Below are 57,671 nucleotides of genomic sequence, written 5' to 3'. Positions count from 1 at the left end.
CCGGATGAATGCGGTCGACGCCGTGGAAACAAAGTCTCCCCTCACCGCCCAGAACGACCAGATCCCCGCTTGAAAGCTTGAAGGATAGCGTGCGATCATTGCGGTTGAGGCCGCCGATGCGGAAGAGGCAGCTGTTGCCGAGCGAGATCGAGACGACGGGTGCCTGCAGATCCTGTTCGTCCTTGTCCTGATGCAGGCCCATGCGCGCTTCGTCGGAGTAGAAATTCACAAGGCAGGCTTCCGGCGGCATGTCGTAACCGGTAACGTCATTCCAGATATCGAGCAATTCCCGCGGCATATCAGGCCAGGGCCTGCCGGTCGCCGGATGTGTCGACTGGTAGCGATAGCCCCGCTCCTTGTCCGTTACCCAGCCGAGCGGGCCGCAATTGGTCATGCGCACCGACATCGGCTTGCCGGTCCCTGGCATGGCGGGCACATAAAGCGGCGCCTCGGCGACAACCTTGCGGATCACCTCGACCAGCGCCTCCTGACGCGCCCGGTCGAGATAGCCGGGAAGATGGCGAATGCCGCTCAAAAGCTTCGGCATCTCATTCGCCGCCGCTGCTACCGGGGCGGCCGCGCATTTTCTTGACTTCGGAGCGGCCGGATTTTTCCTTCAGGCGGCGTTCGACCGAACCCTTGGTCGGTTTGGTCTTCTTGCGCGGCGGCGGCGGCGGCTTGGCGGCCTCCAGAATCAGCTCCTTCAGCCGCTCGCGCGCGTCCTCTCGGTTGCGGTCCTGGCTGCGAAAGCGGCTCGCCTCGATCATCAGCACGCCGTCCTTCGACAGGCGCCGGCCGGCGAGCTTGACCGCATTGGCCTTGACGCGATCGTTGAGGGAGGGCGAATTCGGGATGTTGAAGAACAACTGGACCGCGGTCGAAACCTTGTTGACATTCTGCCCGCCGGGACCGCCCGCCAGAACGAATTGTTCCGTCAGCTCCCATCCGGCGATGGTGATCCTGTTATCGATATAGAGTGCGTCGCTGGCCATGCGGCGTTCTATCTCATATCGGCGGTGAATTGAAAATATTGGCCATCATCAAGAAAAACCCGGCAATCCTGCGATGCCGGGTTTCACGTGAATCAGAAGTTTGTTCTTCTTACTCAGCTGCAACCTTCACGCCGGGAGCCGCGTCGCGAACGCCGCCATCGACATGGTTCTCGAACTTGGCGAAGTTGGCGATGAACATCGAGACCAGCTTTTCGGCCTGCGCGTCATAGGCCGCCTTGTCGGCCCAGGTCGAGCGCGGATCGAGAATACCGCCGTCGACGCCATCGACGGAGACCGGCACGGCGAATCCGAAGTTGGTATCCGTGCGGAACTCGACCTGGCCGAGCTTGCCGCTCAGAGCCGCGGCCAGAAGCGCGCGCGTCGCCTTGATCGGCATGCGCTTGCCGGTGCCATAGGCGCCGCCGGTCCAGCCGGTGTTGACGAGCCAGCATTCGACGCCGTGGCGTCCGATCAGCTCCTTGAGCAAATTGCCGTATTCAGCCGGATGCCGCGGCATGAAAGGGGCGCCGAAGCAGGTCGAGAAAGTTGCTTCCGGCTCGACGACACCCTTTTCGGTGCCGGCCACCTTGGCGGTGTAGCCGGAAAGGAAGTGATACATGGCCTGATCGGGCGTCAGGCGCGCGATCGGAGGCATGACGCCGAAGGCATCGGCGGTCAGCATGATGATCGTCTTCGGATGCCCGGCCCGGCCCGTTTCCGAGGCGTTCGGGATGAAATGCATCGGATAGGCGCAGCGGGTGTTTTCGGTCAGCGAACCGTCATCGAAATTCGGCTCGCGGCCTTCGTTCAGCACGACGTTTTCGAGCACGGTGCCGAAGCGCTGCGTCGTCGCATAGATTTCCGGCTCGGCCTCGGCCGAGAGCCGGATTGTTTTGGCGTAGCAGCCGCCTTCGAAATTGAAGATGCCGTTTTCGCTCCAGCCGTGTTCGTCGTCGCCGATCAAAGTGCGGGCCGGATCGGCTGAAAGCGTCGTCTTGCCCGTGCCGGAAAGGCCGAAGAACACAGCAGCATCACCATCCGGGCCGACATTGGCCGAGCAGTGCATCGGCATCACGCCCTTGGCCGGCAGCAGGTAGTTGAGCACGGTGAAGACCGATTTCTTCATTTCGCCGGCATAGGAGGTGCCGCCGATGAGGACGAGGCCGTTGGTGAGATCGCAGGCGATCACCGTTTCCGTCCGGCAGCCGTGGCGGGCCGGATCGGCCTTGAAGCTCGGCAGATCGATGATCGTCAGCTTCGGCACGAAAGTCGGCAGCGCCGCCGCTTCGGGGCGGATCAGCAGATTGCGGATGAACAGCGAATGCCAGGCGAATTCGGTGACAACGCGGGTCGGCAGCGCATGGCCTTCTTCGGCACCGCCGACGAGATCCTGTACGAACAGCTCCTTGCCCGCGGCATGCGCCAGCATATCCTCGCGCAGCAGGGCAAAGTGCTCCGGCGACATCGGCTTGTTGTTGTCCCACCAGATTTCGCCATCGGTATTGGCGTCGCGAACGACAAACTTGTCGCGCGGCGAACGGCCGGTGTGCTGGCCGGTGAGAGCCCGCAGCGCACCCTGAGCGGTCAGTTCGGCTTCACCCCGGCGGATCGCTTCCTCATAGAGTGCTGCGGCGGAAAAGTTGTAGCGGGCGCTGGCTGCGCCGCCCAATCCTACCGTTGCCAGCTCCGTTGCCGGGTTATGAACTCCGAACTTTTCCATGGCTAGTTCCCTTTGCTCAGGCGCATTGCCGTTAAAACTAATCGCGAAAATACGGGGAGAAATTTTAAAACACAAGACACAGAATTTGAGAAAATGCAGTAATATCAAATATTTAATCGATTTAAATTTCTTGCCTCATTTTTAAATCGTTTTAGAAAGGTGCGTTGAAACATTTCACCCCGCCACTTAAGATTGCCGGCAAATTTCACGACAATCTTTCCCTTTATCTTTGCCACAATTTGTTCCACCTTTATCCTCCATAAGCGCATCCGGTCACTGAGACCGCCTGGGGAGAGCAAAATCCGGGAGATTGCGCACTGATGACGGAGACCAACACCATGCCGACAATCGCGCTCGTTGACGACGACCGCAACATCCTCACCTCGGTGTCGATCGCACTGGAGGCCGAAGGATATAAGGTCGAGACCTATACGGACGGTGCTTCGGCGCTCGACGGCCTTCTGGCACGACCACCGCAGCTGGCGATCTTCGACATCAAGATGCCGCGCATGGACGGCATGGAACTGCTGCGCCGCCTGCGGCAGAAGTCAGATATTCCCGTCATCTTCCTCACCTCCAAGGATGAAGAGATCGACGAACTGTTCGGCCTGAAGATGGGCGCCGACGATTTCATCACCAAGCCGTTTTCGCAGCGTCTGCTGGTCGAGCGCGTCCGCGCCGTTCTGCGCCGCGCCTCGAGCCGCGAAGCCGCAGCCGCGGGCGGCACCAGCCCGGCCGGCGCGCCGAAGACCGGCGCCGTGCAGCAGGCCCGCTCGCTGGAGCGTGGGCAGCTGGTCATGGACCAGGAACGCCATACCTGCACCTGGAAGGGTGAAGCGGTGACGCTGACGGTGACCGAATTCCTGATCCTGCATTCCCTGGCGCAGCGCCCGGGTGTGGTGAAAAGCCGCGACGCCTTGATGGATGCCGCCTATGACGAACAGGTGTATGTTGATGACCGGACCATTGACAGCCACATCAAGCGGCTGCGCAAGAAGTTCAAGATGGTCGATACCGACTTTGATATGATTGAAACGCTTTACGGTGTGGGTTACCGCTTCCGCGAAGCAGCCTGACGCTTCACGAGCGCAGGAAGAGACGATTGAGGGTGGCGCCGGCAAGCTGGCCCCGCCCTCCGAAAGGGCCTGTCATTGGCACAGTTGGTGCAGGAAAGGGATCTGGACGACGCGGAGGGCGTGAGCACCCGTCGCGTCCGAGGCCGCCGTTGGTCGCATCCCTTCACGCTGATCCGCCGCATCTTCGGCAATGCGGTGTTTTCGAGCCTGACGCGGCGCATCCTGTTCTTCAACCTGGTCGCGCTGGTGGTGCTCGTCGGCGGCATCCTCTACCTCAACCAGTTTCGCGAGGGGCTGATCGACGCGCGCGCCGAAAGCCTGTTGACGCAGGGCGAGATCATCGCCGGCGCCATTTCGGCCTCCGCATCGGTCGATACCAACTCGATCACCATCGATCCACAGAAGCTGCTCGAGCTGCAGGCCGGCCAGAGCATCACGCCGGTGCCGAACGACGAGGATCTCGAATTCCCGATCGATCCCGAGAAGGTCGCCCCGGTCCTGCGCCGGCTGATCTCGCCGACGCGCACACGTGCCCGCATCTTCGATGCCGATGCCAATCTGCTGCTCGATTCGCGCCATCTCTATTCGCGCGGCCAGGTGCTGCGCTTCGACCTGCCGCCGGTCGAGGAGGAGAAACAGACCTGGAGCGAATGGTTCGCCACCCTGTTCAACAAGGCGCTGCAGCCCGGCAATCTGCCGCTCTATAAGGAAGCGCCGGGCGGCGACGGCTCGATCTATCCCGAAGTCATGAACGCGCTGACCGGGGTGCGCGGCGCCGTGGTGCGCACCACCGAAAAAGGCGAACTCATCGTTTCCGTCGCCGTGCCGATCCAGCGCTTCCGCGCCGTGCTCGGCGTGCTGCTGTTGTCGACGCAGGCCGGCGACATCGACAATATCGTTCATGCCGAACGGCTTGCCATCATGCGCGTCTTCGGCGTTGCGACGCTGGTCAACGTGCTGCTTTCGCTGGTGCTGTCGTCGACGATCGCCAATCCGCTGCGCCGCCTGTCGGCCGCCGCCATCCGGGTGCGGCGCGGCGCCAAGGCGCGTGAGGAGATTCCTGACTTTTCCGCCCGCCAGGATGAAATCGGCAATCTTTCCATAGCCTTGCGCGAGATGACGACGGCGCTCTACGACCGCATCGATGCGATCGAGAGTTTCGCCGCCGATGTCAGCCACGAACTCAAGAATCCGCTGACGTCGCTGCGCAGCGCCGTCGAAACGCTGCCGCTTGCCCGATCCGACGATTCCAAGAAGCGGCTGATGGACGTCATCCAGCACGATGTCCGCCGCCTCGACCGGCTGATCAGCGATATATCAGACGCCTCCCGCCTCGATGCCGAACTTGCTCGTGTCGATGCCGGCTCCGTCGACATGGAGGTGCTGTTGCGCGACCTCATCGAGGTTTCACGCCAGGTCAGGAGCAGCAAGAAGCAGGTGGAGATCGAATATGCGATCGATCGCAAGCCGAACGTCAAGACGCGCTTCGTCGTCAACGGCCACGATCTGCGCATCGGCCAGATCATCGCCAACCTGATCGAGAACGCCCGCTCCTTCGTGCCGGAGAAGGGTGGCAAGATCACCGTGCGGCTGGTGCGGACACGCTCGCGCTGCGTCACCACCATCGAAGACAACGGTCCCGGCATCCAGGCGGAAAATATCGACCGCATCTTCGAGCGTTTCTATACGGACCGACCGGAATCGGAAGGATTCGGACAGAATTCGGGCCTCGGCCTGTCGATCAGCCGGCAGATCGCCGAAGCCCATGGCGGTTCGCTGAGGGCAGAGAACATCACCGATGCCGAAGGCCATATGCTTGGCGCCCGCTTTATCCTCGCTTTGCCCCTTGATGCCGCCGCATGACCGCGGCTTTGAACATCCATGCGACGGCGATCGTCGTCGGCCGGACCGGGCTGCTCTTCAGCGGCCCCTCCGGCTGGGGAAAATCGATGCTGGCCTTCACCTGCATGACCGAGGCACGCCGGCTCGGGCTGTTCACGGCGCTGGTCGCCGACGACCAAGTGCTGTTGTCGCAAGAGACCGGGATGGTGATCGCCACCTGTCCGCCGTCGATCGCCGGGCTGATCGAACTTCGCGGCACCGGTATCGTCCAGCAGGATCATATGGCCCGGGCGCCCATGCATTATGCCGTGCTTCCCGGCAGCGCCAGCGGTGAAAACCGCCTCCCCTCTGAAGGCGAAGTCGTCGATCTTGCCCCCGGCCTGTCGCTTCCCGCATTGCGGTTGCTCACAGGCGTGTCCTCACCCCTTGCAATCCTGATGGCAAAAGCACCCGATATCGGGCAGTGACGCCTTCCGGATTGATCAATCTGCCTTATATATTCGCATTTTTATCTTGCACTTCGGCTTTTCATAGCCAAGATGTGCCGCCACCGGTGGACGTAATTGCTGCATTGCGATATTGGGGCCACCGTTCGCGTATATGGGAGCAGTAATATCATGATCGGACTTGTGCTTGTCACTCATGGCAAGCTGGCTGAAGAGTTTCGTCATGCTGTCGAGCACGTCGTCGGTCCTCAGAAATTCATCGAGACGGTCTGTATTGGCCCCGAAGACGACATGGATCAAAGACGGCAGGACATTCTGGAAGCTGTTTCCGGTGCCGATGACGGCCATGGCGTCGTCATTCTGACCGACATGTTCGGCGGCACGCCGTCCAATCTCGCCATATCCGTCATGAGCAGCGGCCATACCGAAGTCATTGCCGGCGTCAACCTGCCGATGCTGATCAAGCTCGCCGGCGTGCGCGGCGAGAACAACATGGAGAAAGCGCTGGTGGAGGCTTCCGAAGCCGGGCGGAAATATATCAATGTCGCGAGCCGCGTGCTCAGCGGAAAATAACGGCCCTTCATGACATCGCTCTCCCGGGAACTCCTCATCATCAACAAGCGCGGTCTTCACGCGCGCGCCTCCGCCAAATTCGTGCAGATGGTCGAGACCTTCGATGCCGCCATCACCGTTTCCAAGGACGGAATGACGGTCGGCGGCACCTCGATCATGGGCCTGATGATGCTTGCGGCAAGCCCCGGCTCGAGCGTCGTCGTCTCGGCGAGCGGCAGCCAGGCCGAAGAAGCGCTGGAGGCCCTGGATCAGCTGATCCAGAACCGCTTCGGCGAAGAAATGTGAGCGCCGGCCGCGCTCATATAAACATATAAAGACTTCTTTATATCCTTATTGCCTTCCCGCCGGAAGCCTGCTAAACGGCTGGCATGCCGTGCGCTTGCTCGTGCCTGCGCTTTTTTTGAGACGTTTTTCAGCCTGGAGACCTCTATGAGCACTGAAAAAGATTATGTCGTCGCCGATATCGGGCTTGCGGATTTCGGCCGCAAGGAAATCACCATCGCCGAAACCGAAATGCCGGGGCTGATGTCCTGCCGCGCCGAATTCGGCGACGCAAAGCCGCTCAAGGGCGCACGCATCACCGGCTCGCTGCATATGACCATCCAGACGGCCGTGCTCATCGAAACGCTGGTGGCGCTCGGCGCCGAAGTCCGTTGGGCTTCGTGCAACATCTTCTCGACGCAGGATCATGCCGCTGCCGCGATCGCCGCCGCCGGCGTGCCTGTCTTCGCCATCAAGGGCGAGTCGCTCGAAGATTACTGGGTCTATACGGACAAGATCTTCCAGTGGGCCGATGGCGGCCTTTCCAACATGATCCTCGATGACGGCGGCGACGCCACCATGTACATCCTGCTCGGCGCCCGCGCCGAAGCCGGCGAGGACGTGCTGTCCCATCCGCATTCCGAGGAAGAGGAAATCCTCTTCGCACAGATCAAGAAGCGCCTTGCCGCTTCGCCGGGCTGGTTCACCAAGCAGCGCGACGCGATCAAGGGCGTTACCGAAGAAACCACGACCGGCGTCAACCGCCTCTACCAACTCAGCCAGAAGGGCCTGCTGCCCTTCCCGGCGATCAACGTCAACGACTCCGTCACCAAGTCGAAGTTCGACAACAAATACGGCTGCAAGGAATCGCTGGTCGACGGCATCCGCCGCGGCACCGACGTGATGATGGCCGGCAAGGTTGCCGTCGTCTGCGGCTACGGCGACGTCGGCAAGGGTTCTGCCGCTTCGCTCTCCGGCGCCGGCGCCCGCGTCAAGGTTACCGAAGCCGATCCGATCTGCGCCCTGCAGGCCGCCATGGACGGTTATGAGGTCGTGCTGCTCGAGGACGTCGTTTCCTCGGCCGATATCTTCATCACCACGACGGGCAACAAGGACGTCATTCGCATCGACCACATGCGGGCGATGAAGGACATGGCGATCGTCGGCAATATCGGTCACTTCGACAATGAAATCGAAGTCGCTGCCTTGCGTAACCTCAAGTGGACCAACGTCAAGCCGCAGGTCGACCTGATCGAATTCCCCAAGGGCAACCGCATCATCCTTCTTTCCGAAGGCCGCCTGCTCAACCTCGGCAACGCCACCGGCCATCCGTCCTTCGTGATGTCGGCCTCCTTTACCAACCAGACGCTGGCGCAGATCGAGCTCTTCACCAAGCCCGGCCAGTATTCGAACCAGGTCTATATCCTGCCGAAGCATCTCGATGAAAAGGTCGCGCGCCTGCATCTCGACAAGCTCGGCGTGAAGCTGACGGAGCTTTCTGCGGAACAGGCTGCCTATATCGGCGTCTCGCCGAAGGGCCCGTTCAAGTCAGACCACTACAGATATTGATCCTATCGTTAATATCCACAAGATGTAGAAGCCGCGGCATTGACAAATGCCGCGGCTTATTTTTTGGGCGCTCCCTTCCCGCCGATTCCCTTCCGAAGTATTGTTTTAAGACTTGATTCGGGACGCCGGACCCCGTCCGACCGCTCGAAAATGGGATGTCTTGTCGTAATGCGGCACATTGAAGGACGGAGACATACCGCGGATGTCGGAAATGAAAAACAGCCTGTCCGGTCAGGCGGATGATGGCGCTCGCGCCGGTCGCCGCCTTGTCATGACAGGTCAAGAACATAAATCTGCAACGGCACACGAGGCCGCAAAGCAAGAGCATCGATCATTGGCGCGCTTTCTGAAAGCCTGCGCGGCCGGCACGGCGCTTGCCGCGCTGGCGCGGCCGGTTCTGGCACAGGGCGAGCAGCAGGCGGCAGCCTCGGCTCACCTCTTCACATCCTCGCAGGTCGTCGGCGTTTCCGTCGTCATCGGCGTCATATCGGCAGCCCTGCTTTCGACCCTGTGGCTCGTGCGCCAGCGCGGCAATCTGGAAAACGAGAGCCGGGAAATCCGCTCGGCGCTTTCCGATGCCCAGCAGCGCATTTCGCAATACCAGGCGCTGATCGCCGACAAGAACCGGCGGATCGTCATCTGGGACGGCAATACCCGTCCCGAACTGCTCGGCCAGCTTCCGCCGGAGACCGGCGCGCCGCAGGACGGCGAATTCCTGGCCTTCGGCCTCTGGCTGAAGTCACGCTCGGCCTCCGATCTGGAAAAGGCGATCGACCGGCTGCGCGACGGGGCGCAGAGCTTCGATATGGTGGTCGAAACCATTCGCGACGAAATCCTCGAGGCGCAGGGCCGGGTTTCCGGCGGGCGCGCCTTCGTCCGCTTCGTGGCGCTCAACAATCTGCGCGCCGAGCTCGCGGAACTCAGGATCGAGCGCGACCGGCTGATGACCTCGATCTCGTCCTTCCAGACCATGCTCGACGCGATCGACATGCCGGCCTGGCAGCGCGACCCGGCGGGCCGGCTGACCTGGGTCAACCAGGCTTATGGCGAGGCCGTCGAAGCGCGATCGCCGCAGCAGGCGATCAATGAAGGCCGCGAGATGCTGACGACCGTGGCGCGCGAACGCATTCGCGCGACGACGACGCCGGAATCGCCCTTCCACGACACGATCTCGACTGTCGTGCACGGCAACCGCACATTCTTCGATGTCGTCGACGTCAGGCTTCCCGGCGGCTCGGCCGGCATTGCAATCGATGTGTCCGATATAGAGGCGGTGCGCGCCGAGCTGGAGCGGACGCTGAAGAGCCACGCCGAAACGCTCGACCATCTCGCCACGCCCGTCGCCATCTTCGACGGCGACCGCCGGCTGCAATTCTACAACCAGGCCTTCGTCGCGCTCTGGGAGCTCGATATCGCCTTCCTCGAAGGCCGGCCCGACAATAGCGAACTGCTCGAGCGGCTGCGGGCGGCCAAGAAGCTGCCGGACCAGCTCAACTGGAAAAGCTGGAAGGAAGCCGCCCTTTCCGTCTATCGCGCGCTCGACACACAATCCGACCTCTGGCACCTGCCGAACGGGCAGACGCTGCGCGTCTTTGCGACCGCCCACCCGCAAGGGGGCGCCACCTGGGTGTTCGAAAACCTGACCGAGCAGGTCGATCTCGAAACGCGCTACAACACGCTGGTCAAGGTGCAGGGCGAAACGATCGACCATCTGTCCGAAGGTGTGGCGGTATTCGGCCCGGACGGACGCATCCGGCTGTCGAATCCTGCCTTCCGCGCGCTCTGGGGGATCACGGAAACCGAGGCCAAGCCCGGCACCCATATCCGCGCATTGGGCGAGGCCTGCGCGCCCTCCTACGACCGGCCGGACGGCTGGAAGACTTTCGCCGAACTGATCACCAGCTTCGACGACGAACGCCGCTCGGGCCAGGGAACGCTGGAACTCTTCTCCGGCCTGGTGCTCGATTATGCCGTCATCCCGCTGCCGAACGCACAGACCATGCTGACCTTCGTCAATATGACGGACAGCGTGCGGGCCGAGCGGGCGCTGACCGAGAAGAACGAGGCGCTACGCAAGGCCGACGAGCTGAAGAACGATTTCGTCCAGCATGTTTCCTATGAGCTGCGCTCGCCGCTGACCAATATCATCGGCTTCACCGACCTGCTGCGCACGCAGGGCGTCGGACCGCTGAACGAACGGCAGGCCGAATATATCGACCACATCTCGACCTCGTCCTCGGTTCTCCTGACGCTCGTCAACGATATCCTCGACCTCGCGACCGTCGATGCCGGCATCATGCGGCTCAACTATGCGGATATTGATCTCAACGACCTGCTCGACGACGTCTCGATGCAGATCGCCGATCGCCTGCATGAAAGCGGCGTGGCGCTTGAAATCACCGCCCCCGCCTATCTCGGCTCGATCGTCGCCGATCCGCAGCGGCTGAAGCAGATCCTGCTGAAGCTGCTTGCCAATGCGGCGAATTTTTCGCCCGAGGGCACCTCGATCTCGCTGGAATGCCACCGCGACGGCACGGATTTCGTCTTCGCCGTCCGCGATCGCGGCCCCGGCATCTCGCCTGACATGATCGCAACCGTCTTCGATCGTTTTGCGACCGGAGCGAAAAGCGGCAAACGCGGCGGTGCCGGCCTCGGCCTGTCGATCGTCGACAGCTTCGTCAGCCTGCATCACGGTGACGTGACGATCGACAGCGAGCCGGGCAAGGGCACGACCGTGGTCTGCCGCATTCCCTCGGTCGACATCCCGCATTCCGCCGCCGCCGAATGACGACCGTCGATACGATCTCGGTTTTTCTGAAGGACGAAGCGGCGACCATCCGCTTCGGCGACGATCTGGCGCTCGCCCTGAAAGCCGGCGATTGCCTGGCGCTTTCCGGCGATCTCGGCGCGGGCAAATCTTCGCTCGCCCGTGCGATCCTGCGCGCCATGGCCGATGACGAAGGGCTCGAAGTCCCGAGCCCGACCTTCACGCTGGTGCAATCCTACGATCTGCGCATTCCCATTTCTCATTTCGATCTCTACCGGCTCGGCGATCCGGCCGAATTGACGGAACTCGGCTTCGACGAGGCGCTGGAGAACGGCATCTGCCTGGTCGAATGGCCGGAGATGGCCGAGGGCGAACTGCCTACCGAACGTATCGCTCTGGGCTTGGAACATGAAGACAGCGGCCGCCGGGCAACGATCAAGGCCCCGGACCCGCAGGCCTCGCGTATCCGCAGGGTCCTGGCGATCCGAGCCTTCCTCGACGAAGCCGGCTATCCCGCTGTCAAACGCCGCTTCCTGACCGGCGATGCTTCGCTGCGGGCCTATGAGGCGATCTATCCGGACGCTGCCCCGCGAAAAATACTGATGGATTGGCGCCCGCATCCCGAGGGGCCGCCGGTCCATGACGGCAAGTCCTATCCCAAGGTCGCGCATCTCGCCCAGAACGCCTATCCCTTCGTTGCGATTGCCGATGCCTTGCGTCAACGCGGTTTTGCAGCGCCGGAGATTTATAAGGTCGATTATATCAAAGGCATCCTGCTGATCGAGGATCTCGGCACCGAAGGCGTGCTCGATGACGCCGGGCGGCCGATCGCCGATCGTTACCGGCAAAGCGTCGCCTGCCTTGCTCATCTTCATTCCATGCAGATTCCGCAGGATATCCCGGTTCCTCCAGCGCATACGCATCACATTCCGGACTTCGACCGCACGGCGATGAAGATGGAAGTGCAGCTCGTGCTCGACTGGCATATCGCCTGGAAGCGCGGCACGGCCCCCACGGATGCCGAACGCGCGGAATATCTTGCGATCTGGGACCATCTGATCGACGAGCTGCAATCGGCTGAAACCAACCTGCTGCTGCGCGACTTCCATTCGCCGAACATCATCTGGCGCGAACAGGAAAGCGGTATCGGCAAGATCGGCCTCATCGACTTCCAGGACGCCATGATCGGCCCGACCGCCTATGATCTCGCCTCGATCGTTCAGGATGCGCGCGTGACGATCGAACCGGACCTCTTCCGGCAACTGATGGACGATTATCTCAGCCTTCGCCGCGCACAAGGCGGATTCGACGAAGCCGGATTCATGAAGGCCTGGGCGATCATGTCGGCGCAGCGCAACTGCAAGCTTGCCGGTCTCTGGGTGCGGCTGCTGCAGCGCGACGGCAAGCCCGGCTATCTCAAACATATGCCGCGAACGCTCGCCTATCTCCAGGTCGCGCTCGAGCACGAAGCGCTTGCCCCCTTGCGCGATTGGTGCGCAAGGGCTGGAATAGGCCAAAGCGAATCATAAGTTCCGGATCAGCATGACGATCAGACAAGCCATGGTACTGGCCGCGGGTCTTGGAACCCGCATGCGCCCGATCACCGACACGATCCCGAAGCCGCTGGTGAAAATCGACGGCAAGCCGATGATCGACTACGCGCTGGATTCGCTGGTTGCCGCCGGCGTCGAACGAGCCGTCGTCAATGTTCACCACCATGCCGGCCAGATGCTCGACCATCTCAAGGCCTATCGCGGCCTCGACATCATCATATCGGATGAGCGGGAGGCGCTGATGAATTCCGGCGGCGGGCTGGCCAAGGGCCTGACGCTGCTCGATCGCGAGAACGTTTTCGTCATGAATGCCGATCTCTTCTGGATCGGCGAACAGCCAGGGCGGCCGACCAATCTGCAACGCTTAGCCGGATTCTTCGATGCCGAACGCATGGACATGGCGCTGCTTTGCGTTGGGATCGAAGATACCACCGGCCACAACGGCAAAAACGACTTCAGCCTTTCGGCCGATGGAAGGCTGACGCGGTATCGCGACGACCCTTCCAATCCCGTCGTCTATGCCGGTGCGATCGCCATGAACCCGTCGCTGTTCGACGATGCACCGCAGGATGCCTTCAACCTCAATATCTATTTCGACAGGGCGATCGCCCGCAAACGGCTGTTCGGCATGGTGCTCGACGGCCACTGGCTGACTGTGGGAACGCCGGAGGCGATCGGCGAGGCGGAGGAAACGATCCGACGGCTGCGGACGTTCGCGTGAGCCATGGTGGAGCGGCACCAGCCACGCATTCTGACGATCCCGGCGGGCAGCTCCTTCCTGAAAACGCTGGCGACGACGCTTTGCGACGGCCGATTGACGCCGCTCTTCCGGCATGAGGCCGATGATCCGCTGTCGCTTTCAAAGGTGACGATCTATCTGCCGACACGGCGCGCCGTGCGCGTGCTGCGTTCGGAATTCGTCGATCTGCTCGGCGGCCGCTCGGCGATCCTGCCGGTTATTCGTCCTCTCGGAGAAACCGATGACGACAGCGGCTATTTCGACGAGGCGCTGCCGGCAACGATCGATCTCGCCCAGCCGCTGTCGAATACCGCCCGGCTGCTGGAGCTTGCCCGCCTCATCCTTGCCTGGCGAAACAAGCTGCCGGACATCGTCCGCCACATTCATTCGGACTCGCCACTCGTCGCGCCGGCGAGCCCGGCCGATGCGATCTGGCTCGCCCGCAATCTTGCGGAACTGATCGATTCCATCGAAACCGAGGATCTCGACTGGTCGGAACTGTCGAAACTCGACACCGGCGATTATGCCGCCTGGTGGCAGCTGACGGCGGAATTCCTGCAGATCGCCAGCGCCTTCTGGCCGGAACGGCTTTCCGAACTCGGCAAATCCTCGCCGGCGCGGCACAGAAACGCCATTCTCCGGGCCGAAGCATCCAGGCTTTCGGCGACGAAGCCCGCCGGACCGATCATCATCGCCGGTTCGACAGGTTCGGTTTCCGCCACCGCCGATCTCATCGCCGCCGTCGCCAATATGCCTGAAGGGGTGATCGTGCTGCCCGGCCTCGATCTCTCCATGCCCGAGAAAGACTGGCAGATGGTCGCGCCGGAACCGGCACCCGGCCAGCATGCCAATCCGGCAAGCCGAAGCCATCCGCAATATGGCCTGTCGTCTCTGCTCAAGCGACTGAAACTGACGCGTGCCGACGTGACGCTGCTCGACCGGCCGGAGGCCGATCTTGAGCGGCGCGCCGAAGTCCTGTCTCGGGCGCTCACCCCATCGGAGGCGACCAGCGATTGGGGGGTATGGAAGAGCGAGCTGCCCGCGGGAGCTCTGTCTTCAGCCTTCGCCGACGTTTCGCTGATCGAAGCCGCCAACGAGCGCGAGGAAGCGACCGCGATTGCCATCGCGCTGCGGCTTGCACTGGAGAAGCCGGGACAGAACGGCGAGAGCCGGGCGGCGCTGATCACGCCGGACCGCAATCTCGCCCGGCGGGTGATGGCCGAGCTTTCCCGCTTCGGCATCCTGGCCGACGATTCGGCGGGCACGCCGCTTGCGGCCACGCCGCAGGGCACGCTGCTGCAATTGCTATTGGAAGCAGCGCTGCGGCCGGGCGATCCGGTGGCGATCGTCTCGCTGCTCAAACATCCGCTGGCCCGCTTCGGCTTGGACCGCGCCGCATTGATTTCCGCTACCGAGGCGCTCGAACTGCTGGCAATGCGCGGCGGTGTCGCCGAGGTGGATATCAGTACGCTCGAGCCGCTGCTCACCCATCAGCTTGCCGAACAGGCCCTCGACAGGCACGCGCCGCAATGGCGAAAGGCGCTTGCATTAGACGCCGCCGAAGCCGCATACGACCTGGCGCGCCGGGTCACCCGGGCGACCGAGCCTCTGGCTTCGGCCTTGTTGCGGCACCGGCCGGAAGACCGCGGAAGGACTGCCAGTTTAACCTTGTCCGAATGGGCAGAGCGCACCGGCCGTTCGCTCGAAGCGGTGGCTGCCGATCCGCGAGGCAATCTCGCCGATCTCTGGTCAGGCGAAGCCGGCGATGCGCTCGCCGCCCTGCTCGGCGAAGTGATCGATACGGACGGCCAGATGGAGGCCGACGGGCCGCAATGGATCGACATCATGGCAGCGCTTGCCGCCGGCCATGCGGTGAAGCCGCGGGCGCTCAGCCATCCCCGCCTGTTCATCTTCGGCACGCTGGAAGCCCGCCTGCAGAGCGTCGACACCCTCATCCTCGGCGGCCTCAACGAAGGCACCTGGCCAGGGCAGACCGCCAACAATCCCTTCATTCCGCGTATGATGAAGACGGAAATCGGCCTCGAGCCGCCTGAACGGCGCATCGGCCAGCTGGCGCATGACTTCGAGATGGCAAACGGCACGCGCCATCTGATCTATTCCAGATCGCTGCGCCAAGGCTCGACGCCGACCGTCGCCTCACGCTGGCTGCAGCGACTGCTGGCGCTGGCCGGAGAGGCGTTCGAAGCGGAACTGAAGGGACGCGGCAGCCGGTTCCTTCGATGGGCGGCCCTGATCGATCGCGACGAGGCCCAGGCTCCGGCGCAGCGACCCTCGCCGAAACCGCCGTTGGCGCTGCAGCCGACATCCTACTCCTTCAGCGAAGTCGGGCGGCTGCGTCGCGATCCCTACGCCATCTACGCCCGCCGCATCCTGCGCCTCGATCCTGTCGATGCGTTCAACCGCGATCCGGGAGCGGCTGAGCGCGGGACGCTCTATCACAAGATCATCGACCAGTTCATCCGCGAGGCGCATGTCGCCGGCACGCCGGATGCGGCGGCAGCGATGGAACGCATCCTTTCCGAGCTGTTCGACATGGAGCAGCTGCCGCCGCATATCGATGCCGTGTGGCGGCCGCGCTTTCGCGCGGTGGCCCGCGCCTTCCTCGAATGGGAGGCCGAACGGCGGCCCGGCATCCGCAAGACGCTGACGGAAGTGCGCGGCGGCGTTGAACTGGAAGCGATCAATATCCGGCTCACTGGCGTCGCCGATAGGATCGATATCACCGGACCGAACGCTGCCGATATCATCGATTACAAAACCGGCTACAATCCCTCGCCGGCGCAGGCACGCGTGCTTCTCGATCCGCAGCTTGCGCTCGAAGCGGCGGCCTTGAACCGCGGCGCCTTCCGCGATGCCGGCAGCCTGGTGCCGCAGGACCTGCTCTACGTCCGCCTGCGGCCGGGACGCCGCTTCCAGATTGATACCGTCAACAATGAGAGCGCGGCGCGCAGCGACAAGGCGAAGTCGGCGATGGATCTCGCCGAGGAATCGATCGACCAGCTGGTCAAATTCGTGGGCCTGCTGCAATCAGGCGAGAAAGGCTTCACCTCGCGGCTCATTCCGGCGCAGCAATTCGATTTCGGCGGCGACTACGATCATCTCGCCCGCGTCTCCGAATGGTCGACGGCCGAGACCGAGGAAGGCGGCGGCGATGAGTGATGTAACGCCTCTTCCGAGCGACGACGATCCGCGCGCCTGGATCGGCTGGACGACGATCCAGCAGGCGATTGCCTCCGATCCCGAGCGTTCGGCATGGGTCTCGGCCAATGCCGGTTCCGGCAAGACGCATGTCCTGACCCAGCGCGTCATCCGTCTCCTGCTTGCCGGGGCGCGGCCTTCCGCCATTTTGTGCCTCACCTATACCAAGGCTGCTGCCTCGGAAATGTCGAACCGCGTCTTCGAGCGCCTGGCGGATTGGGTGGTGCTCGACGATGAAGATCTGAGCCGGCGGATCACCCAGATCGAGGGGACGGCGCCTGATCGAATAAAGCTTGCCGAGGCCCGCCGGCTGTTTGCCAAGGCGCTGGAAACACCCGGCGGATTGAAGATCCAGACGATCCATGCCTTTTGCGAGGCGCTGCTGCATCAGTTCCCGCTGGAGGCCAATGTCGCCGGGCATTTCTCGGTTCTCGACGATCGCGCGGCAGCCGCACTGCTTTCCGATGCGCGCCGGGCGCTGCTGACGGCAACCGCGCCCGAGGCAGACAGCGTTCTGGCCGGGGCCTTTGCCTATGTGCTCGATCTCGGCGACGAATCCGGACTGGAGAACCTGCTCGGCGACATCGTCGCCAATCGCAACGCGATTCGCCGTTTTGCTGGTATGGCCGAACAGCAAGGTGGCGTCGATAAAGTGCTGCGCCAACGGCTCGGCCTTGCCGCCGACGACACGGAAAGCCGGATCGCGGCGCAATACTGGCCTTTGCCGCAGCTTTCGGGCGGCATGCTGGAGCTTTATCTCTCGCTGGCCGACCACAAGGGCGGCGCGAAGGCGCAGGAGGTTGCCTACGGCCTGAGACTTGCCGGGCGGGAACGCGACGAGGCAAGGCGCGCGCAGTTTCTCGAAAAAATCTTTCTGACGGCGAAGGGCGAACCGAAGGCCGACTCGCAATTCTTCGTCAAGGCCATGCTTGCCGAAGCGCCGCAGCTGGCGGAGGGGATCGCTGCTGCCCGCGCCCATGTCGCGGCAAGCCGCGACCGGCTGAAGCTGATGCGGATGTATGGCGCGACCCATGCCGCACTCGTGCTCGCCGATCGGCTCAACCACGATTACGAGGAACTGAAGAAGCAGCGCAGCCAGCTCGATTTCGAGGATCTGATCACCCGTACCGCCGACCTGCTGACGAAAAGCGGCGTCGGTCCCTGGGTCCACTACAAGCTCGATCGCGGCATCGATCATATCCTCGTCGACGAGGCGCAGGATACCAGCCCGATCCAGTGGAGCGTCATCCAGTCGCTCGCTCAGGATTTCTTCTCCGGCGAGAGCGCCCGGCCGATCGTGCGCACGCTCTTTGCCGTCGGTGACGAAAAACAGTCGATCTACTCCTTCCAGGGCGCAAGGCCCGAGCGTTTTTCCGAGGAAAGCGACCGGACGCGGCGGCGTGTCTCCGACAGCGGCCAGAATTTTTCCTCCGTCCGGCTGCCGCTTTCCTTTCGCTCGACCGCCGACGTGCTCCAGGCCGTCGACGAGATCTTCACGTCGCCCGACAATGCCCGCGGCCTCAGTGCGCTCGGCGAACCGGTGGTGCATCGTTCCAGCCGCATCGGACATCCCGGCGCCGTCGATCTCTGGGACATGGTCGCGCCGGAAGCGGTGGTGAAGGAGGAGGACTGGACGGCGCCCTTCGACGCGACGCCGGAAAGCGCGCCGGCGGCAATCCTGGCGCGACGGATCGCCCATTCGATCGGCGCGCTCGTCGGGCGCGAGACGATCGTCGACAAAGGCAAGGAGCGCCTGATCGAAGCCGGCGACATCCTGGTGCTGGTGCGCAAGCGCGACGCCTTCGTCAATGCGTTGACGCGCGCGTTGAAGCGGCGCGGCGACATTCCGGTCGCCGGCGCCGACAGGCTGGTGCTGACCAGCCATATCGCCGTGCAGGATCTGCTGGCGCTCGGCCGTTTCCTCCTTCTGCCGGAAGACGACCTTTCGCTCGCCGCCGTGCTGAAGAGCCCGCTTTTCGATCTCTCCGAGGACGACATCTTTGCGATCGCCGGCCTGCGCGGCGACAATGAGAGCGTCTGGAGCCATCTCCAACGCTTCGCCGCCGACGGCACCGAGCGTTTCCGCGCTGCCGTGGAGACGCTGGAGCTTTTCCTTCGGCAATCCCGGAGCCTGTCGGTTCATGACTTCTATGCGCGCGTGCTCGGCAGCCATGGCGGGCGGCGGCAATTCCTTGCCCGGCTCGGTACCGAGGTCAGCGATATTCTCGACGAATTCCTGACCTTCACCCTCGACCACGAAAGCTCCGGCCTGCCCGGGCTGCAATCCTTCATCTCGACGTTGGAACTCGAAGCACCGGTGGTGAAGCGCGAGCAGGACAAGGGGCGCAACGAGGTGCGGATCATGACGGTGCATGCTTCCAAGGGCCTGGAGGCACCGATCGTTTTCCTGGTCGACGGCGGTTCGAAGGCCTTCACCCATACCCATCTGCCGAAACTGCGCCTGATCGAGACCGACGCTGACGAGCCGCCGATGCCGGTCTGGGTTCCTGTCTCCGATCTCGCCAATTCGCTGACGCAGACCGATGCGGCGCGGATCCAGATGCTGGCGGAGGAAGAATACCGCCGGTTGCTCTATGTCGCCATGACGCGGGCCGCCGACCGGCTAGTCGTCTGCGGCTATCGCGGCGTGCGGGTGAACAACGACACCTGGCATATGATGATTTCGGCGGCACTGCACGACGACCATCCGCATGTCGAGACGACCACCTTCTCCGGTCCTGACGGCGAATGGCCTGGTATCAAATGGCGTGTGCCGCGGGTGGAACGAAGCTTCGAGCGTTCCGAGCGCGCCCGAGAGCGCGACAGCGAGGAGAGCCTGCCGGACGGTCTGTTGCGGCCATTGCCGCCGCAGGCTGAGCTGCCGCGCCCGCTCAGCCCTTCCGGCGCCGGGACGATCATCGACGAGGATGACGGCGGCCTGCTCATCGCATCGCCGCTGTTCGGCGAGAAGGAGCGCAGCGATCGTTCGCTGGAGAAGGGCAGGCTGATCCATCGCATGCTACAGGCGCTTCCCGACATTCCACCCGGCGAACGGCGCGACGCGGCGAGCCGCTATGCCGAGCGGGCGGCACGGTTCTGGCCGGACGCCGAGCGGCGCAAACTTGTCGATTCGGTTCTGAAACTATTGGACGAGGAGGGCCTGCAGGCCGTCCTCGGGGCGCAGGCCCAGCCTGAAGTCTCGATCATGGGAACGTTGACGCTCGAAGGCCGACGTTATGCCGTCTCCGGCCGTATCGACCGGCTTGCCGTCCTTGCCGACCGCGTCGTCATTCTCGACTACAAGACCAATCGGGTGCCGCCGGCGACGGAAGAGGCGATCCCCTTCGCGCACCGGGCGCAGCTGGCAATCTATCGCGAGATCCTGGCGCCGCTCTATCCCGGCAAGCCTATCGATTGCATGCTTGTCTATACCGAGAATGCCTCGCTCTACACGCTGAGCGAAACGGTGCTCGGTTTGGCGCTTGCAGCGGTCAAGACAAAGTGAAATACCGAATATTGAAAATTCGGCACCGCACCATCACATGTGGTTCAACACCCAATTCAAAGGAGCAGCCCATGGCTACCGTGAAAGTCGATATCAATAACTTCCAGTCGGAAGTTCTGGAATCCGCAGAACCCGTCGTCGTCGATTTCTGGGCTGAATGGTGCGGCCCGTGCAAGATGATTGCTCCGAGCCTCGAAGAAATCTCCGTCGAGATGGAAGGCAAGGTCAAGGTCGCCAAGCTCAATATCGATGAGAACCCGGAACTCGCCGCACAATTCGGAGTGCGCTCCATTCCGACGCTGGCGATCTTCAAGGGCGGCGAAGTCGCGGATATCTCGGTCGGCGCCAAGCCGAAGACGGCTCTTTCGAACTGGATTTCGAACGCTGCCTGATTGATATCGCATAGATGAAAAAAGCCCGGCTTCGACCGGGCTTTTTTCATTTCGCATTCTTCACTTCGCCCGCTTCACTTCGGAGGCGTGCCGTTGTCGGAAAGCACATCGCCGACGAGATAGAGAGAGCCGCCGATCAGGATGCGCGGCGGCAGAGCCTCCGGATCAAGGACGGCCTTTATCGCTTCGAGCGCATCGCCGACCGTCGACATCGGTTCGGCGACCAGGCCGGCATCATAGGCGGCATTCGACAGTATCACCGGGTCGATCATCGCTTCGCTGCCTCGGATCGGCACGCAGAAGACCTTCTCGACCAGGCCGGCAAAGGCCTTGAAATAACCGACCGGATCCTTGGTGTTGATCATGCCGATGATCAGGAAAAGCGGCCGCGGCTGGCGTTCCTCGAAATTGGCCATGGCTTCGGCGATCACTTCGCCGGCACCGGGATTATGCCCCCCATCGATCCAGATCTCGGCGCCGGCTGGCGCATGCGACAGCAGCCGGCCTTCGCTCAGCCGCTGCAGCCGGCCCGGCCATTCGACGAAACTCATCGCCTTTTCCATCATCGTCTCGGTGACGGTAAAACCCGCCGCCTTGACGGCGCGGATGGCGGCGGCGGCATTGGCATATTGATGCCGGCCGGGAAGGCGCGGCAGCGGCAGGTCGGCAAGGCCGAATTCGTCCTGATAGACGAGGCGGCCATATTCCTCATGTGCCATGAAATCCTGCCCGAAGACGGCGCTCGGGCAATGCAGCCGCTCAGCCGTCGCCATCAGCACGTCGAGGGCCGCATCATATTCCTGATGGCCGATGACGACGGGCAATCCCGGCTTCATGATGCCGGCCTTTTCAGCGGCGATCAGTTCGACCCTGTCGCCGAGATAGGGCTGATGATCCAGCGAGATCGGCATGATCACCGAGACGGCCGGGTCGGAAATGACGTTGGTGGCGTCGAAGCGGCCGCCGAGACCGACTTCGATGATCGCGGCATCGGCCGGATGTTCGGAAAACAGGATGAAGGTGACCGCCGTCAGGATTTCGAAGACGGTGATATGCTGTCCGGCATTGGCATCGGCCACACGACGCAGGGCCTCGGCAAAGACGGCGTCATCGACAAGCTGCCCACGTCCGCCCGGCACACCGATACGATAACGCTCGTGCCAATTGACGAGATGCGGCGAGGTGTGGACATGAGCGCTATAGCCGCCGGCTTCGAGCAGGGCGCGGCAGAAGGCGGTGACCGACCCCTTGCCGTTGGTGCCGGCGACATGGATCACCGGCGGCAATCTCAGATGCGGATTGCCGAGTTGATCGAGAAGACGGGTGATACGATCGAGAGACAGGTCGAAGCCCTTGGGATGCAATCCCATGAGTTTTTCGATCTCTTGCGCTGCCTCACTCACCGCGGTTTGGCCCCTGGGTATCATTTCGGCACCCCGCCTGTTTACCTGTTATCAGGCGCTCGCCGCCAAGGCGATCGCTCCGCGAGTCACGTCGTTTGCTGCCGAAACGGGTTTCTTCGTCAGGATCTTCAGGATGCGCGCCAGCGTCTCCGGAATGTCGTGACGCTTGACGACCATATCGACCATACCATGTTCCAGCAGATATTCGGAGGTCTGGAAGCCTTCCGGCAGCTTTTCACGCAGCGTCTGTTCGATCACGCGCTTGCCGGCAAAGCCGATTTCGGCGCCGGGTTCGGCCAGATGAATATCGCCGAGCATAGCGTAAGAGGCCGTGACGCCGCCGGTCGTCGGATTGGTCAAAACGACGACATAGGGCTGGCCGGATTCCTTGAGCAGATCGACGGCAACGGTCGTGCGCGGCAGCTGCATCAGCGAAAGAATGCCTTCCTGCATGCGCGCGCCGCCGGAAGCGGGGAACATCACCAGCGGGCATTTTTCCGACGTCGCACGTTCGAAAGCCTTGACGATCGCTTCGCCGGCGGCCATGCCGAGCGAACCGCCGATGAAGTTGAATTCATGCACGACGGCGACGAGCTTCAGGCCCTGCACCTTTCCGAGGCCGGCGAGGATCGTGTCCTCCTGTTCGGTCTTCAGGCGGCTGTCGCGCAGACGATCGCTGTATTTCTTCGAATCGCGAAACTTCAGCGGGTCCTGGGCGACCTTCGGCTGCGGCAGCGATTCATATTCGCCATTGTCGAAAAGATCGGCCAGACGAGCCTTCGCCGGCATCTTCATGTGATAGCCGGAGGCCGGGATGACCCATTTGTTGCCTTCCAGGTCCTTGTGGAAGACCATCTCGCCGGTTTCCGGGCACTTGATCCAGAGGTTCTCCGGCACTTCGCGACGGCCCAGCATGGAATTGATCCGCGGGCGAACGTAGTTGGTGATCCAGTTCAACTCGAATTCTCCTAACTGACTAACACGCGTCACGATCTTTCAGATCGGTTGCCACGCTTTAGATCTTTGTTTTCCCGCAGTCGTTGCCGCAAAACCGCTGCACACTTTTGCGCGACATGCTCCGTTGCCAATGTGGGCAAACTATTCGGCAGCAACAAGGCGCGCCGAACGTGTTCCCGAGGACAGACCGCGCACCAGTGTTGCGACCGCCTGAACCGTATCGGCCGTGGCCTTCCCGTCCGCGGTCAGGCTGGTGGCGACCTGATTGACGATGGCGGTGCCGACGACGACGCCATCGGCCGAACCGCCGATGACTTTCGCATGCTCCGCCGTCTTGACGCCGAAGCCGACGCAGACGGGCAGTTCGGTATGCTGCTTGATGCGCTGGACAGCGCCCGAAACCAGCGACGGATCGGGCAGCGCCGAGCCGGTGATGCCGTTCATCGAGACGTAATAGACGAAGCCGGAGGTGTTTTTCAGGACGGCCGGCAGGCGCTTCTCGTCGGTGGTCGGCGTTGCCAGACGGATGAAATTGATGCCCTTGCGGATCGCCGGAATGCAGAGTTCGTCATCCATTTCCGGCGGCAGGTCGACGACGATCAGGCCATCGATGCCGGCGGCGATCGCGTCGTCGAGGAATTTCTCGACGCCATAGATGTAGATCGGATTGTAATAGCCCATCATGACGATCGGCGTCGCATCGTTGGTCTTGCGGAAATCGGCCGCCAGCTGCAGCGTCTTTTTCAGCGTCTGACCGCCTTTCAGCGCACGCTGGCCAGCCAGCTGGATCGCCGGTCCGTCGGCCATCGGATCGGAAAAGGGCATGCCGAGTTCGATGATGTCGGAGCCTGCTTCGGGCAGCGCCTTCATGATGCCGAGCGAGGTATCGTAATCAGGATCGCCGCCCATGAAATAGGTCACAAGCGCCGGACGGCCCTCGGCCTTCAGCTCGGCAAAGCGTTTGTCCATGCGTGCGGTCATGTCTTACAGTCCCATTCCCAGAATCTTGCCGACGGTGAAGATATCCTTGTCGCCGCGGCCGGAGAGGTTCATCAGGATGATCTCGTCCTTGCCCATCTTCGGTGCGCGCTTGATCACCTCGGCAATCGCGTGCGAGGGCTCGAGCGCCGGGATGATGCCTTCGAGGCGGGTCAGCGTCTGGAACGCCTCAAGTGCTTCGTGATCCATGATCGGCACATAGTCGACGCGGCCGATATCGTTCAGCCAGGAATGTTCGGGGCCGATGCCGGGATAATCGAGACCGGCCGAAATCGAATGGCCTTCCTTGATCTGGCCGTCGCCATCCTGCAGCAGATAGGTGCGGTTGCCATGCAGCACGCCCGGCGAGCCGGCAGTGATAGAAGCGCAATGTTCGTCGCCCTGCAGGCCCTTGCCGCCGGCTTCGACGCCGACGATCTTCACGGTGGGATCATCGAGGAAGGGATGGAAAATGCCGATGGCGTTCGAACCGCCGCCGACGGCCGCGACGACGAGATCCGGCAGGCGGCCTTCGGCAGCCAGCATCTGCTCTTTCGCTTCCGCGCCGATCACCGACTGGAAATCGCGGACCATCTCCGGATAGGGATGCGGACCGGCCGCCGTTCCGATCAGATAGTAGGTATCCTCGACATTGGTGACCCAGTCGCGCAGCGCCTCGTTCATGGCGTCCTTCAGCGTGCCGCTGCCTGCGGTGACCGGTTTGACTTCGGCACCGAGCAGCTTCATGCGGAAAACGTTCGGTGCCTGACGCTCGACGTCGGTGGCGCCCATATAGACGACGCAGGGAAGGCCGAAGCGGGCGGCAACGGTCGCCGAGGCGACGCCGTGCTGGCCGGCGCCGGTTTCGGCGATGATCCGGGTCTTGCCCATGCGCTTGGCGAGCAGGATCTGGCCGATGCAATTGTTGATCTTGTGCGAGCCGGTGTGGTTCAACTCCTCGCGCTTGAAATAGATCTTGGCGCCACCGAGTTCGGCCGTCAGCCGCTCGGCGAAATAGAGCGGGCTCGGGCGACCGATATAATGGGCGCCGAGGTGCTTCAATTCGGCCTGGAATGCCGGATCGTTCTTCGCCTTGTTCCACTCGTCCTGCAGATCGAGGATCAAAGGCATCAACGTTTCGGCAACGAAACGACCGCCATAGATGCCGAAGCGGCCGTCCTCATCAGGCCCGGAACGGAAGGAATTCGGTTTAGGCGTTTCGTTCACTCTCAACTCCCTGAGGCCATGACAGGCGCATCCGCCTCTTCGACCGCATCGAAAAATTCATCGATCATTGCGACGCTCTTCACGCCGGGCGCAGTTTCGACGCCCGAGGAGACGTCGATACCACGCGCCTTGGTCTTCGCCAGCGCATCCGCGACATTGTCCTTGTTCAGCCCGCCGGACAGCATGTAGTCGATGCTGCCGTCGAGCCAGCTCAAAAGGCTCCAGTCGAAGGAAATGCCGTTGCCGCCGGGCAGTTCCGAACCCTTCGGCGCTTTCGCGTCGAACAGGAAACGGTCGGCAATACCGATATAGGCTTCGACGCGCTTCAGATCGTCGGCCGTGCGCACAGAAAAGACTTTCATGACCGGCAGGCCATAGAGCGCCTTGATCGTCAGCACATGTTCGGGGCTCTCATTGCCGTGCAGCTGCAGAATATCCGGCTTCAACAGCGAGACGATCTCATCCAGCTCGTCGTTCGTGGGATCGACAACGACGGCGACGATCTTCGCCTTACCACGTGCGGGTTCGGCGAGTTTACCCGCCAGGTCCGGCTCGATGTAGCGTGGGCTCTTTTCGAAGAAGATAAAACCGATATGGGTCGCGCCGCGTTTCAGCGCACGATCGATCGCTTCGGGCGTCTTCAAGCCACAGATCTTGATATCGGGTTTCATGGCAGCGAAGTGACACGAAATGCAGCAAGAGTCGAGCCAATTTGCGTGCTAGGCTGCATTTAGCGCCAATGTCGGTCAGTCGAAATCAATGGCGTGCAGCTGGCTTCCGTGCCGCTTCAGCCAGGATTTCGCTTCCTCCATGCCGGGGCAAAGCTTCTTGCAAAGCGCCCAGAAGCGAGGCCCGTGGTTCATCTCCTTGAGATGGGCAACTTCGTGGGCGGCGAGATAATCGATCACCGAGGGCGGCGCCATGACGATGCGCCAGGAAAAGCTCAGATTTCCCTCCGACGAGCACGAGCCCCAGCGGCTGCGGGTATCCTTCATCGAGATCGAGCGGATCGGAGCCCGGATCGTTCCGGCATGCATCGTCGCCAGCCTGACGAGGTCGGTGCGCGCTTCTTTCTTGAGAAAGGCCGCGATGCGCCGCCCGACATGTTCCGGCATGCCGCTGACCAGCAGCACCGGTTTGCCGTCCATGGAGACGGCTTCCGTCAGGCCGCGCACGCTGCCGGTATGCTGGATGCGATGGGAAACGCCGCGAAAGAGAATTTCGCCGCCGTCGCGCAGACCGGCATCGGTCGAAAACTTGGCAAGTTTGGTGAGCAGCCAACCCTGATGCCGATCGAGAAAGGCATTGACCTCGCGTGCCGCAAGACCTTTCGGCACCGTCATCTTCAAGGCCCGGCCGCCCGGCTCGATGCGCAAGGTGATGCGCGTCGCCCGGTCGTGCTGCTTGATGGTCAGCGGCATGAGCCGGCCGGCCACATCAAGCGTCCGCGTTTCGGGCGGAGCCGGCTTTCGGGCTTTCGGCCTTGTCTTCAGAAGCGAGAACATGGTTGTTTCTACCCGATTCGCCGGCAGCGGGCATAGAAAAACCGGCATCGGAAGATGCCGGTCATTTTCAGCATTCAGGCCTTCACGGCGTCTGGTATCCAGCGACCGGGCCGTTGTCGTCACGCTTGGTGTTCTTGCGGTCACGCATGAAGCGATCGAACTCTTCCTGGTCCTTGGCGCGGCGAAGTTCGCGCATGTAGGCGTCGAATTCCTCGCGCATTTCATCGAGCTTGCGGCGCTCTTCCTCGATCCGGTCGATCTCGGCCTTGCGCCAGTCGTCGAAGGCGGCGTTGCCGGTCGAGAAGTGCGGGCGGTGACGGCCGTTCGAACGGCGGCAGGAGGCAAAGAAGCCATCGGTCGCCTGGTTGACGTCACGCTTGAAGCCGCGCAAACGGTCGCCGAAGATGATGTAGGCAAGCATGGCCAGACCCAGAGGCCAGAAAACCATGAAGCCGAGAATCATCAGGGCAATGGTAGCCGGAGTCCAATCCGGTCGAAGCAATGCTGACTGGTTCATCGTGCGGGTATCCTCGCTTTCCGCGCCCGGCAGGATACCGAACGCTGAAATCGATGTGGTTACCGCAACAACGGCCTTCAAGACGATTGCCCGCGAAATCGGACAAAGCCTTGAATCCGCTTTTCTAAATCAGCCACCCCTAAATCAGGCGGTGCGGCCGCCCTTGATGACACGCGGCACCGGCGGCTTGACGGCCGAACGGGAATGCTCCCGGACAAAATTGATGATGCGCGGCGCGATCTCGCGTCGGAACCGCGAGCCGTTGAACACACCGTAATGGCCGACATCCGGCTGCAGATAGTGCATGCGCATATCTTCGGGAATATTCACGCAGATGGTCTGCGCCGCCTTTGTCTGGCCGACGCCCGAGATGTCGTCATTCTCGCCCTCGACGGTCAGCAGCGCCACTTTCCGGATCGCTGCCGGATCGACGCGTTTGCCGCGATGCATCAACTCGCCCTTCGGCAGGGAATGCTTCATGAAGACCTGCTCGACCGTCTGCAGATAGAATTCGGCGGTCAGATCCATGACGGCGAGATACTCGTCGTAGAAATCGCGATGTTTTTCCGGCTCGCCGTCGTTCTTCACCAGATGCATGAAGAATTCCTTGTGGGCGACGAGATGGCGGTCGAGATTCATCGACATGAATCCCGAAAGCTGCAGGAATCCCGGATAGACCGGGCGCATGAAGCCCGGCTGCGGCCAGGGCACGTTCATGATGACATTGTCGGAGAACCATTGCAGCGACCGCTCCTGGGCGAGCTTGTTGACCGCCGTCGGGTTGATGCGCGTGTCGATCGGGCCGCCCATCAGCGTCATCGACGACGGAGACAGCGGATCATTGGCTTCCTCCATCACCGCGGCCGCCGCCAGCACCGGAACGGAAGGCTGACAGACGGCGATGACGTGCGTGTCCTGCCCGAGGAAATGCAGCATCTCGATGACATAGTCGACGTAATCGTCGAAATCGAACGTGCCTTCCGTCATCGGCACCATACGGGCGTCGATCCAGTCGGTGATGTAGACATCGGCACTCGGCAGCAGCGCCTCGACCGTGCCGCGCAGCAGCGTCGCATAGTGGCCGGACATCGGCGCGACGATCAGGATACGGGGATCGTTGCCGCGGGCGGCCGGGGCGTTGCGGGCGAAATGCAGGAGATTGCAGAAGGGCCGCGACCAGACGACTTCTTCGCGAACAAAAACCGTCTGATCGCCGATCGTCGTCTGCTTCAGCCCGAATTCCGGCTTGCCGTAGCGGCGCGTCGTGCGTTCGAACATTTCGAGACTTGCGGCCATCGTCCGGCCGAGCGGCGTATGGGAAAACGGGTTCAGCGGGTTGGCATAGGCAAATCGCATGATATCGGCCGCGGCGCGAAACGGCGCCATGGCAGCATGGTTCAATTCATAAAGCTGATAAAACAAAGGCGCCACCTTTCTCTATCGAAAAGATGACGCCGATTGTAAGACATCGAATCTTTCCGTTACGCGGGCACGTTACTCAGACTAACAGTTTTTTGTTGCACAGCAACATGGACGAACCAGACCCGCACAAGAAATGCCGGAGAAGTGACTCTCCGGCATCAGTATCGACTGGAAAACTTAAGTTTCTCAGCGGAAAGCGTCGTTAATGATCCGCTACGAAGGTCTGCTTCTGCGTGCCGAGACCCTCGATACCGAGTTCGACCACGTCGCCGGCCTTGAGATAATGTGGCGGTTTCATGCCCATCCCGACGCCCGGAGGCGTCCCGGTGGAGATCACGTCGCCCGGATGCAGCGACATGAACTGGCTGAGATAGGACACGATGTGAGCGACGCCATAGACCATGGTCTTGGACGAACCGTTCTGCATCGTCTGGCCGTTGACCTTCAGCCACATGCCGAGGTTTTGCGGATCGGCGATCTCGTCCTTGGTGACCAGCCAGGGACCGATCGGCCCGAAGGTGTCGCAGGACTTGCCCTTGGTCCACTGACCGGCGCGTTCCGTCTGGAAGGCGCGCTCGGAAACATCATGCGACACGCAATAGCCGGCGACATAGTCGAGCGCGTCGGCTTCGCTGACATATTTCGCAGTCTTGCCGATGACGACGCCGAGTTCGACCTCCCAATCGGTCTTTTCCGAACCGCGCGGGATCCGGACGTTGTCGTTCGGACCAACGATGGCCGAGGTCGCCTTCATGAAGATCACCGGCTCGGGCGGCACCGTGGCGCCGGTTTCAGCGGCATGGTCGGAAAAATTGAGGCCGATGCAGATGAATTTGCCGGTGCCGGCGACACAGGCGCCGATACGGCCAGGGGCAAGCTCCGGAAGGTTCTTCGGATCGATTGCCGCGATCTTTGCAAGGCCGGCCGGTGAGATCGCCTCACCGCCGATATCGGCGACGTGACCGGAGAGATCACGGATCTTGCCATCGGCATCGAGAAGCGCGGGTTTTTCATTGCCTGCTTCGCCAACACGCATCAGCTTCATGGAATTTCCTCCTCATCGAAAACGGATTTGCAGCCACCTATGAACGAATTATTCACCGGTGTCATTACGGCTTTGCCGCCAAGCGGTACGACTTTTCCTGGATTCGAATGGATTTCGGCTCAAACCGCATGAATTGCGGCATCACGCTCTAAAAAATTTCCGCAAGATCAGGCCCGACGGGAACGATCTTTGTCGGGTTGAGGCTTTCGATCGAGTAGTAGCCGCGCTTGATGTGATCGAGGTTGACCGTTTCCGCAATACCGGGCCAATCCAGCATGCGGCGGCAAAAGGCGCGTAGGTTGGCATAGTCGGAAAGCCGGCGCAGATTGCATTTGAAAATGCCGTGATAGGCGACGTCGAAGCGCACGAGGGTGACGAAGAGCCGGATATCGCTTTCCGTCGGGTGATCGGCGAAGAGAAAGGACCGATCGGAAAACTGCGGCTCGACCCAGTCGAGGCAGGCAAAGACATCGGCAAAGGCTTCTTCGTAGGCAAGCTGGGTGGTGGCAAAACCGGCGCGGTAGACGCCATTGTTGAGCGTGGGATAGATGCGGTCGTTGAAAGCATCGATCTCGCCGCGTCTTTCCGCCGGGTAAAGATCGATCGGATTTTTTGCCAGCTCGCCGAAGCCGCTGTTCAGCATGCGTAGGATATCGGCGGATTCATTGTTGACGATGGTGTTTCTCTGCTTGTCCCAGAGAACCGGCACGGTGGCCCGGCCGGTGAAATCGGCGGACGCCTTCGTATAGATTTCATGCAGATAGGTCGTGCCGTTGACGTGATCCTCGGTCGCGCCGGGATAATCGCCGAAACGCCAACCCTGTCTGCTGAGCCGCGGTTCGACGACGGAGACGGAAATGGCGTCGTCGAGCCCCTTGAGCTTGCGGCCGATCAGGGTGCGTGAGGCCCAGGGGCAGATATAGGCGACATAGAGATGGTACCGGCCGGCGCTGGCTTCGAAGTCGGCTTCGCCCGTCGGCCCGGCGGCGCCATCCGGGGTGACCCAGTTGCGGAAACTCGAAGTCTGCCTGATGAAGCCGCCCTTCTCATCCTTTGCCTGAACGGGCTGCCAGTCTTCCGTCCATTTTCCATTCACCAGCATGCGCAACTCTCCGATCGATTGACTGAAGCGTTTATTATCCTGCTTCGACGCCGGCGTGAGGCCGCTTTTATGAAGACAGTCTGTACACCCCGATTGCGACGACGCTGCGCTTGCCAAGGCTGCGAAGCAGGAAATAAGACTTGGTTTAGTCCAAGATCAGGGCTCCAATCCAAGATGAAATGGAGTTTGACATGCACCTTTCCAAAGCCGTCGTGCGCACCGAACATGCAAGCCGCTACCTGCAGCAGCTCTGCAAACACTGGAGCCATAAATTCAGCGTCGATTTCGACCCGCATAAGGGCCGGGTGCCGTTCAACGAGACCACCGAGGTGACGTTTACCGCCGACGATACGGCGCTGACCATGGCGCTTTCCGTCGCCGATGCCGCGCAGCAGGCCAGGATGCAGGGTGTCATCGACGATCACCTGAAGCGTTTTGCCTTTCGCGAGGAGCTCGACATCGTCTGGACGGACTGAACCGAACCTCGATCCGAATTTCTGCCTCCAACCCCCGGGAATAAGCATGACGAAGAGCAATAACCGCGAATCCCAATATCCGATCGATCCGATGTTTCTCGACCGTTGGTCACCCCGCGCCTTCACCGGCGAAATCATCGAGGAAGCACAGCTGCTCAGCCTGCTCGACGCAGCCCATTGGGCGCCGTCCTCGTCCAATCAACAGCCCTGGCGCTTCATCTATGCCCTGAAAGGGTCGGAGCAGTGGCAGACATTCGTCGGATTGCTCGTCGATGCCAACCAGGAATGGGCGGCGAACGCATCGGCGCTGATTTTCGTCGTCTCGCGCGCCTTCACCGGGACCGCCGGCTCAGCAGAGACAAAGCCGAGCTACACCCATTCCTTCGATGCCGGCACGGCCTGGGGATACCTGGCGCTCCAGGCGCGTCTCTCCGGTTTTTACGCCCATGGCATGGGCGGCATCAAGCATGACGAGATCCGGCAGGCTTTCGCCATTCCCGAGGGTTATCGGGTCGAAGCCGGTGTTGCTGTCGGCCGGATCGCCGACAAGAGCGTCCTTTCCGAACGCAATCAGGCGCGCGAATTCCCCAGCCAGCGCAAACCGCTCTCCGAGGTTGCCTTCAACGGCCGTTTTATTGCCGACTGAGCGAAGCCGAAATCGGGCCGATCGCGCAAACAAAAACCCCGCCATCCGTAGATGGCGGGGTTTTCGTTTCGAAACATCAATCAGATATCGAGGTTTGCGACGCTGAGCGCGTTGTCCTGGATGAATTCGCGCCGCGGTTCGACTTCGTCACCCATCAACCGGGCGAAGAGGCCGTCGGCATCGGTGGCGTCGTTGACCTTGACCTGCAGCAGCGAGCGCACATTCGGATCGAGCGTCGTTTCCCAGAGCTGCTCGGCATTCATCTCGCCAAGGCCTTTATATCGCTGCATGGTCAGGCCCTTGCGGCCAGTTGCAAAGATTGCGTCGAGCAAGGCACGCGGGCCTGAGATCTCGACGTCGCCTTCGCGGCGATGCAGCGACGGCGGCGTCTGATAGATTTCCTTGAGGCGCCCGGTCAGCTGGTCGATGTGACGGGCGTCCGACGAGCCGATCAGCGCCATGTCGAGCACGACGATTTCCCTGACGCCGCGGACCATGCGTTCGAAGCGCAGGCCGCCATCGCTGGTCAGATCGCCCTGCCAGCCGCGCTCGGTCTCCTCGGCGATAATGTCGAGACGACTTGCGACCTCGCTCGCCACTGCCCGCGCTCTTGCCGGATCGCTGACGAAATCGGCATTGAGGGCACCGGCGATCGCCGCCTGCTCGACGACGGCGCGATTGTAGCGCGAATGAAGATTGTCGATCAAAGCGCGCATGCGCAACGCATCCAGGATGACCTCGCGCAGATCCTGGCCGGTGCGAACCTCGCCGCTGCCGAGCTTCAGCGCGGCATCCTCAAGACCCTGGCTGATCAGATATTCCTCGAGCGCCTTTTCGTCCTTCAGATACTGCACCGACTTGCCGCGCGAGACCTTATAGAGCGGCGGCTGAGCGATGTAGAGGTGACCGCGCTCGATCAGTTCCGGCATCTGCCGGAAGAAGAAGGTGAGCAGCAGGGTGCGGATGTGAGCGCCGTCGACGTCGGCATCCGTCATGATGATGATCTTGTGGTAGCGCAGCTTTTCGGCATTGAACTCGTCTTTGCCGATGCCGGTGCCGAGCGCGGTGATCAGCGTGCCGATTTCCTGGCTCGACAGCATTTTGTCGAAACGGGCGCGTTCGACGTTCAGGATCTTGCCGCGCAGCGGCAGGATCGCCTGGTTTTCGCGCGAGCGGCCCTGTTTGGCCGAGCCGCCGGCGGAATCGCCCTCGACGAGGAAGACTTCGGATTTCGCCGGATCGCGTTCGGAGCAGTCGGCAAGCTTGCCCGGCAGCGAGGCGATATCGAGCGCGCCCTTGCGGCGGGTCAATTCACGGGCCTTGCGGGCGGCTTCGCGGGCGGCCGCGGCCTCGACGACCTTGCCGACGAGAATCTTGGCTTCGCTCGGATGTTCTTCGAACCAGGTGCTCAGCGCCTCGTTGACGAGGCTTTCGACCACAGGGCGGACTTCCGAGGAAACCAGCTTATCCTTGGTCTGCGAGGAAAATTTCGGATCGGGCACCTTGACCGACAGCACCGCCGTCAGGCCTTCGCGGCAATCTTCGCCCTGCAGCGTCACTTTTTCCTTTTTGGTGATGCCGGAATTGTCGGCGTAGGAAACCACCTGGCGCGTCAAGGCTGCGCGGAAGCCGGCCATATGGGTGCCGCCGTCGCGCTGGGGAATGTTGTTGGTGAAGCAGAGCACGTTCTCATGATAGCTGTCGTTCCACCACATCGCCACTTCGACGGTAATGCCGTCCTTTTCGCCGCGGATGGCGACGGGCTTATCGACCAGGGACTTCTTGGCACGGTCGAGATAGGCGACGAAAGCCTCGAGGCCGCCGTCATAGCGCAGCTCTTCCTGCTTGATATCGGAATGGCGCTTGTCGGTCAGCAGAATGCGGACGCCGGAGTTCAGGAAGGCGAGTTCGCGCAGGCGATGCTCCAGCGTGCCGTAGTCGAACTCGGTCATGGTGAAGGTTTCGCTGCTCGGCATGAAGCTTACTTCCGTGCCGGTCTCATCGGGCGCGTCGCCGGTGACCTTCAGCGGCGCATCGGCCACGCCGTGGGTGAAGCTCATTTCGTGGATCTTGCCCTGGCGGCGGATCTTCAGCTTCAGCCAGACCGACAGCGCGTTGACGACGGAAACGCCGACGCCGTGCAGACCGCCTGACACCTTGTAGGAATTCTGGTCGAACTTACCGCCGGCATGCAGCTGCGTCATGATGACTTCGGCCGCCGAGACGCCTTCGCCGCTATGGATGTCCGTCGGGATGCCGCGGCCGTTATCGGTGACCGTCACCGAACCATCCGGATTGAGGGTGACGGTGACGATGTCGGCATGGCCGGCAAGCGCTTCGTCGATGGCGTTGTCGACGACTTCATACACCATGTGATGAAGGCCGGAGCCATCGTCGGTATCGCCGATATACATGCCGGGACGCTTGCGCACGGCATCGAGGCCCTTCAGAACCTTGATGGAATCTGCGCCATATTCGGTGCTTACGCCGTTTTCCGTCGCGGATGTATCGCTCATTCTGTCGAGATTTTCCCTGTTGCCGTAAAGCTGCGGCGCGCCTTGCGAATCACCGGCTTTCTTCACTCTCGTATATAGGTTTTTTGAACCCGGTTCCCAATGGCAAGTCCCCTGAACAAGGCATAAAACAGGGGATTATGACGCTTTTCCGTCGCCTTTGCCGTCATTTTCGAGAAGAGCGGATAACCGGCCGATCTCGGCGCTGTCAAGGTTGCGAATCTGTCGCGCCAGCCGATTGGCAAATTCGGTATATTCCGGCGGCAGGCCTGACGTGTCGATGACGACGCGCGGGTCGGAAGAACGGGCAAGCAGAAACAGTTCCTCGGCCTCGTCCCAGATGATGTTGAAATAGCCGGCGATACGCTGCAGCAGATCGAATGTCGGCAGGCCGCGCTTGCCATGTTCGAGCGCCGAGAGATAGGCGGGAGAGACGTTCAGCGCTTCCGCCATCTCCTTCTGCGACACACCTTTGCGCGCTCTCAGCCTGCGAACCGCCTCTCCGAAGGGAGTCATGGTCTGTCCCCTGGCCGTCGCGACAGGCGGATGTAGAGAGCGCCTTCGCCGCCATGATGCTGGGCGGCCGATTCATAAGACGAGATCAGGTAGCGGAATTCCGGCTTCGAGAACCAGAGGGGCACGGCCCGCTTCAGCGCGCCGTCGCTGCCCATCGAGCTGCCCTTACCCGTGATGACCAAGACATGGCGCATGCCGCGCTCATGGGCGCGGATCAGGAAATCGAGAAGGATGGCATGCGCCTCGCTCTGCACCAGCCCGTGCAGGTCGATCCGCGCTTCCAGCGCCAGCCGGCCTTTGGCGATCTTACGCTTGACCGGCTTTTCCAGCGGATGGTGCACCCCGGCGGATGGTTTTGCAATCGCGGGGGCTGCCGGCGGCAGCGGCACAGGTGATGGCGGTGCCAGCTTTTCGGCTCTCTCCTGCTCGGCCGCCGCTTCGGCGAGAAAAGCGTCGAGTTCGCTCAGTTCTCCCGCCTTGCCGGGCATCGGCCGCGTGCTGCGGGCAACCTTGCCCCAGAGGATCCTCTCATCCGCACTGAGTTTGCGATCCCTGGCCATCAGTCGAATCTTCCGGCAGCGGCCTTGGGAATGAGAATGGCGAAATCGGCATCGTTGCGGACGGTGCCGGCACTTTCTCCGGCCATATCCCCCGAGCCGGTGAAGATATCGCCGCGCGCCGGCCCGACGATGGCCGAGCCGGTATCGAGCGCCAGCATCAGCCGGCGGAACGGCCGGCCATGATCGAGATGGGTGAGGCTTTCGGCGCGGATGAAAAAGGGAAAGCCGAACGTATGGATCATCCGGTCGACCGCAAGCGAACGGCCGGCGAGAAGCGGCACCTTGGCAGCCGCGATCGGACCGGTCTGAAGATCGGCGGTTCGCAGGCCGATAGCCTGCGAGGGCGTTTCCCGGAAGAAAATATAGGAGCGGTTATGCCACAGCACCTCGTCCACCCGCTCGGGATGACGCGCGAGCCAAGCACGGATCGTCTGCATCGAGATGTCGGCGCGATCGATCTCGCCTCGGTCGATCAGCAACTTGCCCACCGCCGAGAAGGCATGGCCGGCCTTTGCCGAATAGGTGATGCGGCCGATACGGCCATCATTGTAAAGCAACCGGGCCGCACCCTGCACATGCACGAAGAAGACATCGACTTTCGATTTCGCCCAGGCAATTTCGAGACCGAGGCCTTCGAGGAAACCCCGATCGACGGCACGGCGATCCGGATAAGCACTGACGCGGCCGTCATGCAGGCGGCCGAAAGCGTAGGACTTATCGAGCTCGGCGGGGCGATTGGCGTCATCGAGATCGATCAGATCGTCCGGGCGACGGTAGAAGGGGAAACGGAAGATTTCGTCCGGCTGCGCCGACACCTCGATCTCCGGTTCGTAGAAAGCGGTGACGAAGCCAGAATTGCCGTCCTTGCGGCGGATCAGGAAGGGCCGACAGTGCGTCTCGAAAAAGGCGCGCGCCGATGCGGGACATGACGGCGTGAAATCTTCGGCGGCCAGCAGCAGCGGAAGCAGATCGTCGGCGCTCAGGCCAAGTGATCCGGTGCGGTAGGGTTTGACATCGGTGATCTGCCGCCGGCAGCTTCGCATGACTTCAAAAAGGCCGGAGGGATCATCATCCTTCCAGCCTTCCAGATCGTCGAAACTTACAGCCTGCAGGACGAAGTCCGACGCGTGGTCACTCATGTTCCGATTCGGTCGCCACGAGTTTCCAGTTCGGATCGCGCGAGCGGGTGTCGCGGGCGAAGGTCCAGAGGTCGTTGACCTCGGCCACGTTTTCAGCGTCGCCTTCGATCAGCACATCCGCTTTGTCGTAGGTGGCCGAGATCAGCTGGCTGATGATGCGAACGGTGATCTGCGCTTCGCTGCCCTTCGTCTCCGCATGGGTGATTTCGGCCTTGTCGATACCGACAAAGGTGGATTTCACCTTATCACCCCGGCTTTCACGCTCGCCGATCGCCGCATCGAAGCCGTCATAGACTTCGCGGGACAGAAGGTTCTTCAGCGTTTTCCGGTCGGCATCGGCATAGGCCATGACGATCATCTCGTAAGCCATGCGGGCGCCGTTCAGAAACTCCTTCGGGCTGAAGGCGGGATCAGCCTTGTTCAGCGCGCGCAGCGATTCGTTGAGCCGCGTTCCGGGGGCGGCGAAGGCATCGATAGCGGCGAAACGATCCTCATCCTCGGTCGTCGCATCGCGGCGCGGCAGCGTCACGACCTTGCCGGCATCGGCGGCTTCGGCCGGAGCCGCATCCCGCGGCGTATAGAGATCGCGCGGCGGCTTCTCATTTCCTGTGCGGCGCCCGAGCACGGAGCGCAGCTGAAAGAAAATCAGCACAGCCGCCACCAGGAAGAATAAAGTGATGAAGTCGTTCGAACTCATATCGTATCGCAGCCGCCGTTAACATCTCTGATTTGTACTCCCATATAGTCTGCCTATACAGATGATTCAAATGATGGCTGGCATCTTCGCCGGCGTCCAAGAGGAGACCGGCAAGCCCGGGACATGACGACCATGCGTTTTTCGATCCTGCCGGCTTTCATTCTGCTGTTGCCACTCGCCGAAATTGCCGGTTTCGTCGTCGTCGGCCGGGCCATCGGATTGTGGCTGACGCTGGCGCTCGTCATGCTGGGCTTCGCTCTCGGCTTGGCTCTGCTGCGCCGGCAGGGCATCGGTATTTTGCGCCGCATGTCGAGCGAAGGACGAAACGGGGTGATGCCGGGCCGCGACCTGTTGCGGCCGGCGATGAACGTCATTGCCTCGCTGCTCCTGATCATTCCCGGCTTCCTCACCGATATCATCGCGATCCTCATTCTCATTCCGCCGGTGCGCGATCTCGTCTGGCAGGCGATCGCCAAACGCTTCGTCGTCGTCAATGCCAAGGGCGGCTTTTCCGCCGGCCCGCAATCCGATTTCCGCGACCGCAAGCCAAACTCGAAGGTGGTCGATCTCGACGATGAGGACTATCATAGGGAACCGGAACGCAACTCGCCGTGGTCCGGCAAACATCTCGGCGATTGAGGCGCTTCGACCGATCAACCGCGCCAAGCGCCCAGGGTTGTAAGCCCCTCCCTGAAATGTTAGATGGCGGCACCATTCCCATGCCCCTCGAGGAAAAGCCAATGGCAGACGAAAACAACAGCAACGGTGCGACCAGCCCCACCCTTTCGATCCTTGCGCAATATACCAAGGACCTCTCCTTCGAAAATCCGGGTGCGCCCCGCTCGCTGCAGGCCCGCGACAAGGCGCCGACGATCAACATCAATGTGAATGTCAACGCCAACCCGCTTTCGGATACGGATTTCGATGTCGTGCTGTCGCTGAACGCAGAAGCCAAGGACGGCGACAAAACGGTCTTTCATACCGAGCTCGTCTATGGCGGTGTCTTCCGCGTTGCCGGCTTCCCGCAGGAACACATGCTGCCGGTTCTCTTTATCGAGTGCCCGCGCATGCTCTTCCCCTTCGCCCGTCAGATCATCGCCGACGTCACCCGCAACGGCGGCTTCCCGCCGCTGATGATCGATCCGATCGACTTCACGCAGATGTTCGCCCAGCGCGTTGCCGAAGAACAGGCCCGCGCCAAGGTCGAGGCCGTGCCGAACTGATCGGATTTTTTCGGTTTCGAGATACGGATGCCCGGGCTGGTCCCGGGCATTTTCTATTGTGCGGCAGGATCGGCGTATTTGGCCCAGATGCCTTTTTCTCCGAGCTTGGCGACGAGCGCCTCATGCGCCTGCGCTTCCGACTGGCTGAGGCGCGGGGCAAGCGGCCGGGGCCGCTCGAGCACTGATGCGATCACCACATCGTCCTCCTCCGCCCTATTGCCGCGACCGTTCTGGCCTGACGTTGCCGTGCTCAGGCCGAAGGACGACTGCCTGCCGCCGATCATCTCGATATAGACTTCGGCGAGCAGCTCGGAGTCGAGCAGCGCGCCGTGTTTGGTGCGGTGCGAATTGTCGATGCCGTAGCGCCGGCAGAGCGCGTCGAGCGAATTCGGCCCCATCGGATGTTTGCGCCGCGCCATCGACAGGGTATCGACCACCCTCTCCGGCAGGATCGGCGGCAAACCGATGCGCGCCAGTTCGGCGTTGATGAAGCCCATATCGAAGGTGGCGTTATGGGCGATCCACTTCGCATCGCCGAAGAAAGCAAGGATTTCTTCGGCGACCTCCGCGAAAGGCTTCTTGTCCTTCAGGAACTCGTCGGTGATGCCGTGCACCGCGAGCGCATCGGGATGAACCTTCTGATCTCCGGGATTGATGAAGATATGGATCACGTTGCCTGTGGGGAAATGGTTGAACAGCTCGATGCCGCCGATTTCGATAATGCGGTCGGCGCGGTTGTCGAGACCGGTGGTTTCCGTATCGAAGATGATCTCACGCATTCCGGAAATCTCCCTTGGCAATCCGCATTTTCAGGTCGGCGACGATAGCAAGCACCCGTTCTTTCGTGACCGCGATCTTCTGGCTGGTGTCGATCAGATAATCGGCGCGACGGCGCTTTTCGGCGTCCGGTGTCTGACGGGAGAGAATCATATTGAATTTTTCCTCGGTCATGCCTGGCCGCGCAAGCACCCTCTGGCGCTGAATCTGTGGATCGGCGCTGACGACGACGATGACATCCACTCTTTCCTCGGCCCCGGTCTCGAAGAGCAAGGGAATATCGAGCAATACCATCTCGGCGCCGGCGGCGCGCTGTCGCGCCAGAAATTCCGCCTCGCGTTTGCGAACCAGCGGATGGACGATCGCTTCCAGGCGTTTGAAGCCGTCCGGATCAAGAGCGAGCTGGCGGCCGAGTTCATGCCGGTCGACCGCTCCGTCCTTCATCGTGCCGGGAAACGCGGCATCCACCAGCGGTGCGGCCTCGCCGGTATAGAGATCGTGGACCACGGCATCAGAATCGTTCAACGGGATTCCGGCCTCGGCGAAGAGTTTCGCCGCCGTCGATTTTCCCATGGCGATAGAGCCGGTGAGGCCGATCGTCAGCATCAATGCGTTTCCATATCTGCAATGATCAGGCCACGCAGGGCTGCGTCGACGACCGGAAGCTTTCCGAACCATTTCTCGAATCCCGGCACGGCCTGGTGCAGCAGCATGCCGAGACCATCGACGATCGGAAATCCCTGCTCTTCTGCCTGTGCCAGGATCGGCGTCTTCAAAGGCACATAGACGATGTCGGTGACCAGGGCATTGGCTGCAAGCGGCGTGAAATCGAGCCGCGGTGCGGCCTCGCCGTCCATGCCGAGCGAGGTGGTATTGATGAAGAGACCGGCGCCTTTCATGACTTCGGCAAGCGCGCCTGCCGGATGGGCCTGAACTTTCGGGCCAAAGCGATCGGCCAGTTCACGCGCTCGTTCGACGGTGCGGTTGACGACGTGGATCTCCTTGAAGCCGCGATCGCGGACCGCCTGGATGATCGCCCGGCTGGCGCCGCCGGCACCAAAGACCACAGCCGTATCATGCCGGTCCCAGCCCGGATGGCGTTCGTCGAGATTGGCGGTGAAGCCGCGACCGTCGGTATTCGTCGCATGCAGGACGCCATTCTCGAGCCAGAGCGTGTTCGAAGCGCCGAGTTCACGCGACAACGCGTCCGGCTTGTCGGCGAGCTTGAAGGCCAGTTCCTTGTGGGGAATGGTGACATTGCCGCCGACGAAGCCCGAACTGCCATCCTTCAGCGAGGCGATGAAATCGGCAAAAGCCTCGCGCGTCACTTCATGGGCACGGTAGCTGCCCGGCAGGCCGAGCGTCTTCAGCCAATAGCCATGGATCAACGGCGAGCGCGAGTGTTTGACCGGAAAGCCCGTGACAAACGCTTGCGGCCCGAATGTTTCACGTGAATCACCCATCGATCGCTCCGAGGTCTCGCAATTTTTTTAAGAGCGGCAGCATCGGCAAGCCGAGAATGGTGAAATAATCACCCTCGATTTTCTCGAAAAGCTGAATGCCCTCCCCCTCCAACTGGTAGGCGCCGACGCTGGAAAGCGCCTTGTCGCCGACGCGCGCCAGATGCCTGGCGATGAAGTCCGACGCCAGCGGCCGCATCGTCAGCTCGGCATGAGCGAGATGCTCCCACAGAACCACGCCATTGCCGACGATCGCGACGGCACTGTTCAAGCGGTGGGTTGTTCCCGAAAGGGCGTGAAGGTGGCTCGCCGCGTTGGCCATGTCCTTCGGCTTGTGGAAGACGCGGTCGCCAAGCGACATCGTCTGGTCCGAACCGAGCACCAGGCTGTCCGGAAAACGGCTGCTGACCTCTGCGGCCTTGGCCTTGGCCAGGACGAGAGCGACGGCATCCGGCGTTGCGCCGGCTTTTTCCAACGGGGCTTCGACCGCTCTTTCATCGATGTTGGCGGCATGCGCCTCGAAGGATAGACCGGCATTTTCCATCAGCATCCGCCGAAAGGGGCTCGATGATGCAAGGATGAGTTTGGGTATCATGAATTCCTCGGGTGCCGGCTTCCGCCAGCGCTTAGCGCAGCTTCGGGCGCAGGGCAACGATTGCCGCGGCTGTTTCCTCGATTGAGCGGCGGGTCACGTCGATCAGCGGCCAGTTGTGGCGGGCGCAGAGCGAGCGGGCATATTTCAGCTCCTCGGAGATCGCGGCGCGGTCGGTATAATGTTCGCGATCAAAACCCTGCGTCACCCCAAGCACCCGGTTTTCCCGCACCTGGGAAATGCGGTCGGTGGTGGCAATCAGGCAGACGATCAGCGGTTTGCTCGCAATGAACAGACTCTCCGGCAACGGCACGCCGTAGACGATCGGAATATTCGCCGTCTTGATGCCGCGGTTGGCGAGGTAGATGCTGGTCGGTGTCTTTGACGTGCGGCTGATGCCGATGATGACGACATCGGCATCGTTGTAATCGTCCGGCATCTGACCGTCGTCGTGATCCATGGTGAAATTCAGCGCTTCGATGCGGGCGAAGTAGCCGGCATTCATCACGTGCTGGGCGCCGACCCGGCGGCGCGACGGGGCGCCGAGATAGATCTGGAAGGCATTCATGACCGGCTCCAGCACATTCACCGAGGCCACGCCCATTTCGATGCAGCGCTCGTCGATCAGGCTCGCGAGCTCCCGATCGACGATCGTATAGAGCACGATGCCCGGTGCATCATCGATCGCCTGCAGAACTGGCAGCAACTGTTTGCGGTTGCGGATCAGCGGATAGACATGTTCGATCGGCTGAGCGGATCTGAACTGGGCCGATGCGGCGCGGCCGGCCGAGATCAGAGTCTCTCCCGTTGAGTCAGAAATCAGATGCAGATGAAAGAAGTTCGTTCTGTTCTCCACGCTATTTTCCGCTGCCTGTTGAAAAGACTGGATGAAACAGAGCTACGGCGGCGAGGCGGTCTCGGGCAAGGGAAAACATGCCGCCTTATCCACAATTCCAATTCTGCAGATCGGTTTCACCCGGCCCTGTGGATGACGGGGACCAAGTTGCGTTGGCAGATGCAGGTCCACAGCTTATCCACAGCCACGGGCAAAATCAGCTGCCCGGAAGGATCTGGAATCATTTTCAGATTCGGCTTCTCCCCGGATTTCGGGCGGAACGGAGAAATTCGCCGCGATGTTTTTTGGCGGCACGCGACAAATGGCATCGGTGGTGGATGGATTTTAATCCTTGATAGACACCGACTCTAAGAAATAGAAACCTTTTAAAATATCTTTGATTTTTTATAGGGAAGAAGCGCTTGAGCGACACGCGCCGAAAGATCATGAGGGTTCTGGATGGCGAAAGCCTCTCCCCTCCTCCTCTCTGGCTGATGAGACAGGCGGGACGTTATCTCCCGGAATATAGGGAGACGCGGGCAAAGGCCGGAAGTTTCCTCGATCTCTGCTACACGCCCGATCATGCCGTCGAAGTGACATTGCAGCCGATCCGCCGCTACGGCTTTGATGCAGCCATTCTGTTTTCCGATATTCTGGTCATTCCCGACGCGTTGAAACGCAATGTCCGGTTTACCGAGGGCCATGGCCCCGAGATGGATCCGATCGATGAAGCCGGCATCGGCAGGTTGAACGGCGAAGAGGTTATCGATTATCTCAGGCCGGTCATGGAGACGGTGCGGCTGCTGCGGGAGGCGTTGCCTGGTGAAACGACGCTGCTCGGCTTCTGTGGCGCGCCCTGGACGGTTGCGACCTATATGATTGCCGGTCACGGCACGCCGGATCAGGCGCCTGCCCGCCTCTTCGCCTACCGCTATCCCCGCGCTTTCGAACATCTTCTGATGCTGCTCGCCGACGTCTCGGCCGATTATCTCGTTGCTCAGATCGATGCCGGCGCCGATGCCGTGCAGATCTTCGATTCCTGGGCTGGGGTTCTCGGCGAAAAAGAATTCGAAGCCTTCGCTGTCCGGCCGGTCGCGCGAATGATCGCTTCGGTCAAATCGCAACGGCCGCATGCGCGCATCATTGCCTTTGCCAAGGGTGCCGGTTACCAGCTGAAAAACTATCGCCAGAGGACGGGCGCGGATGCGATCGGTCTCGACTGGTCGGTCCCGCTGGCTTTCGCCGCGGAGCTTCAGAAGGATGGGCCGGTCCAAGGCAACCTCGATCCGATGCGTGTCGTTGCCGGCGGCCGAGCGCTGGAAGAGGGTATCGACGATATTCTGCAGCATCTCGGAAATGGACCGCTGATCTTCAATCTCGGTCACGGCATTACGCCGCAGGCCGATCCCGAGCATGTGCGCCTGCTGGTCGAGCGTGTGCGGGGTGGGCAGATGCGAGACAGGGCGTGACGATGGAACGGCAGACGGACCGGAGACCCGGCGCCTACGCCCGGCGCCGAGCCCATTTTGCGCTGGCCTTCTTCGCGCTGATGGCGGTCGGGCTTTTTGCCTGGAACCCCGACAATCTCTATCTCTGGATCAAGGCGCTGCACATCATTGCGGTCATTTCCTGGATGGCCGGGTTGTTCTACATGCCGCGGCTGTTCATCTATCACACCGATGCCGAGCCGGGCTCGGTGCAATCGGAAACCTTCAAGGTGATGGAGCGTCGGCTGCTTCGAATCATCATGACACCGGCAATGATGCTGACCTGGATGTTCGGTCTCTATCTCGCCTGGTCGGTCTATGGATTCCACGGCGGCTGGCTGCATGCGAAGATCGGTCTCGTTGTGCTGCTGACCGGTGTTCATATGTTTTTCAGCCGCGCCGTCAGAGCTTTCGAACGCGATGAAAATCGCCGTTCCGCGCGTTATTGGCGGTTCATGAACGAGGCGCCGACATTGCTGATGATCCTCATCGTGATCCTCGTGGTGGTGAAGCCGTTCTGAGGCAAAATCGCCCTCAGGTTAAATTTGCTTCATTTTAAGCAGCCCTCTTGCGGGCGCGATCACGAGTCGCTATTTTCCGCGCATCTCATCTAGGTGGCATGTGTGTAGAGTTCAGTCGTCTGCGAGCCCTTCGCAGTACCGAATACGACCCAACATCGCCTTTCCCCTTCGAAATTGAAAAGAGTATTGGTCACTTCATGGCTGAAATGAAGCTTCAGGAACTTAAGAGCAAATCCCCGACGGATCTTCTGGCTTTCGCCGAATCGCTCGAGGTCGAGAATGCCAGCACGATGCGCAAGCAGGAGCTGATGTTTGCCATCCTCAAGATGCTCGCCAGCCAGGATGTCGAGATTATCGGCGAAGGCGTCGTCGAGGTGCTGCAGGACGGATTTGGCTTCCTGCGCTCCGCCAATGCAAACTACCTGCCGGGTCCCGACGATATTTATATCTCCCCGTCGCAGATTCGCCGTTTCTCCCTGAAAACCGGCGATACGGTCGAGGGACCAATCCGCGGACCGAAGGAAGGCGAGCGTTATTTCGCGCTGCTCAAGGTCAACACCATCAATTTCGACGATCCGGAAAAGATCCGTCACAAGGTTCACTTCGACAATCTGACGCCGCTCTATCCGAATGAGCGCTTCAAGATGGAACTCGATATTCCCACCTCCAAGGATCTGTCGCCGCGTGTGATCGATCTGGTGGCGCCGCTTGGCAAGGGCCAGCGCGGATTGATCGTCGCACCGCCGCGCACCGGTAAGACCGTCCTGCTGCAGAACATCGCGCATTCGATCACCGCAAATCATCCGGAATGCTATCTCATCGTCCTGCTGATCGACGAACGCCCCGAGGAAGTGACCGATATGCAGCGCTCCGTTCGGGGCGAAGTCATCTCCTCGACCTTCGATGAGCCGGCCGTGCGCCACGTTCAGGTGGCCGAAATGGTCATCGAAAAGGCGAAGCGCCTTGTCGAACACGGGCGCGATGTCGTCATCCTGCTCGATTCGATCACCCGCCTCGGCCGCGCCTACAACACCGTCGTTCCCTCTTCCGGCAAAGTTCTGACCGGCGGCGTCGATGCCAACGCCCTCCAGCGGCCGAAGCGCTTCTTCGGTGCCGCGCGCAATATCGAGGAAGGCGGCTCGCTGACGATCATCGCCACGGCGCTGATCGATACCGGCAGCCGTATGGATGAAGTCATCTTCGAAGAGTTCAAGGGCACCGGCAACTCGGAAATCGTTCTCGACCGCAAGGTCGCCGACAAGCGCATCTTCCCGGCGATGGACATCCTGAAGTCCGGCACCCGCAAGGAAGACCTCCTCGTTCCACGCCAGGATCTGCAGAAGATCTTCGTGCTTCGCCGTATCCTGGCGCCGATGGGCACGACGGATGCGATCGAATTCCTGATCGACAAGCTCAAGCAGACGAAGAACAATTCCGACTTCTTCGACTCGATGAACACGTAATCCTTAGCCGGATTCCACCGCTTGCGTTGCGTTTGGTTTATCGATGCGAGGCATCTTAGCCCTGAACGCGTGGGACATGCTTTGATCAGAGCTGGCGACATCGTCACGATGTCGCCAGCTTTTTCTATTTGAGAGGGATCGATTCGAATTCCGATCCACAGACCAGCGATATGGCCATGTTGACTGACACTATATTTGCGCTCTCGAGCGGCGCGCCGCCCTCGGGCGTTTCGATCGTTCGTATCAGCGGCCCATTGACCCGGGATCTGTTGGTCAGGCTGGTCGGTTCAGTGCCCGCAGATCGCTTCGCCTCCTATAGAACGATTCGGACTCGTAACAACCAGCCGATCGACAATGGCCTCGTGCTGTTCTTTCCGGCTCCGAATTCGTTTACCGGCGAGGATGTCGCCGAGCTGCAGATCCACGGCAGCCGCGCGGTGCTGGCGGCGCTGTTTCACGCCCTTGGCGATGTTCCGGGTGTTCGGATGGCAGTCGAGGGCGAGTTCTCGCGCCGGGCTTTTGAAAACGGCAAGCTTGATCTCGTCGAGGTCGAAGGCCTGGCGGATCTCATCGGCGCCGAAACCGAGATGCAGCGGCGTCTTGCGATCGAGCAGAGCGCCGGCGGGCTTTCCGCGATTTACGATTCGTGGGCGGAACGATTGACGCGGGCGCGGGCGCTGATCGAGGCGGAACTTGATTTTCCCGATGAGGATGATGTTCCCGGTTCGGTATCGGACATGGTCTGGACCGATATGGCGAAGCTGCGCAGCGAGATCGAAGAACATCTGGCTGCTGCTTCGGCAGGTGAGATCATCAGGGATGGCTTCAAGATAGTCATCGCCGGCGCGCCGAATGCGGGGAAATCGAGCCTGTTGAATGCTCTGACCCGTCGTGATGTAGCGATCGTCACCGAGATCGCTGGAACCACCCGCGATGTTTTGCAGGTCGATCTCGATATTGACGGTTATCTCATCAAACTTTACGACACGGCCGGCCTCCGCGAGGCAGATGACCGGGTCGAGATAGAAGGCGTGCGCCGTGCGCGTGTGGCGCTGCGAGATGCCGACCTTGTTCTGCTGCTGGTCGACATGGCAAATCCCGTAGTCCCCGACGACTTGGACCAGGCCTCTCCGCATGTTACTGTCGGCACGAAGAAGGATCTCGTCGAGATCAACTCGGATCGATATGATCTGGAGATTTCGACGACGACAGGTGACGGATTGCCGGAATTGCGCCGGTTGATCGGCACTATCGTCGCCGAACGTTTCGGCGGTCTGTCCATGGCGATTCCGAGCCGCAATCGGCATAAAGATTCGCTAGCGAAATGTTTATGGGCGCTGGACGCGGCGATTTCGGAAACGAATGTGAACCTCGAATTGCGAACCGAGCAGTTGCGAGTGGCCGCTGAGTTCCTGGGCAGGATCACCGGGCGAGTTGATGTCGAGCAACTACTCGGTGTGATCTTCTCGGAGTTTTGTATCGGCAAATGATTCACGTGAAACCATGGGCCTCCGGTTTCACGTGAAACGTCTGCTTCAATGGAGTTGGATATGACGGATAATGTCTACGATGTGATTGTCATCGGCGGCGGCCATGCGGGGTCGGAGGCTGCCAATGCCGCTGCGCGCCTCGGTGCGAAAACCGCTCTGGTGACGCATAGACGAGATACGATCGGCGTCATGTCCTGCAACCCGGCGATCGGCGGGCTTGGCAAAGGCCATCTGGTTCGTGAGATCGATGCCATGGATGGGCTGATGGGTCGCGTCGCTGACGTCGCGGGCATTCAGTTCCGGATGTTGAACAAGAAAAAGGGCGCTGCGGTCCGTGGTCCTCGGACGCAGGCCGATCGAAAGCTCTATCGCCTGGCCATGCTGGCGGCAATCGAAGCGACGGCCGGCCTGGACATCGTCGAGGGCGACGCCTTTGATCTGGATATCGCCGACGGACGGGTGACCGGCGTTGTCATGAAGGACGGCCGAACCTTGAGGGCGCCGGCGGTGGTTCTGACCACCGGCACCTTCCTGCGCGGACTTATCCATATCGGTTCGGAAAAGACACCGGCCGGCCGCGTTGGCGAGGCCCCGTCGCTTGGGTTATCTGCCACCCTGGCCCGACTCGGGCTGCAGCTCGGGCGTCTGAAAACCGGAACGCCGGCGCGGCTGGATGGTAAGACCATTGATTGGCAGGCTGTTGCTCGTCAGGGAGCCGATGCCGAGCTTGTCCCCTTCTCGTTTATGACCGACGCAATCACAACTCCGCAGATCGAGTGCGGCGTCACCAGGACGACCGAAGCAACGCACCGGATTATCGTCGACAACATCATGCGATCGGCGATGTATTCCGGCCAGATCGAGGGGGTCGGGCCGCGTTATTGCCCATCGATCGAGGATAAGCTGGTCAAGTTCGGAGAGCGCGACGGACACCAGGTCTTCCTGGAACCGGAGGGGCTCGACGACGACACGGTCTATCCGAACGGAATCTCCACCTCCCTTCCCGCCGAGGTCCAGGCCGAATTTATCAAGACGATTCCCGGGCTCGAACAGGCGAGGATCCTTCAACCAGGTTACGCGATCGAATATGACCATGTCGATCCGCGCGAGTTGACACCCTCCTTGGAAGTCAAGCGGCTGAAGGGCCTGTTCCTCGCCGGCCAGATCAATGGCACCACCGGCTATGAGGAGGCCGCAGCGCAAGGTTTGGCGGCGGGGCTCAATGCCGCATTGCGAAGCAGCGATTCGGAACCGTTCCATTTCAGTCGGACCACTTCCTACATCGGGGTGATGATCGACGATCTGACATCGCGCGGCGTTACGGAGCCGTACCGAATGTTTACGTCTCGGGCCGAATATCGTCTGACTCTTCGTGCCGACAATGCCGATATGCGCCTGACACCGTTGGCGATGCGGTTGGGCTGCATCAACGGTGACCGTGTGCGGCGGTTCACCGCCTATCAGGCGGAGATCGACGCCGGCCGCGCGCTGTTGACGTCGCTGGCGGTGACGCCGAACGAGGCGCGCCGCGCCGGCTTGAACATCAATCTGGATGGTCAGCGCCGAACGGCCTATGATCTCCTGTCCTATCCCAATTATGATTTTGCCGCACTTCGGCAGGTTTGGCCGGAAGCCGTTGCCGCGATCGCGCCCAAAGTTGCGGAGGCACTGGAGATCGAAGCGGGTTATTCGGTCTACCTGGGTAGGCAGGCATCTGCCATTGCTGATCAGCAGCGCGACGAGGAACGGCAGATTCCGGCCGATTTCAACTATGGCGCCCTCTCCGGCCTGTCGAACGAGCTCAAGGCGAAACTGAATGCGGTGCGGCCCTTCAATATTGCCCAAGCCGCTATCGTCGAGGGCATGACGCCGGCAGCGATCGCGTTGCTGCTCGTGCACCTGCGTCGAATAAATTCTTCCGAACGTCACAGCGCCTGACTACCAGATTTGAGAGTCTTTCAGAATGGAATTAAACGGCTTACGTGTTTCACGTGAAACACAGGAACGGCTCGGACACTTTGCAGCGCTTTTTCAGAAGTGGGCTAAAACCATCAACCTGGTGGCGCCCTCAACGCTCGACGATTTGTGGCACCGGCATATCGCCGATAGCAGTCAGATTTTTCAGATTCAGCCGCAACCGATCACCTGGGTCGATCTTGGAAGCGGCGGCGGTTTCCCCGGAGTGATCACGGCAATCTATCTGGCCGAATTGCAAGATGGATGGGTGCATCTGGTCGAGAGCAATCATAAAAAAGCAGCGTTTCTGCGGACGGCGCTGCGCGAGACCAATGCGCGCGGCAGCGTGCATGCTATTCGAATCGAAGACGCGCCTGCCGAGATCGGCGCGTGTGACGCGATCTCCGCCCGAGCCTTGGCCGAACTCGATGGACTCATCGGATATTCCGCCGCCTGGATGCTTGGCAACGAAAATTGCCGTTGCCTCTTTCATAAAGGCCGGGATTACCAGAGGGAAATCGACAAAGCACGTGGTCGGTGGAAGTTCGATCTGTTAGAACATAAGAGCGCCGTCGAGCAGGAATCTGTTATTTTGGAAATATCGAATCTCCGGCGCTTGGTTTAACAGATCGGATATTGCTGCAATGGCTGGCGAAAGACACCGAATAATCACCATCGCAAATCAGAAGGGTGGCGTGGGCAAAACCACCACCGCAATCAATCTGGCAACGGCCCTTGCCGCTATCGGTGAGCGTGTCTTGATTGTCGATCTCGACCCGCAGGGCAATGCCAGCACCGGCCTCGGCATCGATCGTCGCGATCGGAAACTCTCCTCTTATGACCTTATGGTGGGGGAGCGTAGCATCAGGGATGTGACCCTCGAAACAGCAGTGCCGAATCTTTTCATTATTCCTTCGACGATGGATCTGCTTGGCGTCGAGATGGAGATTTCGCAGCAAAGCGACCGGGTGTTCAAATTGCGCAAAGCGCTGTCGTCGCCGGAGGCAATGACGTTTTCCTATATTCTTCTGGATTGCCCGCCGTCTTTCAATCTGCTGACGATGAATGCCATGGCGGCCGCTCATTCGGTATTGGTGCCGCTGCAATGCGAATTTTTTGCGCTGGAAGGGCTGAGCCAGTTGCTTGAGACTGTCAGCCAGGTTCGTCAGACAGTCAATCCGCGCCTGGACATCCAGGGGATCGTCCTGACGATGTTCGATGCGCGCAACAATCTTGCCCAGCAGGTGGTCAACGATGTGCGCACGCATCTCGGCGAAAAGGTTTATCATACGTTAATTCCCCGCAATGTCCGGGTTTCCGAGGCGCCCTCCTACGGCAAGCCGGCTATTCTTTATGATCTGAAATGCGCGGGCAGCCAGGCCTATCTGCAGCTGGCCTCCGAGGTCATCCAAAGGGAACGCCAAAGACTGGCCGCGTAATATCATATCAGGGCGTAGGTGAGTGTAGATCATGAATGACGATGTATCGAAGAGGCGATTGGGCCGCGGCCTTGCGGCGCTGATTGGGGAAATGGATCAGCCTGTGCCGGTCGAAGCCGAGCGCACTGTCAGTGCCGACAGAATGATCCCGATCGAGTTCGTCAGCCGCAACCCCCGCAACCCCCGTCGTTTTTTTGACGACGCCGAGCTGCACGATCTTGCAAGTTCTATTCGTCAGCACGGGATCGTGCAGCCGATTGTCGTGCGGACGATGGATAGGGATCGTTACGAGATCATTGCCGGCGAACGTCGCTGGCGGGCAGCCCAGCTGGCTGGGCTGATCGAGATTCCGGTCATTATCCGCGATGTCGATGACAAGACGGCGTTGGAAATCGCTATTGTTGAAAACGTCCAGCGGGCGGATCTCAATGCTCTTGAAGAAGCTCTGGGTTATGAGCAGCTGATTGCCGAATATGGCTATACGCAGAATGACCTCGGCGAAATCATCGGCAAAAGCCGCAGCCATGTCGCCAACTCCCTGCGGCTGTTGAAGCTGCCCGATCCGGTGCGCGACCTGCTTGCCGCCGGCAGCCTGTCGGCTGGTCACGCCCGCGCGCTTGTTTCCACCTCTGACCCGGCCAGCCTTGCCCGTACGATCGTGGCCAAGGGCATGTCGGTCCGCGATGCGGAGAAGCTGGCGCAAAACAATATCAAGGCGCAATCGGAGCCACAGCAGCCGGCGTTGCGGCAAGATCAGAAGGATTCCGATACATTGGCTTTGGAGCGGACGCTTTCCGATGCGCTCGGCCTCGATGTTTCGATCAATCATAAGACCAGCGGCGGCCAGATCAAAATTTCCTACAAGTCGCTTGAGCAGCTGGAGGAAGTTTGCCGCTTGCTTGAGAGGCGCTAGCTCCGAACGACATGCTGAGAGCGGCCGCTATCGAATTGATTCATACCGCCTTGCCCACTCCGAGATAGATGGTCAGCTGGATTTACGACCCGATTGAAGGGTGGTGGAGAGCAGCGTCTGCATGGCCACGCTGTCTTCCAGCACCTGCCGTCGTCGGCTTTGCAGAATCGCGGCCTGCAGACGATTGGATTCACGGGCGATGCTCTCCGCGGTCCAATGCCGCAGAGCCTGTTCGATAATCGGTTTGCGGCGGAAATGCAGATGACGACCCATCGTCTGCATGATCTGAGGTGCCTGCAGGCGTTTTTCTTCCATTTCGGCGCGCATTGTATCGAGAAGCTGAAACTGCTTCAGGCATGCCTGCAGCACGAGAAAAATCGCGGTTTTCGAACTGCTGATCTTCTGCATAGCGTGCAGAAAGGCATTGAGATCGCCACTCAGGATGGCGTCGACGGCATCGTCGACGGAGATCGCGCTGGCATCACCGATTATTTCGGTAACGTGATGTTCTTCGACGGTCTGGTAGCCGCGGCAATAGAGGGCAAGTTTACGCACCTCGTTGCGTGACGCGATGCGGTCGCCGCCGATCAATGCGATCAGCGCCTGGCGCGCAGCCGGCGTGATGCCGAGCTTCTCGGCGCTAAGTTCCGTGTCGATCAAGGCGTTCAGGGCGCGGCTGTCATCGGCGTAAGACGGGATCGTCATGATAGACCGCGCCGTCTCGGCAGTCTTGCGAAGCAGCGAACCCTTCTTCAAGTCGCCAGCCTCAACGATCAAATGGGCAGCTTCAAGCGGCTTTTCCGCGAGAAGCGCCAGGGGATCGACAAGATATTTTTCATTGGCGGCGCCGCGGATCCAGATCAGCTTTTCGCCCCCGAACAGGCCGATCGACTGAACTTCGTCGACCAGCCGTCCCGGATCCTTCTGCAGGTCGCCGATATCGAGTTTGGTCAGTGAGAAGGGATCATCGAGTGCAACCCCGGTTTTGCCGGCAAGCTGAGCCGCACGTTCGGACACTAGGCCGCGGTCCGGCCCGTAAATGACGAAGATCCGATAATTTCCAGCCGATTTCTGCAGGAAGGTCTCGAATTCGTGGGATTTTATCTCTGCCACATCACCGCCCTCAGCGGCTGAGGGCGGCGGCGATATCGGCTCCTACGAATTCCGCCACCTGATCCGCCGCGCGGTTTTCCGCATCGCGGATCGCCCTTTGCTTGGCGAATTCCTGTTCGGAGAAATCGACCAGCGCCGTGACCTGGCGGCTGCCGGCCTTGATGACATGGCCGTCGGCCGTGGCGCTCAGCGTGTACGAGACGTTGACGGTGACACGGCCGGCCTTCGACGTATCGTCGGATTCCTGGAGCAACGTACTGGCAACACTCGAGGTGGCATGCATCTCGACCCGATATTGGGGATTTTCCGCTTCGCCCGCACCGCGCGAGGCAAGGAAGATCAGGCGATTGCGTACCTGCTGTTCGACCCGGCTGCCCGCCTCGGAAAAGCCGACCGAGGAAAGCTTCTCAACGACACCCGAACTCTCGGAGTAAAGCGGCCGCACCTGGCAGGCCGACAGAAAGGACGCAGCGGCAAGAATCATGGCGACGCCGGCATTGCGGGCCAGCTTGCTAGCGATATCAGACGACAATGTTCACAATCCTTTGGGGAACCACGATGATCTTCTTCGGTGCCTGTCCGTTCAGCGCGTTCTTCACCGCATCCAGATCCAGCACGGCGTCGGTGACGGCATTCTGATCCGCATCGCGAGAAATTGTCAATTCAGCGCGTTTCTTGCCGTTGATCTGGACGGGCAGCACGACATCATTTTCGATGACGAGCGTTTCGTGGTATCGCGGCCAGTCGGTCCGGACAAGCAGCCCTTGATTGCCGAGCGCCGTCCAGCATTCCTCAGCCAGATGCGGCGTCATCGGCGCGACTAGCTGGATCAGGATTTCGGCGGCATCGCGCACGGCCGCGCGATAGGTGACATCCCCCTCGCCGGCCGCAACCCTGGTCATCGGCGCGGCCAGCGCATTCACCAGCTCATAGATTCGGGCGACGGCCTTGTTGAACCAGAGCTTGTCATAGTCGTTCTGGACGGCCTTCAGGGTCTTGTGGGCAGTCTGTGAGATCGACAGCGCTTCCCCCTCGGTTGCCGGCGCCGGGGCGACGGCGGAGAGCGCCTCTGCGGCTTCGGAAATCAACCGCCACAGACGCTGGGTGAACCGATGGGCGCCTTCAACGCCGGCTTCGGACCAGATAACATCGCGCTCCGGCGGGGAGTCGGACAGAACGAAGAACCGGGCAGTATCGGCGCCGTAGGAGGCAATGATGTCATCGGGATCGACGACGTTCTTTTTCGACTTCGACATTTTTTCGATCGAGCCGATCGCAACTTCTTCATTGCTCGTCAGCAGGAAGGCCCGACGTTTGCCGTCGACTTCGTCGATGCGGATATCGGCGGGTGCTACCCATTCGCGGCCGGCGCCGGTGCTGCGGCTATAGGTTTCATGCACCACCATGCCCTGGGTGAAGAGGCCCTTGAAGGGTTCGGTGGCGGCGACATGGCCGGTTTCGCGCATGGCGCGGGTGAAGAAGCGGGAATAGAGCAGGTGCAGGATGGCATGCTCGATGCCGCCGATATACTGGTCGACCGGCAACCAACGGTTAGCCGCCTCAGGATCGGTCGGCTTTCCTTCCCAAGGGGCAGTGAAGCGGGTGAAATACCAGCTCGAATCGACGAAGGTGTCCATCGTATCCGTCTCGCGGCGCGCATCCTTGCCGCAGTTCGGGCAGGAGACGTGCCGCCAGGTCGGATGACGGTCGAGCGGATTGCCGGGCTGGTCGAAAGTGACGTCATCGGGCAGTTTGACCGGCAGGTCTGTCTTCGGCACCGGCACAACGCCGCAATCGTCGCAATGGATGACCGGGATCGGGCAGCCCCAATAACGCTGCCGCGAAATACCCCAGTCGCGCAGACGGAAATTGACCTTGCGTTCACCCTGCGGCGCATTGCCGAGCGAAGCGGCCGACAGCCGGTCGGCAACGATATTGAAGGCCTCCTCCGTCGTCTTGCCGTCGAGGAAGCGCGAATTGATCATCACGCCCTCGCCGTCATAGGCGGTGTCGCCAACGGCAAAGCTTGCCGCATCGCCGTCTCTCGGCATGACCACGGCGACGACTGGCAAACCATACTTCCGGGCAAAATCGAGGTCGCGCTGATCGCCGGAGGGGCAGCCGAAGATTGCGCCGGTGCCGTAATCCATCAGGACGAAATTGGCGATATAGACGGGCAGTTCCCAGGAGGGATCAAGCGGATGCCTGACGCGGATGCCGGTATCCATGCCCTTCTTTTCGGCGGTCTCGAGCGCTGCCAGCGAGGTGCCGGCACGGCGGCACTCCTCGCAGAAGGCCTCGATATCTGCGTTCTTTGCGGCAGCGTCCTTTGCCAGCGGATGATCGGCTGATATCGCCAGGAAAGAGGCGCCGAAGAGCGTGTCCGGCCGGGTCGTGTAAACCGTGACTTCGGTTTCTCCGGCAGGCGCCGTTTCCGGCACGATCTCCCAGCGGATCGTCAGGCCTTCGGAACGGCCGATCCAGTTCTTCTGCATCAGGCGCACTTTTTCCGGCCACTGGTCGAGCGTATCCAGTGCGTCCAGCAGATCCTGGCTGAAATCGGTGATCTTGAAGAACCATTGCGTCAGTTCGCGCTGTTCGACCAGCGCGCCGGAACGCCAGCCGCGGCCGTCGATTACCTGCTCGTTGGCGAGCACGGTATTGTCGACGGGGTCCCAGTTGACCTTCGACTGCTTGCGGTAGACCAGTCCCTTCTCCAGGAAATCCAGGAACAGATGCTGCTGGTGCTGGTAATATTCGACGTCGCAGGTGGCGAACTCGCGGCTCCAGTCCAGCGACAGCCCCATGGCCTTCAGCTGCGCCTTCATCGAACCGATGTTCTGGTGGGTCCAGGAGGCGGGATGCACGCCGCGCTCCATGGCGGCGTTCTCCGCCGGCATGCCGAAGGCGTCCCATCCCATCGGATGCAGCACGTTGTAGCCGCGGGCGCGCTTGTAGCGGGCGACGACGTCGCCCATGGCGTAATTGCGGACATGACCCATATGGATGCGCCCCGACGGATAGGGGAACATTTCGAGGACGTAATATTTTTCGCGCGGATCTGAATTGTCGGTCTCGAAGACCTTGTCTTCGTTCCATTTCTGCTGCCAGCGGGGCTCGGCGTCGCGCGGATTATAACGTTCGGTGGCCATGGTATTCGAATTCCGGAAAATCAATGGGGAGGTTGGTCGAGACCTTCACCATGAAACCAGGGTAGCGTCAAGTTTTGCGAGCCGCCGCAAGCGCCCGATCTTCATCCTGGCCGGGCGATTTCGCGGCGGCGGGTCTTGGCAAGCACAGAATGGCTGGCTAGTTCATTGCCATTACTCTTATGCTGATATGTCGAGGCAGTATGATGGAACTTCAAGAGCGCTTGGATGAGGTGCGGTCGCGGATTGCCGCTGGGGAACGCCAGGCGGGTCGTTCGGCCGGTTCCGTTCGGCTCGTTGCGGTATCGAAGACCTTCGAGGCGGAGGCGATCCGTCCGGCCATCGACGCCGGCCAGCGTGTCTTCGGCGAGAACCGGGTGCAGGAAAGCCAGGGCAAGTGGCCGGGGCTGAAAGCCGAGCGGCCGGATATCGAACTGCATCTGATCGGACCGCTGCAATCGAACAAGGCGGCGGATGCGGTGGCGCTTTTCGATGTCATCGAGACCGTGGACCGGGAAAAGATCGCCCGCGCGCTTGCCGAGGAGATGAAGCGGCAAGGCAGGGCGACGCGGCTCTACATCCAGGTCAATACCGGGCTCGAGCCGCAGAAGGCCGGCATCGCTCCCGACGACACGCCGGCTTTCGTCGCGCTCTGCCGCGACGCGCTCGGTCTTTCCATCGAGGGTTTGATGTGCATTCCGCCGGCGGAAGAAAATCCCGGGCCGCATTTCGCCCTGCTGGCGAAGCTCGCGCTGAAATGCGGCGTCGAAAAACTGTCTATGGGCATGTCGGGTGATTACGAGACGGCGATCGCCTTCGGCGCCACCAGCGTGCGGGTCGGATCGGCGATTTTCGGCGCGCGCTGATACGCTGCTTTGGTCGGGCTTCCCGTTCGCCTCCCCTCCGCCTAGATTAATATCGAGGTTTGGGATGTCCTGGGGAGGAGCAGATGCAGAACGGCTATCATCAGGTCTATGCGGCCTGGAAGCGCGATCCCGAGGCCTTCTGGCGCGACGCAGCCGCCGATATCGATTGGTTCAAACCGCCCGAGCGGATTTTTTCGCCGGATGCCGGCGTCTACGGTCGCTGGTTCGAGGGGGCGGAAACCAATAGCTGTCACAATTGTCTGGACCGGCATGTCATCGCCGGGCGCGGCGGCGAGACGGCGATCCTCTTCGACAGCGCAATGACCGGCGAGAAGCAACGTTTCACCTATGGCGAGGTGCTCGACGAGGTGAAGGCCATCGCCGCGACGCTTGTTGATCTCGGCATCGGCAGAGGCGATCGTGTGATCCTCTATATGCCGATGGTTCCGCAGGCCGTGTTTTCGATGCTTGCCTGCGCCCGCATCGGTGCGGTTCACTCCGTCGTTTTCGGTGGTTTTGCCGCCAGCGAACTGGCTGCGCGCATCGACGATTGTGCCGCGAAGCTGGTGATCACCGCGAGCTGCGGGCTCGAGCCCGGCCGCATCGTCGCCTACAAGCCTCTGGTCGACCAGGCAATCGAGATCGCGCGTTCGAAGCCGGAGCACTGCCTGGTGCTGCAGCGGCCGGAGCTTCGCGCCGATCTGGTCAGCGGCCGCGATCGGGATTTCGAGGCCGCGGTGGCGCGGCATCGCGGCGCCGAGATCGCCTGCGTCTCGGTCAAGGCGACCGATCCGCTCTACATTCTCTATACCTCCGGCACCACAGGCCAGCCAAAGGGCGTCGTGCGCGACAATGGCGGCCATATGGTCGCGCTCAACTGGTCGATGCGGAATATTTACGGCTTGAAGCCGGGCGAGGTTTTCTGGACGGCATCGGATATCGGCTGGGTCGTCGGCCATTCCTATATCGTGTATGCCCCGCTGATCGCAGGTGTGACCACCCTGATCTTCGAGGGAAAACCGGTCGGCAC

At 61.1% G+C, this 57,671-nt stretch carries 53 protein-coding genes (2 of these 53 only partly in view); 26 read left to right on the top strand and 27 right to left on the bottom strand.

Annotation, left to right across the window (positions count from 1 at the left end; genetic code table 11):
• The 4 genes from GGD57_RS18565 to GGD57_RS18550 form a co-directional block, all read right to left on the bottom strand.
• Window positions 1-547, bottom strand: partial view of an alpha-ketoglutarate-dependent dioxygenase AlkB family protein gene (locus GGD57_RS18565; protein ID WP_184471771.1) — the 5' portion only. The gene continues 71 nt to the left of window position 1, outside the view; 547 of the gene's 618 nt are visible here — the first part of the coding sequence; it begins with the start codon at window positions 545-547; its stop codon lies off the left edge, out of view.
• A 1-nt stretch (window position 548) separates the two neighbouring features.
• Window positions 549-992 carry an alternative ribosome rescue aminoacyl-tRNA hydrolase ArfB gene (arfB, locus tag GGD57_RS18560; protein ID WP_184471770.1) on the bottom strand — a complete coding sequence of 148 codons (444 nt, stop codon included), beginning with the start codon at window positions 990-992 and terminating at the stop codon, window positions 549-551.
• A 109-nt stretch (window positions 993-1,101) separates the two neighbouring features.
• Window positions 1,102-2,712 (bottom strand): phosphoenolpyruvate carboxykinase, encoded by a 1,611-nt coding sequence (locus tag GGD57_RS18555; protein WP_184471769.1) that lies wholly within the window; start codon window positions 2,710-2,712, stop codon window positions 1,102-1,104.
• 104 nt (window positions 2,713-2,816) lie between these two features.
• Window positions 2,817-2,960, bottom strand: a complete 144-nt coding sequence (locus GGD57_RS18550) for a hypothetical protein (protein WP_184471768.1) — start codon at window positions 2,958-2,960, stop codon at window positions 2,817-2,819.
• 90 nt (window positions 2,961-3,050) lie between these two features.
• Between GGD57_RS18550 and GGD57_RS18545 the strand changes: the two genes are divergently transcribed.
• The 12 genes from GGD57_RS18545 (at window position 3,051) to trxA (ending at window position 20,654) form a co-directional block, all read left to right on the top strand.
• Window positions 3,051-3,788: a response regulator transcription factor gene (locus GGD57_RS18545; RefSeq protein WP_210303944.1), complete on the top strand. Its 738-nt coding sequence runs from the start codon at window positions 3,051-3,053 to the stop codon at window positions 3,786-3,788.
• 75 nt (window positions 3,789-3,863) lie between these two features.
• The gene (locus GGD57_RS18540; RefSeq protein ID WP_184471766.1) at window positions 3,864-5,651 is read left to right on the top strand and encodes a sensor histidine kinase; all 1,788 of its coding nucleotides are present in this window, start codon (window positions 3,864-3,866) and stop codon (window positions 5,649-5,651) included.
• Window positions 5,648-6,097 carry an HPr kinase/phosphorylase gene (locus tag GGD57_RS18535; RefSeq protein ID WP_184471765.1) on the top strand — a complete coding sequence of 150 codons (450 nt, stop codon included), beginning with the start codon at window positions 5,648-5,650 and terminating at the stop codon, window positions 6,095-6,097. The genes GGD57_RS18540 and GGD57_RS18535 overlap by 4 nt, the downstream gene beginning before the upstream one ends.
• 150 nt (window positions 6,098-6,247) lie before the next feature.
• Window positions 6,248-6,649: a PTS sugar transporter subunit IIA gene (locus GGD57_RS18530; RefSeq protein WP_003544139.1), complete on the top strand. Its 402-nt coding sequence runs from the start codon at window positions 6,248-6,250 to the stop codon at window positions 6,647-6,649.
• Window positions 6,650-6,658: 9 nt separating this feature from the next.
• A complete protein-coding gene (locus GGD57_RS18525) occupies window positions 6,659-6,934 on the top strand; it encodes an HPr family phosphocarrier protein (RefSeq protein WP_003544133.1) in 276 nt (91 codons plus the stop codon).
• Window positions 6,935-7,078: 144 nt separating this feature from the next.
• Window positions 7,079-8,479, top strand: a complete 1,401-nt coding sequence (ahcY, locus tag GGD57_RS18520) for an adenosylhomocysteinase (RefSeq protein WP_184471764.1) — start codon at window positions 7,079-7,081, stop codon at window positions 8,477-8,479.
• A 202-nt stretch (window positions 8,480-8,681) separates the two neighbouring features.
• Window positions 8,682-11,267 (top strand): PAS domain-containing sensor histidine kinase, encoded by a 2,586-nt coding sequence (locus tag GGD57_RS18515; protein ID WP_184471763.1) that lies wholly within the window; start codon window positions 8,682-8,684, stop codon window positions 11,265-11,267.
• Complete coding sequence (gene tsaE, locus GGD57_RS18510) at window positions 11,264-12,775, top strand: tRNA (adenosine(37)-N6)-threonylcarbamoyltransferase complex ATPase subunit type 1 TsaE (protein ID WP_184471762.1); 1,512 nt, start codon at window positions 11,264-11,266, stop codon at window positions 12,773-12,775. Before GGD57_RS18515 ends, tsaE begins: the two co-directional genes overlap by 4 nt.
• A gap of 13 nt (window positions 12,776-12,788) precedes the next feature.
• Complete coding sequence (locus GGD57_RS18505) at window positions 12,789-13,520, top strand: nucleotidyltransferase family protein (RefSeq protein WP_184471761.1); 732 nt, start codon at window positions 12,789-12,791, stop codon at window positions 13,518-13,520.
• Between the two features lie 3 nt (window positions 13,521-13,523).
• On the top strand, window positions 13,524-16,718 hold the full coding sequence (gene addB, locus GGD57_RS18500) for a double-strand break repair protein AddB (RefSeq protein WP_184471760.1): 3,195 nt from the start codon (window positions 13,524-13,526) through the stop codon (window positions 16,716-16,718).
• Window positions 16,711-20,262, top strand: coding sequence for a double-strand break repair helicase AddA (gene addA, locus GGD57_RS18495; RefSeq protein WP_184471759.1), 3,552 nt, complete (start codon window positions 16,711-16,713; stop codon window positions 20,260-20,262). The genes addB and addA overlap by 8 nt, the downstream gene beginning before the upstream one ends.
• Window positions 20,263-20,333: 71 nt before the next feature.
• The gene (gene trxA / locus GGD57_RS18490; protein WP_004672616.1) at window positions 20,334-20,654 is read left to right on the top strand and encodes a thioredoxin; all 321 of its coding nucleotides are present in this window, start codon (window positions 20,334-20,336) and stop codon (window positions 20,652-20,654) included.
• Between the two features lie 74 nt (window positions 20,655-20,728).
• On the opposite strand, the gene GGD57_RS18485 is transcribed toward trxA, so the two are convergent.
• From GGD57_RS18485 to GGD57_RS18440, 10 genes are all read right to left on the bottom strand, one after another.
• Window positions 20,729-22,081, bottom strand: a complete 1,353-nt coding sequence (locus tag GGD57_RS18485; RefSeq protein ID WP_184471758.1) for a bifunctional folylpolyglutamate synthase/dihydrofolate synthase — start codon at window positions 22,079-22,081, stop codon at window positions 20,729-20,731.
• Between the two features lie 27 nt (window positions 22,082-22,108).
• Window positions 22,109-23,014, bottom strand: coding sequence for an acetyl-CoA carboxylase, carboxyltransferase subunit beta (accD, locus tag GGD57_RS18480; RefSeq protein ID WP_085735385.1), 906 nt, complete (start codon window positions 23,012-23,014; stop codon window positions 22,109-22,111).
• A gap of 141 nt (window positions 23,015-23,155) precedes the next feature.
• Window positions 23,156-23,995 carry a tryptophan synthase subunit alpha gene (trpA, locus tag GGD57_RS18475; RefSeq protein WP_184471757.1) on the bottom strand — a complete coding sequence of 280 codons (840 nt, stop codon included), beginning with the start codon at window positions 23,993-23,995 and terminating at the stop codon, window positions 23,156-23,158.
• A gap of 3 nt (window positions 23,996-23,998) precedes the next feature.
• Window positions 23,999-25,219, bottom strand: coding sequence for a tryptophan synthase subunit beta (trpB, locus tag GGD57_RS18470; RefSeq protein ID WP_184471756.1), 1,221 nt, complete (start codon window positions 25,217-25,219; stop codon window positions 23,999-24,001).
• Between the two features lie 2 nt (window positions 25,220-25,221).
• Complete coding sequence (locus tag GGD57_RS18465; RefSeq protein ID WP_184471755.1) at window positions 25,222-25,890, bottom strand: phosphoribosylanthranilate isomerase; 669 nt, start codon at window positions 25,888-25,890, stop codon at window positions 25,222-25,224.
• Window positions 25,891-25,965: 75 nt separating this feature from the next.
• On the bottom strand, window positions 25,966-26,724 hold the full coding sequence (locus GGD57_RS18460; protein ID WP_085735380.1) for a M48 family metallopeptidase: 759 nt from the start codon (window positions 26,722-26,724) through the stop codon (window positions 25,966-25,968).
• An 82-nt stretch (window positions 26,725-26,806) separates the two neighbouring features.
• Window positions 26,807-27,241, bottom strand: a complete 435-nt coding sequence (locus GGD57_RS18455; RefSeq protein WP_184471754.1) for a DUF2852 domain-containing protein — start codon at window positions 27,239-27,241, stop codon at window positions 26,807-26,809.
• A 144-nt stretch (window positions 27,242-27,385) separates the two neighbouring features.
• Window positions 27,386-28,663, bottom strand: coding sequence for a polyhydroxyalkanoate depolymerase (locus GGD57_RS18450; protein ID WP_085735378.1), 1,278 nt, complete (start codon window positions 28,661-28,663; stop codon window positions 27,386-27,388).
• Window positions 28,664-28,865: 202 nt separating this feature from the next.
• The gene (locus GGD57_RS18445; RefSeq protein ID WP_184471753.1) at window positions 28,866-29,708 is read right to left on the bottom strand and encodes a fumarylacetoacetate hydrolase family protein; all 843 of its coding nucleotides are present in this window, start codon (window positions 29,706-29,708) and stop codon (window positions 28,866-28,868) included.
• Window positions 29,709-29,856: 148 nt separating this feature from the next.
• A complete protein-coding gene (locus tag GGD57_RS18440; protein WP_184471752.1) occupies window positions 29,857-30,810 on the bottom strand; it encodes a glutathione S-transferase family protein in 954 nt (317 codons plus the stop codon).
• Window positions 30,811-31,001: 191 nt separating this feature from the next.
• Between GGD57_RS18440 and GGD57_RS18435 the strand changes: the two genes are divergently transcribed.
• Window positions 31,002-31,286: a DUF2218 domain-containing protein gene (locus tag GGD57_RS18435; protein ID WP_184471751.1), complete on the top strand. Its 285-nt coding sequence runs from the start codon at window positions 31,002-31,004 to the stop codon at window positions 31,284-31,286.
• Window positions 31,287-31,332: 46 nt separating this feature from the next.
• Window positions 31,333-31,932: a nitroreductase family protein gene (locus GGD57_RS18430; protein WP_184471750.1), complete on the top strand. Its 600-nt coding sequence runs from the start codon at window positions 31,333-31,335 to the stop codon at window positions 31,930-31,932.
• 80 nt (window positions 31,933-32,012) lie between these two features.
• Here the strand turns inward: GGD57_RS18430 and gyrB are convergent, their stop codons facing one another.
• The 5 genes from gyrB to GGD57_RS18405 all read right to left on the bottom strand — a co-directional run bounded on the left by gyrB (window position 32,013) and on the right by GGD57_RS18405 (window position 37,357).
• Window positions 32,013-34,448 (bottom strand): DNA topoisomerase (ATP-hydrolyzing) subunit B, encoded by a 2,436-nt coding sequence (gyrB, locus tag GGD57_RS18425; protein WP_184471749.1) that lies wholly within the window; start codon window positions 34,446-34,448, stop codon window positions 32,013-32,015.
• Window positions 34,449-34,583: 135 nt separating this feature from the next.
• Window positions 34,584-34,961, bottom strand: coding sequence for a helix-turn-helix domain-containing protein (locus tag GGD57_RS18420; protein ID WP_085735370.1), 378 nt, complete (start codon window positions 34,959-34,961; stop codon window positions 34,584-34,586).
• A complete protein-coding gene (locus GGD57_RS18415) occupies window positions 34,958-35,521 on the bottom strand; it encodes a Smr/MutS family protein (protein WP_184471748.1) in 564 nt (187 codons plus the stop codon). The genes GGD57_RS18420 and GGD57_RS18415 overlap by 4 nt, the downstream gene beginning before the upstream one ends.
• A complete protein-coding gene (gene mltA / locus GGD57_RS18410; protein WP_184471747.1) occupies window positions 35,521-36,660 on the bottom strand; it encodes a murein transglycosylase A in 1,140 nt (379 codons plus the stop codon). Before mltA ends, GGD57_RS18415 begins: the two co-directional genes overlap by 1 nt.
• Window positions 36,653-37,357 (bottom strand): Tim44/TimA family putative adaptor protein, encoded by a 705-nt coding sequence (locus GGD57_RS18405; protein ID WP_184471746.1) that lies wholly within the window; start codon window positions 37,355-37,357, stop codon window positions 36,653-36,655. Before GGD57_RS18405 ends, mltA begins: the two co-directional genes overlap by 8 nt.
• Before the next feature lie 132 nt (window positions 37,358-37,489).
• Between GGD57_RS18405 and GGD57_RS18400 the strand changes: the two genes are divergently transcribed.
• Window positions 37,490-37,996, top strand: coding sequence for an FxsA family protein (locus GGD57_RS18400; protein ID WP_348645989.1), 507 nt, complete (start codon window positions 37,490-37,492; stop codon window positions 37,994-37,996).
• Between the two features lie 101 nt (window positions 37,997-38,097).
• Complete coding sequence (gene secB / locus GGD57_RS18395) at window positions 38,098-38,580, top strand: protein-export chaperone SecB (protein WP_085735361.1); 483 nt, start codon at window positions 38,098-38,100, stop codon at window positions 38,578-38,580.
• A gap of 53 nt (window positions 38,581-38,633) precedes the next feature.
• Here secB and dnaQ read toward each other — a convergent pair whose 3' ends face one another.
• The 5 genes from dnaQ to GGD57_RS18370 are packed head-to-tail and all read right to left on the bottom strand — an operon-like array spanning window position 38,634 to window position 42,265.
• Window positions 38,634-39,359, bottom strand: coding sequence for a DNA polymerase III subunit epsilon (gene dnaQ / locus GGD57_RS18390; RefSeq protein WP_184471744.1), 726 nt, complete (start codon window positions 39,357-39,359; stop codon window positions 38,634-38,636).
• Window positions 39,352-39,963, bottom strand: a complete 612-nt coding sequence (gene coaE, locus GGD57_RS18385; RefSeq protein ID WP_184471743.1) for a dephospho-CoA kinase — start codon at window positions 39,961-39,963, stop codon at window positions 39,352-39,354. The genes dnaQ and coaE overlap by 8 nt, the downstream gene beginning before the upstream one ends.
• On the bottom strand, window positions 39,963-40,820 hold the full coding sequence (locus GGD57_RS18380; protein ID WP_184471742.1) for a shikimate dehydrogenase: 858 nt from the start codon (window positions 40,818-40,820) through the stop codon (window positions 39,963-39,965). Before GGD57_RS18380 ends, coaE begins: the two co-directional genes overlap by 1 nt.
• Entirely contained in the window at window positions 40,813-41,412 is a 600-nt protein-coding gene (locus GGD57_RS18375) for a Maf-like protein (RefSeq protein ID WP_184471741.1), read from the bottom strand. The genes GGD57_RS18380 and GGD57_RS18375 overlap by 8 nt, the downstream gene beginning before the upstream one ends.
• 31 nt (window positions 41,413-41,443) lie before the next feature.
• Window positions 41,444-42,265 (bottom strand): pyruvate, phosphate dikinase/phosphoenolpyruvate synthase regulator, encoded by an 822-nt coding sequence (locus GGD57_RS18370; protein ID WP_184471740.1) that lies wholly within the window; start codon window positions 42,263-42,265, stop codon window positions 41,444-41,446.
• Window positions 42,266-42,666: 401 nt separating this feature from the next.
• Between GGD57_RS18370 and hemE the strand changes: the two genes are divergently transcribed.
• The 8 genes from hemE (at window position 42,667) to GGD57_RS18330 (ending at window position 51,513) form a co-directional block, all read left to right on the top strand.
• Window positions 42,667-43,713 carry a uroporphyrinogen decarboxylase gene (gene hemE, locus GGD57_RS18365; protein ID WP_184471739.1) on the top strand — a complete coding sequence of 349 codons (1,047 nt, stop codon included), beginning with the start codon at window positions 42,667-42,669 and terminating at the stop codon, window positions 43,711-43,713.
• 2 nt (window positions 43,714-43,715) lie between these two features.
• Window positions 43,716-44,252, top strand: coding sequence for a protoporphyrinogen oxidase HemJ (hemJ, locus tag GGD57_RS18360; protein ID WP_184471738.1), 537 nt, complete (start codon window positions 43,716-43,718; stop codon window positions 44,250-44,252).
• 197 nt (window positions 44,253-44,449) lie between these two features.
• Complete coding sequence (gene rho / locus GGD57_RS18355; RefSeq protein ID WP_003571435.1) at window positions 44,450-45,715, top strand: transcription termination factor Rho; 1,266 nt, start codon at window positions 44,450-44,452, stop codon at window positions 45,713-45,715.
• A 170-nt stretch (window positions 45,716-45,885) separates the two neighbouring features.
• A complete protein-coding gene (gene mnmE / locus GGD57_RS18350; protein WP_184471737.1) occupies window positions 45,886-47,205 on the top strand; it encodes a tRNA uridine-5-carboxymethylaminomethyl(34) synthesis GTPase MnmE in 1,320 nt (439 codons plus the stop codon).
• Window positions 47,206-47,265: 60 nt separating this feature from the next.
• Window positions 47,266-49,143 carry a tRNA uridine-5-carboxymethylaminomethyl(34) synthesis enzyme MnmG gene (gene mnmG, locus GGD57_RS18345; protein ID WP_184471792.1) on the top strand — a complete coding sequence of 626 codons (1,878 nt, stop codon included), beginning with the start codon at window positions 47,266-47,268 and terminating at the stop codon, window positions 49,141-49,143.
• Window positions 49,144-49,168: 25 nt separating this feature from the next.
• Window positions 49,169-49,786: a 16S rRNA (guanine(527)-N(7))-methyltransferase RsmG gene (gene rsmG, locus GGD57_RS18340; RefSeq protein WP_184471736.1), complete on the top strand. Its 618-nt coding sequence runs from the start codon at window positions 49,169-49,171 to the stop codon at window positions 49,784-49,786.
• Between the two features lie 19 nt (window positions 49,787-49,805).
• Window positions 49,806-50,600: a ParA family protein gene (locus GGD57_RS18335; RefSeq protein WP_184471735.1), complete on the top strand. Its 795-nt coding sequence runs from the start codon at window positions 49,806-49,808 to the stop codon at window positions 50,598-50,600.
• A 31-nt stretch (window positions 50,601-50,631) separates the two neighbouring features.
• Window positions 50,632-51,513, top strand: a complete 882-nt coding sequence (locus tag GGD57_RS18330; RefSeq protein ID WP_184471734.1) for a ParB/RepB/Spo0J family partition protein — start codon at window positions 50,632-50,634, stop codon at window positions 51,511-51,513.
• Window positions 51,514-51,585: 72 nt separating this feature from the next.
• On the opposite strand, the gene holA is transcribed toward GGD57_RS18330, so the two are convergent.
• The 3 genes from holA to leuS are packed head-to-tail and all read right to left on the bottom strand — an operon-like array spanning window position 51,586 to window position 55,778.
• On the bottom strand, window positions 51,586-52,626 hold the full coding sequence (holA, locus tag GGD57_RS18325) for a DNA polymerase III subunit delta (protein WP_184471733.1): 1,041 nt from the start codon (window positions 52,624-52,626) through the stop codon (window positions 51,586-51,588).
• A 10-nt stretch (window positions 52,627-52,636) separates the two neighbouring features.
• Window positions 52,637-53,158, bottom strand: a complete 522-nt coding sequence (lptE, locus tag GGD57_RS18320; protein ID WP_184471732.1) for an LPS assembly lipoprotein LptE — start codon at window positions 53,156-53,158, stop codon at window positions 52,637-52,639.
• Window positions 53,148-55,778: a leucine--tRNA ligase gene (gene leuS, locus GGD57_RS18315; RefSeq protein ID WP_184471731.1), complete on the bottom strand. Its 2,631-nt coding sequence runs from the start codon at window positions 55,776-55,778 to the stop codon at window positions 53,148-53,150. Before leuS ends, lptE begins: the two co-directional genes overlap by 11 nt.
• Before the next feature lie 203 nt (window positions 55,779-55,981).
• On the opposite strand from leuS, the gene GGD57_RS18310 reads away from it, so the two are divergent.
• Both GGD57_RS18310 and GGD57_RS18305 read left to right on the top strand, forming a co-directional pair.
• Window positions 55,982-56,641, top strand: coding sequence for a YggS family pyridoxal phosphate-dependent enzyme (locus GGD57_RS18310; RefSeq protein ID WP_184471791.1), 660 nt, complete (start codon window positions 55,982-55,984; stop codon window positions 56,639-56,641).
• A gap of 83 nt (window positions 56,642-56,724) precedes the next feature.
• Window positions 56,725-57,671, top strand: partial view of a propionyl-CoA synthetase gene (locus GGD57_RS18305; protein ID WP_184471730.1) — the 5' end (the start) only. Its footprint extends 964 nt past the window's final position; the window shows 947 of its 1,911 coding nt (coding positions 1-947); the start codon lies at window positions 56,725-56,727; its stop codon lies beyond the right edge, outside the window.

The sequence above is a fragment of the Rhizobium esperanzae genome (genome assembly GCF_014197615.1).
Lineage (GTDB): Bacteria > Pseudomonadota > Alphaproteobacteria > Rhizobiales > Rhizobiaceae > Rhizobium > Rhizobium esperanzae_A.
Note: the sequence above shows the minus strand (reverse complement) of the source record. Positions and strands in the feature narration are given on the sequence as shown.

Coding starts and splice junctions, on each gene's coding strand:
- arfB (WP_184471770.1), bottom strand. CDS start 992: ATGGCCAGCGACGCACTCTATATCGATAACAGGATCACCATCGCCGGA.
- GGD57_RS18555 (WP_184471769.1), bottom strand. CDS start 2,712: ATGGAAAAGTTCGGAGTTCATAACCCGGCAACGGAGCTGGCAACGGTA.
- GGD57_RS18545 (WP_210303944.1), top strand. CDS start 3,051: ATGCCGACAATCGCGCTCGTTGACGACGACCGCAACATCCTCACCTCG.
- GGD57_RS18535 (WP_184471765.1), top strand. CDS start 5,648: ATGACCGCGGCTTTGAACATCCATGCGACGGCGATCGTCGTCGGCCGG.
- GGD57_RS18530 (WP_003544139.1), top strand. CDS start 6,248: ATGATCGGACTTGTGCTTGTCACTCATGGCAAGCTGGCTGAAGAGTTT.
- GGD57_RS18525 (WP_003544133.1), top strand. CDS start 6,659: ATGACATCGCTCTCCCGGGAACTCCTCATCATCAACAAGCGCGGTCTT.
- ahcY (WP_184471764.1), top strand. CDS start 7,079: ATGAGCACTGAAAAAGATTATGTCGTCGCCGATATCGGGCTTGCGGAT.
- GGD57_RS18515 (WP_184471763.1), top strand. CDS start 8,682: ATGTCGGAAATGAAAAACAGCCTGTCCGGTCAGGCGGATGATGGCGCT.
- tsaE (WP_184471762.1), top strand. CDS start 11,264: ATGACGACCGTCGATACGATCTCGGTTTTTCTGAAGGACGAAGCGGCG.
- GGD57_RS18505 (WP_184471761.1), top strand. CDS start 12,789: ATGACGATCAGACAAGCCATGGTACTGGCCGCGGGTCTTGGAACCCGC.
- addB (WP_184471760.1), top strand. CDS start 13,524: ATGGTGGAGCGGCACCAGCCACGCATTCTGACGATCCCGGCGGGCAGC.
- addA (WP_184471759.1), top strand. CDS start 16,711: ATGAGTGATGTAACGCCTCTTCCGAGCGACGACGATCCGCGCGCCTGG.
- trxA (WP_004672616.1), top strand. CDS start 20,334: ATGGCTACCGTGAAAGTCGATATCAATAACTTCCAGTCGGAAGTTCTG.
- GGD57_RS18485 (WP_184471758.1), bottom strand. CDS start 22,081: ATGATACCCAGGGGCCAAACCGCGGTGAGTGAGGCAGCGCAAGAGATC.
- trpA (WP_184471757.1), bottom strand. CDS start 23,995: ATGACCGCACGCATGGACAAACGCTTTGCCGAGCTGAAGGCCGAGGGC.
- GGD57_RS18465 (WP_184471755.1), bottom strand. CDS start 25,890: ATGAAACCCGATATCAAGATCTGTGGCTTGAAGACGCCCGAAGCGATC.
- GGD57_RS18460 (WP_085735380.1), bottom strand. CDS start 26,724: ATGTTCTCGCTTCTGAAGACAAGGCCGAAAGCCCGAAAGCCGGCTCCG.
- GGD57_RS18455 (WP_184471754.1), bottom strand. CDS start 27,241: ATGAACCAGTCAGCATTGCTTCGACCGGATTGGACTCCGGCTACCATT.
- GGD57_RS18445 (WP_184471753.1), bottom strand. CDS start 29,708: ATGAAGCTGATGCGTGTTGGCGAAGCAGGCAATGAAAAACCCGCGCTT.
- GGD57_RS18440 (WP_184471752.1), bottom strand. CDS start 30,810: ATGCTGGTGAATGGAAAATGGACGGAAGACTGGCAGCCCGTTCAGGCA.
- GGD57_RS18435 (WP_184471751.1), top strand. CDS start 31,002: ATGCACCTTTCCAAAGCCGTCGTGCGCACCGAACATGCAAGCCGCTAC.
- GGD57_RS18430 (WP_184471750.1), top strand. CDS start 31,333: ATGACGAAGAGCAATAACCGCGAATCCCAATATCCGATCGATCCGATG.
- gyrB (WP_184471749.1), bottom strand. CDS start 34,448: ATGAGCGATACATCCGCGACGGAAAACGGCGTAAGCACCGAATATGGC.
- GGD57_RS18420 (WP_085735370.1), bottom strand. CDS start 34,961: ATGACTCCCTTCGGAGAGGCGGTTCGCAGGCTGAGAGCGCGCAAAGGT.
- GGD57_RS18415 (WP_184471748.1), bottom strand. CDS start 35,521: ATGGCCAGGGATCGCAAACTCAGTGCGGATGAGAGGATCCTCTGGGGC.
- mltA (WP_184471747.1), bottom strand. CDS start 36,660: ATGAGTGACCACGCGTCGGACTTCGTCCTGCAGGCTGTAAGTTTCGAC.
- GGD57_RS18405 (WP_184471746.1), bottom strand. CDS start 37,357: ATGAGTTCGAACGACTTCATCACTTTATTCTTCCTGGTGGCGGCTGTG.
- GGD57_RS18400 (WP_348645989.1), top strand. CDS start 37,490: ATGCGTTTTTCGATCCTGCCGGCTTTCATTCTGCTGTTGCCACTCGCC.
- secB (WP_085735361.1), top strand. CDS start 38,098: ATGGCAGACGAAAACAACAGCAACGGTGCGACCAGCCCCACCCTTTCG.
- dnaQ (WP_184471744.1), bottom strand. CDS start 39,359: ATGCGTGAGATCATCTTCGATACGGAAACCACCGGTCTCGACAACCGC.
- coaE (WP_184471743.1), bottom strand. CDS start 39,963: ATGCTGACGATCGGCCTCACCGGCTCTATCGCCATGGGAAAATCGACG.
- GGD57_RS18380 (WP_184471742.1), bottom strand. CDS start 40,820: ATGGGTGATTCACGTGAAACATTCGGGCCGCAAGCGTTTGTCACGGGC.
- GGD57_RS18375 (WP_184471741.1), bottom strand. CDS start 41,412: ATGATACCCAAACTCATCCTTGCATCATCGAGCCCCTTTCGGCGGATG.
- hemJ (WP_184471738.1), top strand. CDS start 43,716: ATGGAACGGCAGACGGACCGGAGACCCGGCGCCTACGCCCGGCGCCGA.
- rho (WP_003571435.1), top strand. CDS start 44,450: ATGGCTGAAATGAAGCTTCAGGAACTTAAGAGCAAATCCCCGACGGAT.
- mnmE (WP_184471737.1), top strand. CDS start 45,886: ATGGCCATGTTGACTGACACTATATTTGCGCTCTCGAGCGGCGCGCCG.
- mnmG (WP_184471792.1), top strand. CDS start 47,266: ATGACGGATAATGTCTACGATGTGATTGTCATCGGCGGCGGCCATGCG.
- rsmG (WP_184471736.1), top strand. CDS start 49,169: ATGGAATTAAACGGCTTACGTGTTTCACGTGAAACACAGGAACGGCTC.
- GGD57_RS18335 (WP_184471735.1), top strand. CDS start 49,806: ATGGCTGGCGAAAGACACCGAATAATCACCATCGCAAATCAGAAGGGT.
- GGD57_RS18330 (WP_184471734.1), top strand. CDS start 50,632: ATGAATGACGATGTATCGAAGAGGCGATTGGGCCGCGGCCTTGCGGCG.
- leuS (WP_184471731.1), bottom strand. CDS start 55,778: ATGGCCACCGAACGTTATAATCCGCGCGACGCCGAGCCCCGCTGGCAG.
- GGD57_RS18310 (WP_184471791.1), top strand. CDS start 55,982: ATGGAACTTCAAGAGCGCTTGGATGAGGTGCGGTCGCGGATTGCCGCT.